This is a genomic window from Calothrix sp. FACHB-168 (assembly GCF_963889195.1).
GTDB lineage: Bacteria > Cyanobacteriota > Cyanobacteriia > Cyanobacteriales > Nostocaceae > Aulosira > Aulosira anomala_A.
In genome coordinates this window covers 1-52,037 of the sequence record NZ_CAWPNJ010000058.1, presented here as the reverse complement: position 1 = coordinate 52,037, position 52,037 = coordinate 1, and the positions used below count along the sequence as shown (strand labels likewise).

At 39.7% G+C, this 52,037-nt stretch carries 45 protein-coding genes; 25 read left to right on the top strand and 20 right to left on the bottom strand.

Features of this window, described 5'->3' with window-relative positions:
• Positions 1 to 256 precede the first annotated feature (256 nt).
• Complete coding sequence (locus AACW45_RS29810) at positions 257 to 865, top strand: GerMN domain-containing protein (protein WP_190636680.1); 609 nt, start codon at positions 257 to 259, stop codon at positions 863 to 865.
• Positions 866 to 1,001: 136 nt separating this feature from the next.
• On the opposite strand, the gene AACW45_RS29805 is transcribed toward AACW45_RS29810, so the two are convergent.
• From AACW45_RS29805 to efp, 3 genes are all read right to left on the bottom strand, one after another.
• Positions 1,002 to 1,349, bottom strand: coding sequence for an ArsR/SmtB family transcription factor (locus tag AACW45_RS29805; protein ID WP_096646392.1), 348 nt, complete (start codon positions 1,347 to 1,349; stop codon positions 1,002 to 1,004).
• Between the two features lie 61 nt (positions 1,350 to 1,410).
• Positions 1,411 to 1,944: an acetyl-CoA carboxylase biotin carboxyl carrier protein gene (gene accB, locus AACW45_RS29800; RefSeq protein ID WP_190636678.1), complete on the bottom strand. Its 534-nt coding sequence runs from the start codon at positions 1,942 to 1,944 to the stop codon at positions 1,411 to 1,413.
• A 106-nt stretch (positions 1,945 to 2,050) separates the two neighbouring features.
• A complete protein-coding gene (efp, locus tag AACW45_RS29795; RefSeq protein ID WP_190636676.1) occupies positions 2,051 to 2,608 on the bottom strand; it encodes an elongation factor P in 558 nt (185 codons plus the stop codon).
• Between the two features lie 267 nt (positions 2,609 to 2,875).
• Here efp and AACW45_RS29790 point away from each other — a divergent pair, with 267 nt between their 5' ends.
• A complete protein-coding gene (locus tag AACW45_RS29790) occupies positions 2,876 to 3,982 on the top strand; it encodes a peptidylprolyl isomerase (RefSeq protein WP_190636674.1) in 1,107 nt (368 codons plus the stop codon).
• Positions 3,983 to 4,054: 72 nt separating this feature from the next.
• Here AACW45_RS29790 and AACW45_RS29785 read toward each other — a convergent pair whose 3' ends face one another.
• Positions 4,055 to 4,627 carry a Uma2 family endonuclease gene (locus AACW45_RS29785; protein WP_190636672.1) on the bottom strand — a complete coding sequence of 191 codons (573 nt, stop codon included), beginning with the start codon at positions 4,625 to 4,627 and terminating at the stop codon, positions 4,055 to 4,057.
• Positions 4,628 to 4,731: 104 nt separating this feature from the next.
• On the opposite strand from AACW45_RS29785, the gene thiL reads away from it, so the two are divergent.
• Positions 4,732 to 5,745, top strand: a complete 1,014-nt coding sequence (gene thiL / locus AACW45_RS29780) for a thiamine-phosphate kinase (protein ID WP_190636670.1) — start codon at positions 4,732 to 4,734, stop codon at positions 5,743 to 5,745.
• A 90-nt stretch (positions 5,746 to 5,835) separates the two neighbouring features.
• Here thiL and AACW45_RS29775 read toward each other — a convergent pair whose 3' ends face one another.
• Both AACW45_RS29775 and nadD read right to left on the bottom strand, forming a co-directional pair.
• Entirely contained in the window at positions 5,836 to 6,849 is a 1,014-nt protein-coding gene (locus tag AACW45_RS29775) for a type I glyceraldehyde-3-phosphate dehydrogenase (RefSeq protein ID WP_096646397.1), read from the bottom strand.
• 127 nt (positions 6,850 to 6,976) lie between these two features.
• Positions 6,977 to 7,594 carry a nicotinate (nicotinamide) nucleotide adenylyltransferase gene (nadD, locus tag AACW45_RS29770; protein WP_190636668.1) on the bottom strand — a complete coding sequence of 206 codons (618 nt, stop codon included), beginning with the start codon at positions 7,592 to 7,594 and terminating at the stop codon, positions 6,977 to 6,979.
• 400 nt (positions 7,595 to 7,994) lie between these two features.
• Between nadD and murC the strand changes: the two genes are divergently transcribed.
• The 4 genes from murC to AACW45_RS29750 all read left to right on the top strand — a co-directional run bounded on the left by murC (position 7,995) and on the right by AACW45_RS29750 (position 11,964).
• On the top strand, positions 7,995 to 9,455 hold the full coding sequence (murC, locus tag AACW45_RS29765) for a UDP-N-acetylmuramate--L-alanine ligase (RefSeq protein WP_190636666.1): 1,461 nt from the start codon (positions 7,995 to 7,997) through the stop codon (positions 9,453 to 9,455).
• 134 nt (positions 9,456 to 9,589) lie between these two features.
• Entirely contained in the window at positions 9,590 to 10,591 is a 1,002-nt protein-coding gene (murB, locus tag AACW45_RS29760; protein WP_190636664.1) for a UDP-N-acetylmuramate dehydrogenase, read from the top strand.
• Between the two features lie 366 nt (positions 10,592 to 10,957).
• Entirely contained in the window at positions 10,958 to 11,305 is a 348-nt protein-coding gene (locus tag AACW45_RS29755; RefSeq protein WP_096646401.1) for a YbaB/EbfC family nucleoid-associated protein, read from the top strand.
• A gap of 173 nt (positions 11,306 to 11,478) precedes the next feature.
• Complete coding sequence (locus AACW45_RS29750; RefSeq protein ID WP_190636663.1) at positions 11,479 to 11,964, top strand: low molecular weight protein-tyrosine-phosphatase; 486 nt, start codon at positions 11,479 to 11,481, stop codon at positions 11,962 to 11,964.
• A gap of 157 nt (positions 11,965 to 12,121) precedes the next feature.
• On the opposite strand, the gene AACW45_RS29745 is transcribed toward AACW45_RS29750, so the two are convergent.
• Entirely contained in the window at positions 12,122 to 12,805 is a 684-nt protein-coding gene (locus AACW45_RS29745) for a response regulator transcription factor (RefSeq protein WP_190636661.1), read from the bottom strand.
• A gap of 477 nt (positions 12,806 to 13,282) precedes the next feature.
• On the opposite strand from AACW45_RS29745, the gene smpB reads away from it, so the two are divergent.
• Positions 13,283 to 13,750 carry an SsrA-binding protein SmpB gene (gene smpB, locus AACW45_RS29740; RefSeq protein WP_096646403.1) on the top strand — a complete coding sequence of 156 codons (468 nt, stop codon included), beginning with the start codon at positions 13,283 to 13,285 and terminating at the stop codon, positions 13,748 to 13,750.
• Positions 13,751 to 13,918: 168 nt separating this feature from the next.
• A complete protein-coding gene (locus AACW45_RS29735) occupies positions 13,919 to 14,200 on the top strand; it encodes a WGxxGxxG family protein (RefSeq protein WP_190636659.1) in 282 nt (93 codons plus the stop codon).
• Between the two features lie 146 nt (positions 14,201 to 14,346).
• On the opposite strand, the gene AACW45_RS29730 is transcribed toward AACW45_RS29735, so the two are convergent.
• A complete protein-coding gene (locus tag AACW45_RS29730; RefSeq protein ID WP_190547198.1) occupies positions 14,347 to 15,774 on the bottom strand; it encodes an IctB family putative bicarbonate transporter in 1,428 nt (475 codons plus the stop codon).
• Positions 15,775 to 16,154: 380 nt separating this feature from the next.
• Positions 16,155 to 17,708, bottom strand: coding sequence for a GAF domain-containing sensor histidine kinase (locus tag AACW45_RS29725; RefSeq protein ID WP_190547196.1), 1,554 nt, complete (start codon positions 17,706 to 17,708; stop codon positions 16,155 to 16,157).
• 863 nt (positions 17,709 to 18,571) lie between these two features.
• On the opposite strand from AACW45_RS29725, the gene AACW45_RS29720 reads away from it, so the two are divergent.
• Together AACW45_RS29720 and crtB are read left to right on the top strand one after the other, a co-directional pair.
• Positions 18,572 to 19,735 (top strand): DegT/DnrJ/EryC1/StrS family aminotransferase, encoded by a 1,164-nt coding sequence (locus tag AACW45_RS29720; protein ID WP_190636657.1) that lies wholly within the window; start codon positions 18,572 to 18,574, stop codon positions 19,733 to 19,735.
• Between the two features lie 122 nt (positions 19,736 to 19,857).
• Positions 19,858 to 20,763 (top strand): cyanoexosortase B, encoded by a 906-nt coding sequence (gene crtB, locus AACW45_RS29715; protein ID WP_190636656.1) that lies wholly within the window; start codon positions 19,858 to 19,860, stop codon positions 20,761 to 20,763.
• Between the two features lie 408 nt (positions 20,764 to 21,171).
• Here the strand turns inward: crtB and AACW45_RS29710 are convergent, their stop codons facing one another.
• From AACW45_RS29710 to AACW45_RS29690, 5 genes are read right to left on the bottom strand one after another with little or no spacing between them, the layout of a single operon-like run.
• Positions 21,172 to 23,556 carry a hypothetical protein gene (locus AACW45_RS29710; RefSeq protein WP_190636654.1) on the bottom strand — a complete coding sequence of 795 codons (2,385 nt, stop codon included), beginning with the start codon at positions 23,554 to 23,556 and terminating at the stop codon, positions 21,172 to 21,174.
• Between the two features lie 3 nt (positions 23,557 to 23,559).
• Positions 23,560 to 25,278 (bottom strand): phospholipase D-like domain-containing protein, encoded by a 1,719-nt coding sequence (locus AACW45_RS29705; RefSeq protein ID WP_190636652.1) that lies wholly within the window; start codon positions 25,276 to 25,278, stop codon positions 23,560 to 23,562.
• Positions 25,275 to 26,855, bottom strand: a complete 1,581-nt coding sequence (locus AACW45_RS29700; protein WP_190636650.1) for an AAA domain-containing protein — start codon at positions 26,853 to 26,855, stop codon at positions 25,275 to 25,277. Before AACW45_RS29700 ends, AACW45_RS29705 begins: the two co-directional genes overlap by 4 nt.
• Positions 26,852 to 28,426 carry a DUF2357 domain-containing protein gene (locus AACW45_RS29695; protein WP_190636648.1) on the bottom strand — a complete coding sequence of 525 codons (1,575 nt, stop codon included), beginning with the start codon at positions 28,424 to 28,426 and terminating at the stop codon, positions 26,852 to 26,854. The genes AACW45_RS29700 and AACW45_RS29695 overlap by 4 nt, the downstream gene beginning before the upstream one ends.
• Positions 28,423 to 30,648, bottom strand: a complete 2,226-nt coding sequence (locus AACW45_RS29690; RefSeq protein WP_190636646.1) for an AAA family ATPase — start codon at positions 30,646 to 30,648, stop codon at positions 28,423 to 28,425. Before AACW45_RS29690 ends, AACW45_RS29695 begins: the two co-directional genes overlap by 4 nt.
• A 448-nt stretch (positions 30,649 to 31,096) precedes the next feature.
• On the opposite strand from AACW45_RS29690, the gene AACW45_RS29685 reads away from it, so the two are divergent.
• From AACW45_RS29685 to AACW45_RS29670, 4 genes are all read left to right on the top strand, one after another.
• On the top strand, positions 31,097 to 31,810 hold the full coding sequence (locus AACW45_RS29685; protein ID WP_190636644.1) for a cyanoexosortase B system-associated protein: 714 nt from the start codon (positions 31,097 to 31,099) through the stop codon (positions 31,808 to 31,810).
• A gap of 342 nt (positions 31,811 to 32,152) precedes the next feature.
• Positions 32,153 to 33,508, top strand: a complete 1,356-nt coding sequence (locus AACW45_RS29680; RefSeq protein ID WP_190636642.1) for a polysaccharide biosynthesis/export family protein — start codon at positions 32,153 to 32,155, stop codon at positions 33,506 to 33,508.
• A gap of 216 nt (positions 33,509 to 33,724) precedes the next feature.
• On the top strand, positions 33,725 to 35,896 hold the full coding sequence (locus AACW45_RS29675; RefSeq protein WP_190636640.1) for a GumC family protein: 2,172 nt from the start codon (positions 33,725 to 33,727) through the stop codon (positions 35,894 to 35,896).
• A 286-nt stretch (positions 35,897 to 36,182) separates the two neighbouring features.
• Positions 36,183 to 36,464 carry a hypothetical protein gene (locus AACW45_RS29670; protein ID WP_242046852.1) on the top strand — a complete coding sequence of 94 codons (282 nt, stop codon included), beginning with the start codon at positions 36,183 to 36,185 and terminating at the stop codon, positions 36,462 to 36,464.
• 179 nt (positions 36,465 to 36,643) lie between these two features.
• On the opposite strand, the gene AACW45_RS29665 is transcribed toward AACW45_RS29670, so the two are convergent.
• Positions 36,644 to 36,820, bottom strand: a complete 177-nt coding sequence (locus AACW45_RS29665) for a hypothetical protein (protein WP_190636638.1) — start codon at positions 36,818 to 36,820, stop codon at positions 36,644 to 36,646.
• A gap of 167 nt (positions 36,821 to 36,987) precedes the next feature.
• Positions 36,988 to 37,665: a rhomboid family intramembrane serine protease gene (locus AACW45_RS29660; RefSeq protein ID WP_190636636.1), complete on the bottom strand. Its 678-nt coding sequence runs from the start codon at positions 37,663 to 37,665 to the stop codon at positions 36,988 to 36,990.
• 2 nt (positions 37,666 to 37,667) lie between these two features.
• Between AACW45_RS29660 and AACW45_RS29655 the strand changes: the two genes are divergently transcribed.
• Positions 37,668 to 37,862 (top strand): hypothetical protein, encoded by a 195-nt coding sequence (locus AACW45_RS29655; RefSeq protein ID WP_339381932.1) that lies wholly within the window; start codon positions 37,668 to 37,670, stop codon positions 37,860 to 37,862.
• Here the strand turns inward: AACW45_RS29655 and AACW45_RS29650 are convergent.
• A complete protein-coding gene (locus tag AACW45_RS29650) occupies positions 37,839 to 38,561 on the bottom strand; it encodes a rhomboid family intramembrane serine protease (RefSeq protein ID WP_190636634.1) in 723 nt (240 codons plus the stop codon). The two genes, AACW45_RS29655 and AACW45_RS29650, sit on opposite strands and share 24 nt — an antisense overlap.
• Before the next feature lie 476 nt (positions 38,562 to 39,037).
• Between AACW45_RS29650 and AACW45_RS29645 the strand changes: the two genes are divergently transcribed.
• The 4 genes from AACW45_RS29645 (at position 39,038) to AACW45_RS29630 (ending at position 41,365) form a co-directional block, all read left to right on the top strand.
• The gene (locus AACW45_RS29645) at positions 39,038 to 39,631 is read left to right on the top strand and encodes an acyl carrier protein phosphodiesterase (protein WP_190636684.1); all 594 of its coding nucleotides are present in this window, start codon (positions 39,038 to 39,040) and stop codon (positions 39,629 to 39,631) included.
• A gap of 101 nt (positions 39,632 to 39,732) precedes the next feature.
• Entirely contained in the window at positions 39,733 to 40,353 is a 621-nt protein-coding gene (locus AACW45_RS29640) for a tetratricopeptide repeat protein (protein ID WP_190636632.1), read from the top strand.
• Between the two features lie 30 nt (positions 40,354 to 40,383).
• Positions 40,384 to 40,836 (top strand): hypothetical protein, encoded by a 453-nt coding sequence (locus tag AACW45_RS29635; RefSeq protein WP_190636631.1) that lies wholly within the window; start codon positions 40,384 to 40,386, stop codon positions 40,834 to 40,836.
• Between the two features lie 22 nt (positions 40,837 to 40,858).
• The gene (locus tag AACW45_RS29630; protein ID WP_190636629.1) at positions 40,859 to 41,365 is read left to right on the top strand and encodes a hypothetical protein; all 507 of its coding nucleotides are present in this window, start codon (positions 40,859 to 40,861) and stop codon (positions 41,363 to 41,365) included.
• A gap of 46 nt (positions 41,366 to 41,411) precedes the next feature.
• On the opposite strand, the gene AACW45_RS29625 is transcribed toward AACW45_RS29630, so the two are convergent.
• Positions 41,412 to 41,807 carry a hypothetical protein gene (locus tag AACW45_RS29625; RefSeq protein ID WP_190636627.1) on the bottom strand — a complete coding sequence of 132 codons (396 nt, stop codon included), beginning with the start codon at positions 41,805 to 41,807 and terminating at the stop codon, positions 41,412 to 41,414.
• A gap of 271 nt (positions 41,808 to 42,078) precedes the next feature.
• Between AACW45_RS29625 and AACW45_RS29620 the strand changes: the two genes are divergently transcribed.
• The gene (locus AACW45_RS29620; protein WP_190636625.1) at positions 42,079 to 45,906 is read left to right on the top strand and encodes a tetratricopeptide repeat protein; all 3,828 of its coding nucleotides are present in this window, start codon (positions 42,079 to 42,081) and stop codon (positions 45,904 to 45,906) included.
• Between the two features lie 570 nt (positions 45,907 to 46,476).
• Here AACW45_RS29620 and AACW45_RS29615 read toward each other — a convergent pair.
• Together AACW45_RS29615 and uvrB are read right to left on the bottom strand one after the other, a co-directional pair.
• A complete protein-coding gene (locus tag AACW45_RS29615) occupies positions 46,477 to 47,064 on the bottom strand; it encodes a Uma2 family endonuclease (RefSeq protein ID WP_190636682.1) in 588 nt (195 codons plus the stop codon).
• Positions 47,065 to 47,143: 79 nt separating this feature from the next.
• On the bottom strand, positions 47,144 to 49,141 hold the full coding sequence (uvrB, locus tag AACW45_RS29610) for an excinuclease ABC subunit UvrB (protein WP_190636623.1): 1,998 nt from the start codon (positions 49,139 to 49,141) through the stop codon (positions 47,144 to 47,146).
• Positions 49,142 to 49,397: 256 nt separating this feature from the next.
• On the opposite strand from uvrB, the gene AACW45_RS29605 reads away from it, so the two are divergent.
• The 4 genes from AACW45_RS29605 (at position 49,398) to AACW45_RS29590 (ending at position 51,754) form a co-directional block, all read left to right on the top strand.
• Complete coding sequence (locus tag AACW45_RS29605) at positions 49,398 to 49,868, top strand: hypothetical protein (protein WP_096646750.1); 471 nt, start codon at positions 49,398 to 49,400, stop codon at positions 49,866 to 49,868.
• A 526-nt stretch (positions 49,869 to 50,394) separates the two neighbouring features.
• Positions 50,395 to 50,577, top strand: coding sequence for a CsbD family protein (locus AACW45_RS29600; RefSeq protein WP_190636621.1), 183 nt, complete (start codon positions 50,395 to 50,397; stop codon positions 50,575 to 50,577).
• A gap of 133 nt (positions 50,578 to 50,710) precedes the next feature.
• Positions 50,711 to 51,151 (top strand): hypothetical protein, encoded by a 441-nt coding sequence (locus AACW45_RS29595; RefSeq protein ID WP_190548255.1) that lies wholly within the window; start codon positions 50,711 to 50,713, stop codon positions 51,149 to 51,151.
• An 81-nt stretch (positions 51,152 to 51,232) separates the two neighbouring features.
• Positions 51,233 to 51,754, top strand: coding sequence for a hypothetical protein (locus AACW45_RS29590; RefSeq protein ID WP_190548253.1), 522 nt, complete (start codon positions 51,233 to 51,235; stop codon positions 51,752 to 51,754).
• Positions 51,755 to 52,037 lie beyond the last annotated feature (283 nt).

The following is a 52,037-nucleotide window of genomic DNA, read 5'->3' as shown; positions in this document are numbered from 1 at the left end:
TGCCCCATGCCCCATGCCCCATGCCCCATGCCCCATGCCCCATGCCCCATGCCCAATGCCCATCTTTAGATACGTGACGTAATAGAAGAGCGAAATTAAAATTAAGGTAGTTCCTGCGGAAAGAGACATGGCGGCACTGTTGTTATAGATAGCCATCCTCTAGGTGTTTGGAAACTCCCTTTTATAAGTATCGTCTTAAATCAGGCTGCTCTTCCCACACATAATTTCTCAGCCCTCAGTCAAGCAGGTTTTAAATATGAAAAACCAACAAGGATCTAGCCGGAATTCTTCAGGTGTCGTAGCTGCTGTCTCCGCAGCAGTAGTAGCAGTTAGTGGTGGTGTTGCTTGGCTTACATGGCAATCCAACACCCCGACACCGCCCCAATCTTCTCAAACATTAACCCAACCAGGAAGAACTACAACCGCACAGCCTAATCAAGAGCAAACTGCTAATGTTTATTGGCTCAAAGATAATGGTAAAAGTTTAGAATTGGCTCCTCAACCAGTTCAAATAGCTGCTGCTCAACCAAATCAAGTCTTAGAAAAAGCTTTTGCAAGTTTATTAGCAGGCCCAACCGAAGGTTCAGATTCTACCACCATTCCCAATGGCACCAAATTGCTGGGTTTGACTGTTAACAATGATGAAATTCGCGTTAATTTATCTGAAGAATTTACCAGTGGCGGTGGTAGTAGCTCGATGGTAGGGCGTGTAGGACAAGTTGTATATACTGCGACTACCGTAAATCCTAATGCCAAAGTGTACATTGATGTCAACGGCAAAAAATTGGATCTTTTAGGCGGCGAAGGCGTAGTCTTAGATCAGCCAGTAACCCGTGAAAGCTTTAAGAAAGACTATCCGCTTTAGTCAAGAGTCAATGGTCAATAGTCAATAGTCAATAGTCAATGGTTGTTGGTGATGAGAGAAACAACAACTGACAACTGACAACTGACAACTAACAACTGACAATTGACAATTGTACAGACGCGATTAATCGCGTCTCTTACATTTTGCTATTTAACACCCTAAAATTATGGGCTTGCTGTTCTAACCTCGTAGCGAGGCGATCGCAAACCCGATTACATAATTCAAAAATCATCTCATCTTCCACTCGGTAGTAGGCGCAAGTTCCTTCACTGCGGCGGCTAAGAATACCTGCTTGCCACATTACCTTCAGGTGTTTGGAGACGTTTGCCTGCGAAGTCTGTGTTGCCTCTACCAACTCTTGTACGCATTTTTCCTCATCTCGTAGTAAGTGCAACAGCCGAAGGCGCATCGGTTCGCTTAACAGACTGAAGTATTCAGCTACTTGTTGCACCACTTCCGGTGGTACAGGCAACACTTGTTTCATCAGGATTAACCCGCAGTACTGACAAATTTACAATGACTCTACGTCATATATAGATTAATACTTAATCAGGGTTAATTCTCATTAAAGGCTGACCATATTCTACAGGTTCACCATTTTGCACCAAAATTTCCATAACCTGACCGGATAGTTCCGCCTCAATTTCGTTCATCAGCTTCATTGCTTCAATGATACAGACCGCTTGACCACTGCGGACGCGATCGCCTACTTCCACAAATGGGGCCTCTCCGGGTGCTGGTGCGCGATAAAACGTACCTACCATCGGGGAGGACACTTCTACTAATCTTTTATCAATTGCTGAGGGAGATCCGGACGACTGCGAGCCAGATCCAGCAGCATTATCTGCGCTGCGTGTCCCTGCATCTGTGACAGCCGTTGATCCTATCTGGGGTGCAACAGGCGCAACCGATGTTAATCCCACACCAACCACACCGCCTGATGCTGCTTGTCCTACTGCCAAACTAATAGCTTTACGTACCGTTAGCTCAAAATCATCGCTTTTGAGCGTGACTTCGGCAATATCTGTTTGGGCAATAGTTGCTAGCAGTTGGCGAATTTCATTAAAGTCCAATGGCACAGTTTTTATTACCTCGACCTGTATCTAAAGAAAAATTTTAAGTGTGGCAGGGATTTAATCCCTATAAAGGGATTGAAATCGGGATTACTCTCAAAGGAGATAATAATTATTCCCTGCCTAAGTATTTATCATCACGGGTATCAATTTTGATGCGTTCTCCTTGAGAAATAAACAAGGGAACCATCACAGTTGCGCCGGTTTCCACAATTGCTGGCTTTGTACCACCAGTAGCAGTGTCACCTTTAACACCCGGATCTGTTTGAGTGACTTCTAAAACTACAGAGTTGGGCAATTCCACTTCTAGCACTTGCTCGCCCCAGCGAATGACGTTCACTTCCATACCTTCTTTGAGGTATTTTACGCGCTCGCCAATTTGTGCTGCGCTTAATCTGCCTTCTTCATAGCTTTCCATATCCATAAAGACGAATTCATCACCTTCTTTATAGGTATGCTGCATCGTGATTTTTTCAAGAGTAGCTTGTGGTACCGTTTCCCCCGCCCGGAAGGTTTTTTCTAGAACTTTGCCACTCTGGACATTTTTGAGTGTAGTCCGCACAAAGGCTGAACCTTTACCTGGCTTAACGTGGAGGAAATCAATGACGCGCCATACAGACCCATCTAGAACAATTGAGACACCGGGTCGAAAGTCGTTACTGGAGATCATGAAACTTTCAATTATTGGAAGACAATCGGCATTTATTGTACCCCTCAAGGGTAGTCATTGGTTAGTTATTGGGAATTGGGCATTGGGCATTGGGCATTGGGCATTGGGCATTAAGCATTCCTATTCTGCTTCCTTGTCTCCCTTGTTTCCCTTGTCTCTCCCATCCCCCTAGCCCCTAATCCCTAATCCCTAGTAACTAATACTGTGGGAAGATAAGTGATGGGTTACGTCCAGTCAACAATTTAAATGCTGCATTTAAGCCATACCATGTTTAATTTATTAAAATCCTGGCTGAAGAACAGCCTCATGGCAATACTGCTGGTAACAATATTTTTAGGCATAAGTACAGCTGCATGGACTCCCTCCAGTAGCGCCGCCCTACCAGCTGGGAATGCAATCACTGATGGCAGATCTCTGTTGCGGTATGCACTCCCAATTAAAAATGAACCTGTACGGCGATTGCAAGCCAGTTTAGAAGATATCAAAAGCCAACTGCGGGGTAATCGGCGTTGGGGTGCTATCTCTAAAGACATCAGCAAAGCTGCCAAAGTTCTCGATCAACCATCCAAAATCCTAGCAAGCGTTCCCGAAGAACGCCAACCCCAAGTACAAGCTTGGCTGGAAGAATTGAAATCTGGCGTTAATGAATTGCAAGAAATCGCCAAAGTTAAGGACAAGGAAAAAGTCAAATCGGAACGCGATAGACTCCTCAATCTCGTGTCTCTTGTCGAAGAGTCAATGGTGAAGGAATTTCCTTTTGAAGTCCCTCAGGAATACAGTAACTTACCCCAACTCAAAGGTCGCGCCACTGTAGATATTAAAACCAACAAAGGCAATCTTACCGTTGTTGTCGATGGTTATAGCGCCCCGGTGACTGCTGGTAATTTTGTTGATTTGGTGCAACGTGGTTTTTATAACGGTTTAGAATTTACCCGTTCCGAAGAATCTTACTTTCTCCAAAGTGGCGATCCCCCAGGTAAGGACGTAGGTTTCATCGATCCTAAAACTGGAAAATACCGGGCTATTCCTTTAGAAGTTCTAGTTCAAGGCGATAAAGCGCCAACATACGGCGTCACCCTTGAAGATGCGGGACGTTACTTAGATATGCCAGTTCTACCGTTTTCTTCCTTTGGTGCTGTAGTTATGGCACGTCCTGAAAGTCAGGTAAATGGTGCTTCTTCGCAATTCTTCTTCTTTTTGTTTGAACCAGAACTTACCCCAGCCGGACGCAACCTGTTAGATGGACGTTATGCTGTGTTTGGTTATCTAACCGAAGGTGAAGAAATTTTAGATAAACTCAAAGCTGGCGATAAAATTGAATCTGCCACTGTGGTTCAGGGCATAGAAAATTTAGTTCAACCAGAAGCTGCGTAAAATATATTTTGCAGTCAGCATTTTGGCGTTCATAGTAACACTAAATTTCTGACTACATAAATTGCGATCGCCCTAACCTAGATTTGCACAATTCAATACCAAATCAACTGCGATCGCAATTTCCCCAAAAGTCTGAGATACAATTTGCTGGTTACCAGTAAACACTGTTTCTTCATATAGTCCTTCTTCCAGCAATAAAACTGTAATTTTGGCAGTTAAGGGGTCTACAATCCAATATTCTGGTACTTCCAACGCCGCATATTCAGAGCGCTTATAGCGATAATCTCGTTTCACCGAATCTGGACTGACAACTTCGACAATCAACAATGGTGCAGACTGAAATACTGCTGATTTATCGAGCAATTCTTTTGCTTGATCTATAGTCACCACAGATAAATCAGTCAATCGAGATTTATTTTTCCCTGTTCTTACCCCACTTTCCCGAAAACACAGCCAAGGTAAATTCAGGCGTTTAATTTCTGCTTTCAACAGAGTAGCCAAGAAATCCACAATCAGAAAATGTTCAATTGTCGGTGGGTTCATCAGTTCTAACCTACCATCCACCAGTTCGTAATGAAAACCTGTACCATCATCATAGGTTAAGTACTCCTCAAAAGTGATACTGGTAACTGGTGTAGTAACCATAAGTAGTGCTGAGTAGAAGAATTAGTAGTTTGGGCTTTAGCCTTGATAATACAAATTTATCAAAATTTTGACGATGGCAAAGGCTGTAAATTTAGGGGATAGCAATGGCAAATAATGAGTTATCTTCCTTGCAAGTAAAAGATATTGGCGAACAAAAATTGTTAGCCAAATTGCAACGCTTTTGTCCTCAAGAAATGATTGGCGATGATGCAGCCGTGCTTGTCACTACACCTGGAAAATCTTTGGTAGTGACGACAGATGTTTTAGTTGATAACGTGCATTTTAGTAATCTTACTACTTCCCCAGAAGATGCAGGTTGGCGGGCGGCGGCGGCTAATTTATCAGATTTGGCAGCGATGGGTGCAACTCCTTTGGGGATCGCTGTCGGATTAGGACTTCCTGGGGATACTAGCGTCGATTGGGTTGAGCGTATGTACCAGGGAATGACAGAATGCTTGCAAAGGTACAATACGCCAATTGTCGGTGGTGATATTGTGCGATCGCCTGTTGTTAGTTTATCAATTACCGCCTTTGGTCAAGCCGATGGCGATCGCATTATCCGCCGTTCTGCTGCTCAGGTGGGATATGCGATCGCAATTACAGGTATTCATGGAGCCTCCCGTGCGGGCTTAGAACTGCTCTTAAATCCCGAAATAGGACAAAACCTTAAAGAAGCAGAAAAGGCGGCTTTAATCGCCTCACATCAGCGTCCAAAGCCACGATTAGATGTCCTACCCATCCTCTGGAAAATTTGCCCATCGATAATTCCTGTGGCGGGAATGGACAGCAGCGATGGTTTAGCCGATGCTGTGTTACAAATCTGCCGTGCTAGTAACCTTGGCGCTATCCTCGAAGCCAAGCAAATATCTTTACCAGCAGCTTTTAATAACTGGCTAACTCCAGAACAAGCCCTAAATTATGCATTATACGGCGGCGAAGATTTTGAATTAGTACTGTGTTTGCCACAAGATCAAGCATCTGCATTAGTTCAACAACTAGGTCAAAATGCAGCAATTATCGGCACCATTACATCAGGAACATCAGTACTATTACATCACGAAAATACAGAAATCCCCGACCAAGTTTTAACTCTTAGCCAGGGATTTCAGCATTTTTAATTCTTTGTTAGAGACGCTAGAGACGCGATGAATCGCGTCTGTACAATAGTCAGTTGTTCAATGACCAATGACCAATGACCAATGACTAATTTATTGCCATTTCTCAGCTACTAGTTCTGCCAAATCAAGAACGCGCTGGCTGTAACCCCACTCGTTGTCATACCAAGCCATAACTTTAACTAGGTCATTACCCATAACCATAGTCAGGCTTGCATCAATAATGGAAGAAGCATCAGTACCTTGGTAATCAGATGAAACTAGTTGTAGTTCGCTGTAATCCAAAATACCTTTGAGTGGCCCTTCGGAGGCATCTTTTAAGGCTTGGTTAACTTCTTCAGTAATAGTACGCTTCTCAACCTGGACTACGAAATCTACCATTGAGACGTTTGGGGTAGGTACACGTAAGGCAACACCATTGAGTTTGCCTTTCAGGTCTGGAAGTACTAATGCTACTGCCTTGGCTGCACCAGTAGAGGTAGGTACAATGTTGATGGCTGCGGCTCTAGCACGGCGGACATCACGGTGAGAAGCGTCTAGCAAGCGCTGGTCACCTGTGTAGCTGTGAGTGGTGGTCATCGTACCTTTGATGATCCCAAATTTTTCATTTAAAACTTTGGCGATTGGAGCCAAGCAATTTGTGGTACAGCTAGCATTACTGATGATGTGGTGTTTGTTGTGGTCATAATCGTGATGATTTACGCCAACTACAAAGGTGCCATCTTCATTTTTACCAGGAGCAGTGATCAAAACTTTTTTGGCTCCAGCATTAACGTGCTTGAGCGCTCCTTCTTTGCTTGTGAAAACACCTGTGGCTTCGATAATTAGGTCAATTCCCCAATCTCTCCAGGGCAAGTTTTCTGGATTGCGATCGGATACGCACTTAACGGTTTTACCGTTAATGATGATTGAATTATCATCGGCTGTAATGTCAACATCCTTTAACTTCCCTAGCATGGAGTCATACTTCAGCAGGTGAGCGTTAGTTCTAGGGTCAGATGTGTCATTAATAGCGACAAGGTCGATGTTGCTGTTTTGTCTACCAACCCAGCAGCGTGCAAAGTTACGTCCAATCCGCCCAAAACCGTTGATTGCGACTCTAATCACAGTGTCTTGCCCTCTGTATTTATGCCTATAAGTTTATATCGTTGACCCCAATCATATCGCAAAGGGGGGGAGCATTAATAACCATAGAGTGTTAGATCTTGAAAAAAAACACATAATTTATTCAGATTTATTTTCTGTAAAGGTTATGAGCGGTGATGTATATCCTCACCGGCTCAGTAACTAAATAACGAATCGATTGATTTGTCTGGATTAGTTGACGAATGTTACTTGACGAAACTCCTACTAATGGTATATGCAGTAATTGCCAGCGAATGCTTACAGACTGATTTCTCAGTTCTTGCTCTACTCGCTTGCAGATTGACTCACTTTGAGCTATAGTCTCACCACTTAGGAGTCGGGGTGCAATTAACCAATCACACATCTGAGCTAATTCCTGTCCACGGTACCAACGGGGTAAAGTTTGGAATGCGTCCAAGCCAATAATCCAGTACCAGTGGATATGAGAATAAGCAGCAGATAAATCAATCAGTGTATTGATGGCATAAGATGTTCCAAGGCGATTTACCTCAATTGCTGAAACCGTAAATTTAGGATGATCTTTTGTAGCTAATTTCAGCATTTCTAAACGATGCTCAAATGCAACTGCTTGTTTATGTGGAGGATTGAGCGATGGCACCCAAATTATCTGTTCTACAGGTACTTGATGCAACGCTGTCTCTGCTATAAGTAGATGTCCCCAATGAATTGGATCGAATGTGCCACCAAAAATTGCTAATTGCTGCATCAAGTTAAATTCAGGTGATATTCAATTTAAATAAGTTTCACTATCAATGTACTATTGTAGTCAATTCAACCTTGAGCTTGATTGAATTTAAAAGCAGTTTCACAAAAACGTAGCAGTTTCGCCAATTTCACTCAGGACAACAAAAATATGTATTTCTCATTACAAGAATTTCTTTCCCGATGTGGCAGAAATTTTCAGAATAGACATAAGATACAGTTCAGAAATAGTAAAAACCTCTAACAAAGGTAAAATCATTCTGAAGCAAAAAAACCAAGGAGCAAAATCAACGAAATTACAAAAATTAAATATATACAGGAGCAGTTACAGTAAAAATCCAATTCCTGTTATGATACGCGTGTCATTTGTGATTATGGTGTGGTGTGGTTAAGAGGAGTAATCAATGAATAATTCTGTAGATTTTAGCGGTAGACCATTTCATTTCATTGGCATCGGCGGTATAGGAATGTCAGCACTGGCTTATGTTCTCGCCAAAAGACAGTTGCCAGTATCAGGTTCCGATTTGCGTCCAAATCACATTACGCATAAGTTAGAATCTATCGGAACTCATATTTTTAGCAGACAAGAAGCCAGTAATTTAGAATTCTTTCGCCCTCTTGTGGCTTCTGGAGTAGGATTAAACTCACAAGCAGAATCTCATACTGCGGCTAGCTCAACACTCCCGCAAGTAATTTGTTCAACAGCAATTAACAATAACAATTTAGAATACAAAGCTGCCCTAGAATTAGGTTGCCCAATTTTACATCGTTCAGATGTACTAGCTGCCTTAATCGCCGATTATCACAGCATTGCTGTAGCAGGTACCCACGGCAAAACTACAACCAGTAGCATGATTGGCTACATGCTGTTAAAAGCTGGTTTAGATCCGACGATTCTTGTCGGTGGGGAAGTGAATGCTTGGGAAGGTAATGCACGATTAGGAAACAGTAAGTATCTTGTAGCGGAAGCAGATGAATCTGATGGTTCTTTGGTAAAACATGCTCCGGCAATTGGGATTATTACCAATATTGAACTGGATCATCCCGACCACTATGAAACCTTAGAAGAAGTCGTTGATATCTTTCAAGAGTTTGCTAGTGGTTGTCAGACCTTGATAGGTAGTATAGATTGTACCACAGTCCGCGATCGCCTCAAACCAGCCATTAGCTATAGTCTGCACCCAGATACTAACGCTGACTATAGTGTCACGAATATTGATTATCGCGCTGATGGGACTACAGCTTTAGTTTGGGAAAAAGGTAAAGCCTTAGGGATGTTGAATTTGCGCTTACTGGGGCGTCATAATCTCAGCAATGCCCTAGCAGCTGTAGCAGTAGGTAGATTATTAGGCTTAGAATTTGGGGAAATTGCCAAAGGTATTGCCACCTTTGAAGGCGCAAGACGGCGCTTTGAATTCCGAGGTGAAGTAGATGGTATTACCTTCATTGATGACTATGCTCACCATCCTAGTGAAATTCGTGCTACCTTAGCAGCAGCACGCTTACAAGCTAGACCAGGGCAAAGAGTGGTGGCGATTTTTCAACCCCACCGCTACAGCCGCACAATGACATTTTTGGCAGAATTTGCTGAATCCTTTACTCATGCTGATTTGGTAGTACTGACTGATATTTACAGTGCTGGAGAACCTAATTTAGGACAAATCAGTGGCGAACTATTGGCAGCAGCAGTTTCTCAACAACACCCACAGGTTGTTTATCAACCTACATTACCTGCAGTTGGTGAATTTTTACTCAAAACTTTGCGTCCGGGAGATTTAGCACTGTTTCTTGGTGCTGGAAATTTGAATCAGACGATTCCCGAAATCATTGCGACACTTTGCGAACCAGCAAAAGCAACATCTTAAGTAATCACACGCTCAACGTTTCATTTTTTTGAAACTTGTGTCTACTTAATTTGTCACAGTTTCATAAAAATTTCATAGTATAGCCGTATATTTACGGCAAATCAATGTAAAATTTTCACTAAATTTACCTAAAAATGACAACCTTCCAGGCAGATGGCAGCGTCTGCACAGTTTCTACATTGAGTACAGAGAAACAGGAAAAAACGAATACCTCTGAAAGTCCGGTAATATATTTACCTGGCACTGATTGTGTAATCAAGTCCCAGGCGTCTTTGTCTGCGTACACATCCTATCGGGTAGGTGGCGCAGCACAATTGTATATTGCCCCCCGCAATATAGAGGCATTGCAAGCAGGGTTAAAGTATGCTAAAGAACGTGGTATTCCCGTAACAGTACTAGGTGCTGGTTCTAACTTATTAGTTAGCGATCGCGGTTTACCAGGTTTAGTAATTGCTACTCGCCATATGAGACAGAGTTACTTTGACCCGCAAACCGGTCAATTAACCGTAGCCGCAGGCGAATCGATTCCCAGTTTAGCATGGCAAGCCGCAGACTTAGGTTGGGAAGGACTAGAGTGGGCGGTAGGTATACCGGGAACAGTTGGAGGTGCTGTAGTTATGAATGCAGGGGCCCACAATAGCTGTACTGCAGATATGTTAGTCAGCGCTCAGGTACTCTTACCTAATGGCACCATAGAAACACTCACCCCACAAGAGTTAGGTTATAACTATCGGACTTCATTATTGCAGGGAAGCGATCGCATAGTTACCCAAGCAACCTTCCAACTGCGTCCAGGTGCAGATCCAGCAAAAGTTTTTGCAGTTACCAAACAGCACAAACAGCATCGACTCAGCACCCAACCTTATAACTTCCCCAGTTGTGGTAGCGTTTTCCGCAATCCCAAACCTCACTCTGCAGGCTGGTTAATTGAACAAACTGGCTTAAAAGGTTTCCAAATTGGTGGTGCGCAAGTAGCACAACTCCACGCCAATTTTATAGTTAACCGTGGTGGGGCAAAAGCTAGCGATATCTTCTCCCTCATTCGCCATATTCAGCACAAAGTCCAAGACCAGTGGTCAATTTGGTTAGAGCCAGAAGTAAAAATGCTGGGAGAATTTCAAGCAGCTTGTGGATAAGCATCTGGGATACTAGAGGCGAATCGCACAGCTATCTGTGAAACCGACACAATCGGAAACAGGACAAGGAGGACAAGGAGGACAAGGGAGACAAGGGAGACAATGAATTTTAGATCTGAGACTTCGTCGTGAGCGCTCAGTCGAACGATTTGCGATAACGGCATAGATTAGCTTAGAGCGAGTCCACGAGCGACTTTTGGATTCTAATCTAAAATCTAAAATCCAAAATCCAAAATTGTTTTCAATGCCCAATGCCCCATCTCCCATGCCCCATTCACTAATTATGAGTAAAAAAAGAGGCAATTTGCCGACCGCATCTATAATTGAATTTGATTTGTTATTGAACGCACACGCGGACTATTGATTATGACAGGAAAAGGACAGGGTTTTGGTTTCGGCTTAGGTAAAATGAAAGAACTAGCTGAAGCTTTCAAAAAAGCACAGCAAGTTCAAGAAGGTGCCAAGCGGCTTCAAGAAGAATTGGAGCAAATGGAAATTCAAGGAGAAGCTGGCGGTGGTCTGATCAAAGTAGTGGTCAGTGGTAACCAAGAACCCAAACGTGTAGAAATTTCTCCAGAAGCTCTCAACGAAGGTGCAGATGTACTATCTGATTTGGTAACAGTAGCGATGAAAGACGCTTACAACAAGTCCACAGCTACAATGCGCGAACGCATGGAAGATTTGACCAGTGGACTAGAGCTACCGGGATTTTAGTCAATAGTCATTGGTCATTGGTCAATAGTCAACGGTCAGTAGTCAAGAATCAACAATTAATGATTCCCAGCATAACTGACAACTTTACAGACGCGATTAATCGCGTCTCTAACAAATGACAACCGACTAAGGACAAATGACAAATGACTAAGGACAAATGACAAAAGATATTTATGCCCTACAAATTACTGTTTGTCTGTCTGGGTAATATTTGTCGGTCGCCATCGGCAGAAAATATCATGAATCACCTGATTGCACAGGCTGAGTTAAGCCATAGTATTATCTGTGACTCTGCCGGTACATCTAGTTATCACATTGGTAGCCCACCTGACCGACGCATGAGTGCTGCTGCAAATCAAAAGTTAGGCATTAAACTGCGCGGTCAAGCTCGTCAGTTTCTTAAATCAGACTTTCAAGACTTTGACTTAATTTTGGCAATGGATCGGGACAATTATGAGAATATCTTGATGCTCGATCCATCACAGCAATATCACCATAAAGTTCGTTTAATGTGTGATTTTTGTTCTCGACATACTCTCAAAGAAGTACCAGACCCCTATTATGGGGGCCCAGAAGGATTTAACCAAGTTATCGATTTATTAGTTGATGGTTGTGAAGGTCTACTGAATAATATTATTAGTCAAGAACTTAACAATTAAGTGCTAATTTGGGCATTGGGCAATTCAATTTTGGATTTTAGATTTTAGATTTTAGATTCAAACCCAATCCAAAATCGCAAATCCAAAATCCAAAATTCTTTGTCCCCCTTGTCTCCCTTGTCTCCCTTCCCTCCCTTCCCTCCCCCAATTAATTGGGCTATTCGACTAAACCATGCTTAATGGCAAAACGAACCAGTTCGGCTCGGTTACTGGTTGCGGTTTTTCTCAATAAGCTACTGACGTACTTTTCGACTGTACGGGCACTCAGGTGTAACTGTTGACCCATATCGGCATTAGAAAGACCATGCGTCAACAGTTCTAGCACTTCTTGTTCTCTGGCAGTTAAAGCTGAGAGCATTTCTGATTTTTGAGTTTGAGTAATTTCCCCAGAATGGGCATCTACAGCTTTCATTTGCGGGGAATTGCTCAAATTTTCTGTATGAGAAAAGCGATACTCCGATTGAATGATTTGCGATCGCTCCAATAAATTCCGAATCGCGGCTGCTAACTCTTCTAATTCAAAAGGTTTGGGTAAATAGAGATCGCAGCCTGACTGATAGCCCAGAATTCGTTCCTGAGTCTTGGTACGCGCTGTTAATAAAATTACAGGTAACAACCGGAACTCTGCTTTTTGCCGCACTCGCCGCACCAACTCATAACCATTCATTCTTGGCATGACAATATCGGTGACAATCAAATCAGGATGGTACTCCTCAACCATGAGTAAAGCTTCTTGACCATCATTAGCCGTAATCACTGAATAGCCAGACAGTTCAAGATAATCACTAATCGACAACCGAGTGCCCAAATCATCATCCACTACAAGGATCGTCAAGGGCATGGAAAGTACACCCCTAGCATTTTTTTTACTAACAAATTGGCTTGTTTGAGCACTATGAGCGAACACAGGCAAGAATGATGTGCTCTTATGTTTCATACTATGACAGGATTACCAGCTAATTACTGCTGTAGCACTGATTTATAAAGAAAATCTTAATTCTTTAGAAATTGTTAATAAATTTTAACGCAGCTGACCATTCTACTGCTGGGCAAAGATAAATAATGTAGCACTTCATAACAAATAACCAATAAGATAGAGTAATCTTTTACCCTACTGTAAATTAAATTTACTAGATCAACAGTCTAGTGGAGAAAAAATTTGCCGGAAAATTTTTCATTGCGAGGTTGAAAAAGTTAAATTAGTAAGATAAGTCCCATCTCTAGACTAAGCATTTATATTGATTTAACACAGACTAAATCAATTTTTCTACCAACTCAAACAATTTTTTAGACACATTTTCAGTACGCACGATTTTCCATGAGCGATAAAAGTGACGGTTATAAAGTAGTTAGCGACAATCGACAAGCTCGTTATTTGTATGAAATCCTGGAGACCTACGAAGCCGGAATTCAGCTGACAGGTACAGAGGTCAAGTCAATTCGGGCGGGAAAAGTCAATCTTCAAGACGGCTACGCCTTGATTCGCAATGGCGAAGCCTGGTTAATCAACGCGCATATTTCACCGTACACTGCTAGCGGTCAATATTTTAATCACGAACCACGACGGACGCGGAAGCTTTTACTACACCGTCAGGAAATCCGCAAGCTAATTGGCAAAGTGGAACAGCAAGGTTTAACTTTAGTACCTTTAAAGATGTACTTTAAGCGCGGGCGAGTTAAAGTCAGTATTGCCCTGGGTAAAGGTAAAAAGCTCCACGATAAGCGCGAAGACCTGAAAAAACGTCAGGATAAGCGGGATATGGAACGAGCAATGAAAAATTATTAGCTGTGATTTCAGCACAATTACTAGCCAAATTGTCAGTAGTAAAAAGCTACTTTTATATCTTCAGCCAGAGTGAAGTACAAGCTGAGTTTATCGCCAGAGATTGATTTTGTTCTTTCTCGAACTCGATAAAGTGGTGAGTAACTTTGGATGGGATGAGGAACTTTTACCATGACAAGCAAATTTACTAAAGTGATGAGCGCTGGTGTTCTCTCGTTGAGTATGGCGGTTTTATCTTTAACTTTGCCCGTACAAGCCCAAACTACCACTACCGATCCTGGAACCGGCACTACTACCACCACTACAATTGACGATCGCAATGATTTTGATTGGGGTTGGTTGGGATTACTTGGTCTGTTAGGTCTAGCTGGCTTAACAGGTAAAAAACGTGACGATGAACCAACCCGTTATCGCGATCCCAGCACCCCAGGGACTTCAACCTATAGAGACTAAGCAATTAAGAATTTGTTGAGAGTTTATCGAGAGTTAGTTGTCAGTTTTTGATTAATAATGCTGATTTTGGATTGGTTATTCGGTAAAATCCGCACATTTTGTTGAGGAAAGCAATCCAAACTTATTTGACTGACAACTAACCTATTTTAGTTTGCTGCGGCTTCAGGACTAGCTGAACTACGGTCTAAACTCTGGTTTTGGCTTAAAGGTGTCCAATAACTAGCAATTATAGCCACTACTAACCACCAAAGACTATTGACTTCGGGACGAAACCAGACAGTATCAACAGTTCCATGAGCCAACATACCTACCATCGAAGCGATCGCACCAATTAACCATAATCCTTCTCTGTTTCCCAATTGGCGCAAGCGGCGTAATTGCATGTAACCAGTATTAAAAGTTACAACCAACAGCCACAGGAAACAACCTAAACCAATAAAGCCAGTTTCTACAGCAATTTCTAGCAAAATCGAATAAGCACTTAAAGCACTGTAACGGGGACGCTGGTAAAGGGGATAGATTTTATTAAAAGCATTGTGACCTGGCCCGATACCTAAAATCGGGCGATCGCGAATCATCTCAAATACCGCATCCCAAACATTGCGGCGAAAATTATTACTGCTGTCTTGGCGATCGGCAAAAATACTAAAAACTCGCAATCGCACAGGCTCAATAAAAATTACAGCTAGCACCAAGACCCCAATTAAACCTCCTAAAATAATTGGCAGCGACCAAGTACGCCAAAACGGAGGCATTTGCACGCTCCACCAATAAATGAGCAATGCCATTACCGTTAATATTGATACTACTAAGCCAATCCAGCCGCCACGACTAAAAGTAAGAACGAGACAGGCACTATTAACTATTAATGCTGTTAATCCTAGTGCTTTCTTATACCAGCTTTGCCAAGCAACAATTGCTACTAAACTAAATACAACTGCTGGGATTAAATACCCTGCCAATAAATTAGGATTACCTAAATAACTGTAAACTCTTGTAGTTTTAGACAAAGGCGAAGTAGGGTCAACCCAAGTGGCTAAAGCATCTGCGCCAAAAAACCATTGTCGTAATCCATACACGCTGACAATGAGCGATACATGCAGATAAAGAACAATTAGCCAAGAACGCAAGCGGGAAGACCTCAACACCCTGGCGCAGAGAGCAAATAACAGCAAATATAGCGTTAAAGTCACTAAATCGTTCAACGCCGCCTTTTTGACTGGTGAGAATGCTGTAGCGATTGCAGCAATTGCCCAATAGGCTAATACCAGCAAGTGAATTGGGGTAAAAGATGAGCTATTGGTTGATGTACCATCATCGGATAAAGTCAGCAACAACCAAAATCCAAAACAAGCTACCAGTAACAACCCTAATAAAGTGGTCGAAACAAACGGTGCTAGAAGATAAATTAAGCTGAGTAAAGCAGCCGCTATTGTATCTCCCCACTGGAGCAAGATACTACTTTGTCGCCAAGACGATAACAGCCCCACCAAAGCACGGTGGATGTAGCTGGTAGCAAAATAATCTTGGACTCGGAAATAAGATAACGTAAATCTTTGCCAGACTAAATTCATAAAACACGCTGTGACTGATTAGCAAGCCCTCAAAGAACTTGGACTCGATCATAATCTATGTCACCGTGTCTACAACTTTTGTTTTTTCTTGCAGATGTGAAGCAATTCTCTAGCAAAAATCACTGGGAATGGTGTAAACTAAACGATTATGGCAAATTTCGCCAACAACGAGCTAAATAGCGGGAATCACTATTTAGAGTTAATATTCTCCGCGTCTTTGCGTCTATTGATAGACGCGGAGCGATGAGTTCAAGTCTGCGAGTTGGACGATATACAAAACTTTGCGCAGATTGCGCTGCTTGTTAAAGGTGAAAGTTGGATTTACGGGAAGGTGAAAAGAAAAATTTTGGATAACTGTTTAGCAGGCTGGAATGTACTGCTTAAACATCACTAACTACTTCTGAAGAAGCTGCTATTTGCAATGGTAAAGACAACACATAACGATATCCTGATTCTGGAGAACCTTGAATAGCGATTTGTCCACCATGTAATTCAGCTAGCTGACAGCTAAGTAATAAACCTAAGCTTTCGCGAGACAAATTATTACGTGGTTGCGCCACATCCATTGCTGCATTCATCGTCATGACATCTGAGTGAGAATCGCTCAAGTGGTTGGCTGTTTCCACCACTAGGGGTAAATTGCTTACAGATTCATGATTGTCTAAATGGAGATTATAATTTCCTGTCTCGCCGGTCAATTCCAGTAAAGATAAGGGACTCAGACGAAAATAAGGATCGACCTCAGTAATACCGTCTCCTAGCCAAGGATGTGAAACCCATACTGTAATGTTGAGCATGTTTTCTTTGTAAGAAACATGAATTCGCACCACACTACCAGTAGCAGAGAGTTGAATCACGCTAAAAATTAGGTGATACAGCATTTGTCTGACTTTATCTTTATCTAAAGGACAAATGCGGCTGTGTCCTGGTTCAATAGATAGACGAATATCTTGCTCGCGACGATTGGCTGCTTCTTCTAGAGTATTGATCGCTTGTTGGCAAACCATTTCAATATCTACAGGAGCAATATTCAATTCGTTGGAACCATCATCCATTGCGCCTAGTTCAGTAATTTCATTGACTAAGGATAGTAAATATCGACCACTGTGTTGGATGATATCGAGGTATTCTCTTTGCTTAGTTGTCAATGGCCCGTATATCTCTCTCCCTAAGACGCTAGCCATACCTAGTACAGAAGTTAAGGGTGTGCGTAACTCCTGAGTTAGCTGTGCTAATAGTTCCAGCTTGAGTTGTTTTGTTGAAACAGAATCTGGTTCTAAAGCAGGTGAAGTAATTTTGATTTCCGTGTTAGGGCGATCGCTAAATGGTAAACTCAGGGTGTTTTGCCCAACACTGACTTCTGACTTAGCTTTGAGCAATCGATTCCGTTCAAATTCGCTCATGCTCCAACGAGCGATGATTTGTAAAAATTCAATATCACGAGTAGTAAAATTACGGGGTACTAAATCCATTACCGCTAATGCACCTAGACAATGGCCAGAAGCATCAATTAATGGCGCTCCCAAGTAAGCACGGATGCCATAATCCTGAATTAACTTACTAGAGGCGAGTACGGGATCGGTAATTTTATGTGTATCGTTTATGACTAAAACTTGAAAGCTGTCTACTACTTGGGTACAAAAAGATTCCCGGCGTAATAATTGACGGCTTTGTGCCAAATGATTCATTAGTCCCAGTCTCGATAAACCGACTGCGGACTTAAACCAATGACGTTCTTGATCGACAAATCCCAAAATAGAAATTGGTGCTTCCAAAAAATGAGCAGCAGTTTGAGTTGCTTCTTCAAAGACAGGAATTGTTTCTGATTGCCGCAAACCTAATTCTGATAAGGCTTCTAGGCGTTGTTTCTCTCTTGTTTCTTGGGAAGTCCAACCATCTTTTAGAGCAGATAATTTGTTTTCAGGCTCTACCATTGCCACCATGACCTTGATAATTGTTTGATACAGGAGTTTATATAACCACTTGTTGTGGGTTATTATTTGCTATTTTTAAGCATTCCCCAAATTCACCTCAGATAAACAAACTTTGAGCAAAATTTTTTATTTTCTTCTGTGAGTTTGTAAAGAGTATCAGTAAATATTCGAGTAAGCACTAAAAGAATCACTATTAATTTAGCTTTTACTACTAGACAGCGTTAGTTTTGGTTTTCACTTGGGTAACATAACAGCAAGGATGGAAAATAAAGTTTACCATGCTGATGTCTATTCAGACTTTTACTTTGTATATATTCAGCGCTCGTTGCTGAAAATAGTTATCTATTGAGTTTCCGATGAGCATAATTGGAAATATAAATAATATTGTCGATAAAATTATCCAAAAACTTTAAATTATTTATTTTAGCTGAGGTTTTCTGCAAATAAAACATAGTATTTGGCTAAGAATTCTACAATAACTTATCTAAAATTAGAGATTTAACGATTTTGCACAACAAATTATCATTTCAGTACCTATCTTAAATAAGAAAAATTTATTAATTTATTTCATCGTTTCTACTGAAGGAAAATCAATACATTATGAATAAAGTAAATAAATATTTACAAGTATTTTTCTCAGGTTAGGATAAATATCCTGATTAGAAGAATCATTATATAAATATTTAGTTAAATAGCATAATTATTATGCTGTCAAATATAATTGATATCTTTAATGGGTAGTTTTGTCAAATAATTAAATATTTTTATACAATATTTTAATTAATAAAAGTAAAAATTAACAATTCTTCCACAGCAGAAAGATTTTCCCGATTTAAATATTGAAATTACCCGGATATATAGTAATGAATAAAAGTAGTATTAAAATTCCTTTTGTTAATCTAAATTTGCAACACCAACCGATACAAATTCAGTTAGAGCAAGCAATCCAGACTGTAGTATCTCAAGGAGATTTTATTTTAGGACAAGCAGTTGCAGATTTTGAGCGAGAATTTGCAGCTGCTTCTAGCACAAAATATGGTATAGGCGTGGCGTCAGGAACCGATGCGATCGCACTCGGTTTACAGGCTTGTAATATTGGTAGTGGTGATGAGGTTTTATTACCTGTAAATACCTTTGTCGCCACCTTAATTGGCGTACTACAAGCTGGTGCTAAACCGATTTTTGTCGATTGCGATCGCCAAACAGCTTTAATTGATTTAGCAGCAGCAGCAAAATTAGTGACACCAAAGACTAAAGCAATTATTCCTGTACATCTATATGGTCAAATGGTATCACCAAGGCAGCTGCTAGATTTTGCTCAAACATATAACCTACTAATTTTTGAAGATGCCGCACAAGCACATTTAGCAGCAAGAGAAGGATATTTTGCAGGTTCAGTGGGAATAGCAGCAGCTTTTAGTTTTTATCCCAGCAAAAATTTAGGAGCATTTGGCGATGGGGGAATGCTATTAACGCGAGATCCAGATGTGGCGCAAAAAATGTTGCGTTTGCGGAATTATGGTGCAGCGCAAAAGTATTTTCATGTAGAAATGGGGACAAATAGCCGCTTAGATACTTTACAAGCAGCAGTATTACTAGAGAAGCTACCATATTTACCCAAATGGAATTGCGATCGCAATCATATTGCTAAACAATACGATCGCGAATTATTACCCTTAGCATCTGCTGGGATTACTCCTATAGAAAATCACAGCGATGTCGGGCATGTATATCATCTTTATGTAATTAAAATTGATGATTCTTGTGCTTTCACACGCCAGCAAATTCAAGACAAACTTGCAGAATTGGGAATTCAGACAGGAATTCATTACCCCATTCCCTGTCATCTCCAACCAGCCTTTACAAATTTAGGCTATCAAGCGGGAGATTTCCCCCAAGCAGAAGCATTAGCCAAGCAAATATTATCTTTACCCATGTATCCAGGCTTAAGTAGTAGTGAAATTACAGAAATTGTAAGTGCGATCGCATCAATACTTAGTAGTTCACAACAATTATTATGCCTTTAAATATTTCCTAGACACCTAAAGCACTCTTGGATTGGGATATTAGACTCCTTCCAAAAACAACTGACAACTAACAACTGACAACTGACACGCGAAGCGCAATAAATTTTGCATTGCTGAAAATCATGGCAATCCAACAATATCTCAAAATTAGGAATACAGAGCAATTACTTAATTTAGCAATTTTAGGCGTTTTAATACTACTTTATGCGCCGATATTAATACATTGGGTTGATGGTTGGTTACATAAAAATATTAGTACAGAACATGAATATTTTAGCCACGGTTTAATCGGTTTACCTTTCGCTAGTTATCTAGTATGGCTACAACGCAAACAATGGCAAAGATTACCAAATATAATTCATCCTCTTGGCGCTGTTTTGCTATTAATTGGGGGAGTATTTTATTTAAGTGGTGTCACTGAGTGGGTTAACCTTTCTTTCCCCGCTATTTTAGCCGGATTGTGTTTATGGTTCAAAGGTATCCCAGGTTTAAAATTGCAAAGATTTCCGCTATTACTAATATTTTTAGCAACCCCAACGTCATTACCTTATCTGATTGCACCTTATACTTTACCATTACAAAGTTTCATTGCTGGTACGGCTGGTTTTATACTCAATCAGTTTGGCATGGAAGTGAATGTTGAAGGTATAAATTTGTTTGTCGGTGGAAGAATTGTAGAAGTTGCGCCTTATTGTGCAGGGCTGAAAATGTTATTTACTACTCTATATGTCAGCTTAATGCTACTTTATTGGACAGGTGCTTTATCTTCACGCCGCACAACCCAGTGGTTTTTAATAAGTGCTGTTGTGATTAGTATTAGTGCTAATATTATTCGTAACACTGCATTGACATTTTTTCATGGTACAGGTCAAGAAGCCGCTTTTAAATGGTTACATGATAGTTGGGGTGGTGACCTCTATTCTGCTTGTATGTTGGTTTTATTAGTGCCTTTGTTGAATAAAATTAATAGCTATTTTTCAATGCTTCCAGATAAAGAATTAGAAGCAGAGAGTGAAACAGAAATATAGATAAAATTTCCTCTTTTTTACTTAGTTAAGGAAACTTCAAAAAATAAATTATCCCAAATTGTAGGGGCGGGGTGACCCCGCCCCTACGAGTTGCAGGGGACTTACAACAAATAAATTACCCATATTTCGCAGTGCGAGCATCTTGCTCGCTGGTGTTCAAAAGCGAGCAAGATGCTCGCACTACAAATTTATTGGGTATTTAAAAAATTGTATGTCCCCAGGCTTAGTAAGTTAATGATTGGGATATTGTTTTTCTTTGGAAGTTACTAACTGATTTTGTAATTTTCAATTATTTCTAAGAGATACCCAACTTCGTAAATAAGTAGGTTATCAGATAACTCTAACTTAAATAAATCAACTATAAATTATGTAAAATGACAGCCAGCAACCTAATTATTAATGCAAGATTTAAGCTTGCACAATATTATTTAAATCATCTTCAGTTGCAGTTCCTTCTATCATCTCTTGAAAATATTGATTGAGTGGTTTTTCACTGCTTACTTGTCTAAGTATAATTCTATCTTGTTTGAAATGTTCAATAACTCTTTTAGCTGTTAAATTCTCTATTGAACCATCTTGGCAAAATATTTTATCATGCTCACGGAATGATAATAAATACAACAAAGACAAAAATGCATTTTGTTTATAAGTATAATCAAAACCTGTATGTGGTTTACTAAGTAAATATTCCATAATTAAGCTAAAATGTTCTTGATAATTCAGAGAATTAACTGAAAAATCAAACTTATAATACCAAAGTAAAATACGACTATACCCCCATAAGTATTTATTGTTTTCTAGTTTATAAAAAGAATGAAACCAATTAAAATACTCATCTTGCTGACCTAAATTTATTGCAACTTTAGCAAGCAATTGCAAATATTCATTGCCTGAAGTAGGATATTGAATTTTATTAATTTTATTAAATATTTTTATATCAAATAAATTTTCTTTTAAAATATTTTCTGAAAAATAATAAAACTTACCGATGAAAATAACTGCTGTATTTAGACAATTTTTTTGTATGGTATTCAATTGCGTATAATTGGACAAATTTATCAATTGAATTACTATATCAACTATTCTATGAAGTTTAGTATTTTTTATATCTTCGTTTAGTTCACTAACGACTGACTGATTGGATGCAGTATTAATTAATTGCAGTGCATATAATCCAGCACTATTCTTATTAATTATTCTAGATGCTTTGCTAAGTAGATCATTTAAATTTATAAAACTTGCTCTCTCAAAGCGTACTCTTGAAAGAGTATCTAACTCTTTTGAGAGATTTAGTAAAGCCATGTTAAATTCTATAAAATCTTGATATTTTTGTAATCTATCAATTTGATTTAAAGATTCTTGCTGACGAGTGCTAGTAATTTTTGCAGGTGGAATATAGCTATAGGATGTTTTTATTCTATCTGCCAGAAAAGTATTAATATTATTATATTTACCATCTATATCTGTAACTTTAAGTTCAGGAAAAGAACCAGGTTGCAGATGAAACTCTATACCTATGCGGACATCCTCATTACCTTCATAGTCTTTAATTTCAATTTTATAGTCTTGTGGTATGCCATGTTTACTGTAATCTTCACCATTTACCTTGATAGGTAAATTAGCTATTTTATTTTTGATGCGGAAAAAATTCTGATCTAAACTAGGAATATTGCCGATTAAAACTTTGCGATCGCCTTCATAAGAAATAGCATCTTCTGGATTAGATAATTGAATCCATTGTCTTGATACTCTCCCTTGAGAGTCTGGAATACCGATGGCGAATTCTATTTGATCGAGATAAATTCCAAAAAGCGGGAAGTTAGACTCAAGTTTTTTCTCCCATATTTGATGAAACTCTTGAAAGAGGGGGTTAAGACAAATAAACTCTGGTAATTGTTGCTGGATGTCTGCAAAAATATTGTACTGACTGACTAGTACAAATTGATATTGCGGGTGTTGACTAGCTAGTCGTCTGAGAGATTGAATATTGATTGTACTGGATACAATATTTGCGATCGCAGCAATTGATATAGTTACTCTTTTATAAAAAATCTGCCGATTGTATAAAATTTCTGTAACAAAATTTATATTTTCTTGATTTATATTAGGCTGGAGAATTTTAACAAGAGAAATTTTCTGTAAATAGCTGGTGAGATGATTAACTGTATCAACATTATTAGCCAATGCAGGAAAGTTATCTGATAAAATTTTGGTCGCTATATTCTTACAAATATTTTGATATGTTTCTTGAGGATTGTAAGATTGTTTGCAACTTATTGCATTTTTAGTGTTAAGAATTGGAATTTTATAAGGGCTGTTTTCTCGACAGGATAAATCAAGGGGAATTAGTTTGAAACTACTAAAATTATCTAATTCGACAAAAATCAAAGATTTATTGATTGATTGATGGCTAATTTGAGAATAATAATTCCAGTAATGATAAGCGCTACTGTATAAATAACCATCTCGATGTTCTAAAAAATTACTCATACTCAGCGTCATCAAATCCACTGTATCCCGGATAATGAATAGGCGCTGTTTTTCTGCTTGCGTTAGTTCCGTACCTACCAAGAGATAATCTAGATTATTTCGGTTTATCGTCAACTCTTGGGGAAAATTTGCATTGATGATAGGTTCTTGAATATAGGGATGATTGAAATATTTTTGTAATAATTTTTTGTATTCTCTGGGTAAATCTTCAGGGGAGGGAACTAATGGCTGAAGTGGCTCATCAAATAGTTGAGAATATTGGCAACATTCAATGTAGGATTCTAAATTTAATAATCTAGTCATAAATTAAATATTTAGTGAGTTAAGATTGTCAATTAATTGATTAACTTCTTGTCTGTTAGTAGTTTTATACATTAAATCATGTAGAGATAATGCCCTACTACTAAAATTAAAGTTAATTCCGCCAATATAAGCGACTTGATTACCTAAAAGAGTAATTTTGGCATGAAGTCTATTGGTTTTGTGTATATTAAATCCTGGTTGATGAACGGGAATTTGAGAATCAACAAATATGTATGTATCTAAATTTCTTAGATCTCTGGCTATGTCTGGAGATGGTTGAAAGCTGCGACTATAAATTTTTACCTGTCCCTGAAAATGGCTCAGTTGTTTTATTAAATCTTTTTGGTATTGGCGTGGTGTTAATAAATTAGGATAATGCTCATATTTGTCATCAGCATAACGATTTATAGAACGGAGACGAAAACCATCATAGCTAGTATCTGGTATGACTTCATCTCGGCTACGTTTGTACCAAAATTGGCGAAATAAATTAATTAATTGTTCGTGATTAGCATAATTACGAGTGACTACACCTGCTTCAATATTAAAATCTAAGCTTCCTCTAGTGATATTTGCAGAACCTAAATAAGCATATTGTTCAGAAATATAGGTTTTTAAATGAAACGCACCACTACGAATGCGAACATTATCACGTAATAGTTTTCTTAAACACCTCTTTTTTAGCTCATCAGAATATTGATAAATTTCTGGTACAGATACATTAATTGATGTTTCAGTATCAATTCTATCAAGGACTTCGTTCCTCAAGTCAGTTAAAATCCAAACTCCTAAAGGTAACTCGCGTGATTTTTCGCAAATTAATTCTGTTAAATTTTCATCTTCAATGATGTAACTGGAAATTAATAAAAATTGACGGGCGGTAGAAATAATTGTGTTTAAAGCATAACGACTGTTATCTCTACCAATTATCAATTTCAATCCTGGAGATAAAGATTGATCGTGACTAATTCCATCGGGTAGGTTGACAATTGGTACTTGATTATATTCATGTTGATAATTTTGAATAAGTAATTGGACAGGTTGTGATAAATCTGTGGATTCGCTTACATGTAATTGCAGATATGTAATTGCTTCTCTTAAATCTAAAGATAAATCCTCTTGTGTAATCCATATTTTTAGCTCAGGATATTCAGGATGGAGAATATAAAAGTTATTAAAATCTAGAGACTGTAAAGCTAAATGTATTTTTTTAATATCTGGTAAAATTTCCCAAAAATTTACAGCAGATTGCCAAATAGTTTCAGTAAAATTATCAGATAAGCCTGGATAAGAAGGTTTTTCTAAGGTAACAGTATAAATCCCTGTTTGCACTGAATCGCTACCTATCCAGACAGGAATTTGTGGATTGTCTGGGGTAAGATTTAAATTGGCTATTGAAGAAATAAATTGATAACGGTATGTGTTTGCAACTTGTGTTTCTAATTGAGATTTTACTGGGTGAAGCAGTTGCAAGGATGATACTTGATATAGTTGATTTTCTGTTGCTACTCCCTGCGCTTGTTTTAACAAATTAATGAAAACAGGTTCGGGGATAAAATTTAATCCAAAAGATTGACGTAAGATTTGCGGGGTGCGCGTGCGGTTTTGTGTTGCTACTGCTTGGATTTCTCGGATGATATCGACTAGTGAAACAGGAATTGAGTCTGTACCAGTCAACTGAATGCGATGAAATTCACCTTGGAGTTGGTACTGAAGTTTCATGATAAAACCACTCCGCGTTCTTTGTATAGTTCTGGTTGAGATAATAAAGTTCGTAGTGGTGAACCGAGTTGTCTCCAAAAATCGAAATCACCAAATAAAATGAGATAGTCTTGTCCTCTGGATAAAGCTATATTGATATCAGATGAAGTCAAATTTTCGAGATTTTCTGGACAATTTATAATCACGATCGCACGTTCTATTCCTGCCCATTCTGCTACTGTACCAATAAATAGTTCTGTAAAGTCTGTGGGAGAGTTAGCTTTTAGCCAATCTCGCGCTTGAGTACAAAATGTAACGATACCAATTTGAGAACTGATTTGCGAATTTAAGGTGTGGAGAAATTGAATAATTTTTTCACTTGTTTGCTGATTGGAAACATCATGCCAAATTAATCTATTTGTTAATTGTGGAATATGATAATGTTGGCGAGAATATTTTGTGTGAATCCAGCGATCGCAGATGACTGGCTCAACAATTTTAAATATTTCTGGATGAATTCGATATTGTTCTGTTAGCTGATAGCGGTAGCTTGGAAGCAAGTGCTGATTTAGGTAGTTAAAACTTTGGGTAAATCTGCTAAAAAATGATTTACCTGCATGAGATGGATGATTATTTTTGACTTTTACATTGCCAAATAAAATCAGTTTATTAGCTAAACCAGATAGTAAAATTAATTCTATCCTACTTAGATATTCCGCTTCCTCCACAATTACTAAATCAAAGTTATTTTGCCATAAAGATTGATGTTGAATTTGCATAAATTCAGCAACAGTACCTACAACTGGTATCTGGGGACTTTCACTGATTTGTGAAACAAGTTCTGCAACTCCCTGTACAGATAAATTTGCATAAAGTTGACTTAGTTTTAATTGCTGTTGTAATAATGGTTCTAATTGTTTGAGGCGATAAGCTAGCAGTTTAACTCTTTCGTTTGTTAAATCAGGAAATTCTGGCTGTAACTGTTCAGTCAGTTGTGCTTGTGGAGTATTTTTAATAATGGGTAACCAATTTTCTAATTTTGCTGTTGTTCTGAGTTTTACTAATTCTCTATCTGGTAACAGATGTAATGGTAAGTAATCCATCTGTGGCTGAGATAAATGTTGAGAATATAGTTGTTCAATTACCCAACTCTGATAATCTTGCTGCTGATTTAGCCAGAAAGGATAACCTGGTAAATTGCGATAGGCGTTAAGAGTAGAATGGTGATGAGTTAAAAGTAAAATTCGTTTTGAAAAGTTAATTGCAGTATGGGCTAGAGTTTGAGCAATGCGAGTTTTACCTGTAGCTGGGGAACCAACAATTAATGCGATCGCACTATTTGATAAAGCCATTTCTAAGGCTAAAGTTTGATTAGCACTTAGGGGAATATTGGAGTTAATCGCTGGAAAATTTAACTGCGATCGCTCTTTTAAATAAACCGCACCATGACAAATTGTCTGGATAATTAATTGCGTTGGTAAAGTGGGGTAATTATGTAGCTGTACTAATCTCTCCCATTGTGCTTGTGCAATTTCTGGTGTTTGATTAGATTGATAAATTAGTTGCTGTAATTCTCCCCAAAATTGTCGCTCATTCATACCGGAAACTCTAGCGCTCTTTGAATTAGATGTGTTATTAGCACAAAAATTTGTGAAAACCCATGTGTGGTGATGATATCTGGTAATTGAACTACTGTCAGCTTGCTGTTAGTATATGACTGTATAATTCCGTTTGGAGAAAATTGATTTGGCGGTACTTGTAAATAAAATATCCAGGCTTTTTTAAGACTATGGACATTCATTAAATTGTTTAAATATTGATTGATTTGAGTGAGTGCGTTATTACTTGGGCGATACCAAAATACCCAAATTGGAAAAACTAATTGCTGAAATTCTAATTGCGCTGAGTCTAATTGATGAATGTCTACAGTGAGTAGTAAATCACTTGAAAATTCCTCAGATGTTTTTTTCAAACTAAAGACGTAAACTTGATTTTTCAGAAATACTTTAACGGCTAGATTTTCTCGTTTATCAATATAGCGCCCTTGTTCAGGAACACTAGTACCAGTAATCTTAAGGTTAGCAGCGAAACCTATGTTTTGAAAACGTAATAGGGCTGCGGTTAATAAAACATAGATAGAATCAGCAAGTAAATAATTACGAAATGACCATAAACGCTCTTTTTCGTACTTTTTTTGAATGTATTCTAAGTAAGCTTGATAAAAGCTTCTATATATAGGGTTTTGTTGTAAGACATAGTTAGGTTTAGTAAATTGATATCGCCTATCTTGTATATCTTGAACTACTGGCTGTTGTTTGAATAAATCAATTGTTAAACTAAATTTGCGGATTTCTTCGAGATATTGACTTGCACCACTCCGTTGATATTGGTAACAATTAAAATATAAAATTTGGCTAAAATAAACCAAAAATTTATTTTCTGCCGTGTTAAAATCTTGATATCTTTGAATGCCCATTAACTGTTGTTTGGCTCCCGCCTTTTCTGCTGGAGTTGAACCAGGACGGCGGATATAGTCTCTCAAACAATAGCTATCCATTTCTTGAATTCTACCCAAAGGTATGAGTTCTGCTTGTCTTCTGAGTTGGTGACGAAGATGAGAGGCGATCGCTTCTAATTTGCGCCGGAGTTGATAACGGCGTTCTAAGCTAATTACTATAGGTATATTCGCCTCATCAACATTAAATTTATTTAACTTTTGTTGTAATTGGCTAACGAGAATTGTGGGCTGTCTACTTTGATGATTATCAAATATATTGGCAAAATTTCCCACTAAAATTCGGATGAGAAAAGACGTTGTATTGTCTAAACGTGTCTCTAAAATATGTTCCCATTCTGTAATTTCTTGTTTATCTTTGATAGTCTCAATATCTAGAACTTCATCAGTGATATGTAGATGATATATGTGTCCAGAAATTTTTACAGGAAAAACATACTCTAACTGCTGCGGATGTTGACTGATATCTGTTGGTTTTAGATAGGGGAAAGCAATTTCATAGACTCTATCAGCAATCGGAATTAAAAAAGATGATGCGGATAATTCCTCTTTTGGATCTAGTGCAATTATTGGGCGATCGCGTGGGTGTAATAGAGTCCCTATAGGTACAGGAGACTCATTTAAATAAGCAAATAAGCTAGGATAGAGTCTCATTTTACTGCTTCATCTTGATACACTAAACCCTGCCATTGAAATTGTCCGTAACGCCCTGCACGGGCTTTTTCAAATGCTACAATCAACGGTTGATCGTTAATTTCTGCAATAATGTTTTTTAATTGATCCAATTCCTCTGCAAACTCATCAATCATCACTCCTCGTAGTTTTGGTAGCAGTTTTTGTCCAAACTGATCTGCAATAGCAAACTTAAAAGCTGCTGAATTAGTGTTGTCAACTCCTGGATAGTTCACCACATACTGAGTAATTGCTTGATAAACACGATGAGCAAAAGGATGTCCCATTTTTTCCATTACTTGATTTGCTCGGTCGAGATAAGATTTTACTTTCTCTACAACTTGAGAATGAGGATCTGGTGTTTTCACCCAAGCCCTAAAATCAGAGTAAGCTAAATATCCTGAAGGTCTAGCACTGGTAGCATGATTATTACTTTGCTGACGTAATTGCAAATTTTGTGGTTTACCAAATGTCAGCACATTGGCTCTATCTAGCACCTTATCAGATAATGTTTGAGTAGTTTCATCCTCATTCATTGTTCCTACAAACAAGAACTCATTGGGAATTCTTAATCTACGTTCATTATCTTGTAATGGTAAGCTACCAACATCAATTTCTAAATAAGTTGGGTGACTGCGACGAGCTTCTAATTTAGATAAGAAATCGCTAAAATAATATTCAACTCGTGCTAAATTCATTTCATCGAGCAAGACAATTACCATTCTGTCTTGCATAGCTGAATCGTGATTATATTGATACAGTCCGCGCATCAAATCAGTGGGCTTAAATTTTTTCTCCACATAGTTATAAAAGCCTTGCAAATCTTGAGGTGAATCCCAACGCGGTTGGACAGCTAAAGTTAATAACTGTGCCCCAATATAATTAGCATATTTCTGTGGTAATTCGCTTTTACCTGTACCGCTAATTCCAGCTAGAATTACCAAAGCGGAAATATCTTGTACTTTTAAAGAAGTATGGAAAGCATGAATTACACGTTCTGGAAAATTTAAGCCTTGAGCATTAATATATTGAACAAAATTATCTAAGAAAATCTGTTCACTTTGTTGAGCATTAACGACAGTCCACTTAGATTCTGCTAATCTTAGCCATAGTCTTTCTCTTAATGCTTGTAGTGCTACTCTAGAACTACTTTCTAGATTTTCAATTTCTCCTTTCAGGCGTTTGATTTCATCATTAAGTCGGTCTTTTTCTTGTTGTAAGATAGCATTATTCTCTTCCAGACTTGCTTTAATTCCATTTAAATGTTGAATATCCCGTTCTAATTGTCTTACATGGGATTCTTTATCTATGATTTGAAATTTTAATTCCGATAATCTTTGCCGGAATTGTTCAATTTTATGATACTCTTCTTGACTTTCTTGTATCGCATGTAATATTCGTTGTTTTTCAGCTTCTAAGCTATCTATTTCTGGTCTTAGTTGATTGATTCTTTCTTCATAGCTTTGTTTCTGGCTAAATATACCGTCATAGGTAGCTCTTAATAATTCGAGTTCTGCTGCTCTTTGCTCTAGTCCTTGAGATGTAGTTGTACGCTCTGCTATTTGTTGATTGAGTAAATTTAACTGTGTTTGTTTAGCAGAAAATTCTGTTTCAATATTTTTGAGCGATCGCTGTTTTTCTTCTAAAGTTATAATTTGAGAACTTAGAGAATTAATTTGACCTTCTAAACTACTTTTATCTAACCTAAATCGCTCAATTTGTGTTTGCAGTTGTTCCAGATTAGACAAGTCTGGTTTATGGTTATTTATTGCAGCAACTCGACGCTCTAGTTCTTGCCTTTGTAAATTTAGAGTTGTTAATCTCTGTTCAAGCTGCTGTAACTCCGCTTGCTTTTGTACAAATTGTCCTTGAATTTTTGATAGTTCTACTTGCTCTTTTTTTAGTTCTGTAACTCTTACTGTTAAATGTGGTAGTTCTGCTTCAAGCTCTTGCCAATTTTTGTATTGAGATAGCAAATTTTTATGTTGATCTACTTGTTGTCGTAGTGATTGGATTTCAGTATCTCTATTACCTTGTCGTTTACTGGAAATAGCAGCGCCTAAAACTACGCCTGTACTACTTCCTAATAATGCTCCACTGGCTCCACCAGCACCACCAGCAAAGGATGCTGTTACACCTACGACTAATGCAGCTGAACCTACTATTACCCAGTCAGATAACGCCCAGTCTGATAAATTCTGCACCCTTCAACCTCAGAATTTTTGACGGTAAGTTTATCTGTACATTCTAGATAAATATTTTTCTACAACGCTCCAGTAAATTTACTGGTATAGCAAACTTATAGTGTTTAAATAGCAGTATTTTTAGGTATAATAACCTGCTTTGATATGGGAAACCTAAATTACTATAGGATATTTAGCTTATGGCATTATTGCTTTGTATATCTAGCTTTTGCTAGGTATTGCCTAATTTATATATTTTGTATTACATTGTCGTTATTTTATCTCTACTAATCTTATTTGATATAGGAACAGAAATGGCACATAAGATAGGCATGTATAAGTCATTTATTATTCCAATAATATAACTAATTCTTAATAATATTTACAATTTAAAATATTGGTCAATCTTACTGAACTCATAACCCTATCTGACAAAGTAAACTTTGCCTAAGTATTGCAAAGTTTATGAATGATTTCCTTATCTAAATTCTTCAAAGAAAGTCAATGGAATCAAGTAGTAGCACTGTTATTATTACTACTACTATTTGCTATTGGTGCTGTGCCTGGATATTTGACAGGAAAATGGCAATGGAAACAGCCGCCACCAATTACAAGTTTAAAAGCATTAAAACATATCCGCAATTCTGGGTTAACTATTCCTGGTTGGGAAACTGTTGAACAGGTACAACAACACATTGGCGAGCAAAAATGGTCGCTACAATTAATTAAAAAACAAGACTCGCAAACTCAAGCCGTATTGCTGTTGTTACCGCAAAACGGGCCGATGGATCAACCTGAGGTGGAATGGACAGAAATTGAAGGTTGGGGAAAGTTACGTTGGCGTAAGTGGGATGTAGCGCAATATCGTGGGGCTAGATTTACTGTGAAACAGCCTAGAGAAACCCAGGTAGAAGCGAGATTTTTTCGTGCGGTTACACAACAAGATACTTTTGCAGTGTTGCAATGGTATGCTGTACCGCAAGGGGGAAACCCATCACCGTTACGCTGGTTTGTCGCGGATCAATTGGCGCAGTGGCGTAAACAGCGAGTTCCTTGGGTGAGTGTAAGTATTTTGATTCCAATGGAACCTTTAGGACAGGTGGAAAAAATGTGGCCGTTGGCTGAATCTATCGGACAGACTGTACAAGGGGCTTTAATGACAGACTCATTACCGAATAATTAGTGAATTTTACTGGTGATGCGATCGCTCTTTTCATATCCTCATTTATTATTGTCGTATTAGGGACTTCCAAGAAATAAATTATCCAATCTTGTGGGGTGGGCAGCGTTCGACTGAGCGCTCACGCCGAAGTCTTGCCCGCCTTTGACTATGGGCGGGCGAGACGCCCACCCCACAATAAATAGTTGTATATTTTTTTATTTGCAAGTCCCTTAGATATTACTTATATTTTGGCGATCGCATCTCGTAATTTCAAGGGACAAATCCAAGACAGTTGAGATATTTACAGAGTAAAATAGCGGCGCAACAAGACTAATTTTGAGTCTAGCTTAACTGCTGACTCAAATGTCTATATTTTACAATTCTCCTATGCGTGTATTCAGCGCTCTCTTCTTTTTCAGCCTGCAACTCAGTGTTTTCTGGACAACAGCATTTTCAGTTGTTGCTCAAACTTTACCATTTCCCGAACAACCCTCAGGTCAAACCCCTTCATCTCCTTCAGCTACTGAGGCTGTACCTGGGAGTTTAAATAACGAGGTTTCCCCCCAACTCAACCGCTATCTTTTGGGGCCGGGTGATTCCCTTAGTGTTGTAATACAGCGTCCTCCGGGCCCCTATCGCTTAGGTGCGGGTGATTCTATTAGTGTTGTGGTTCAACGCTTTCCTGACTTGAGCTTCCAAGCTTTAATTAATCCTGAAGGTAACATTATTGTACCTCTGATTAATACTGTCTCCTTACAGGGTTTAACTTTGGATGAAGCACAAGCGAAAATTCGCTCATTGCTCAACCGTTATGTAGTAGAACCGATAGTAGTTTTATCTTTAGTAGGACAGCGACCAGATTTGAGCTTTCAAGCTGTAGTTAATCCAGAAGGTAATATTTTAGTTCCCCAAGTAGGTACATTATCTCTACAAGGCTTGAGTGTGGAAGAAGCACAAGAAAAAATTCGCCTCGCTTTAAGTCGCGTTGTTACCGATCCGATTGTGGTAGCATCATTAGCATCACCGCGACCCGTACAAGTGACTATTAGTGGGGAAGTGTTTCGTCCGGGGATTTACCCGATTACATCAGTTACACCCCGCGTCGCTGATGCTTTGCTGACATCTGGCGGGACGACAATCAACGCAGATTTAAGACAAGTCCAAGTACGTAGACGGTTGCTTGATGGTACTGTAATTGCGCAAACTGTTGACTTATACACAGCATTACAAAATGGTAGTGCATTACCTAATTTAAGGTTACAAGATGGCGATGCAATTATCGTGCCGCGTCGGGAAATCGGCACTGATAATGGTTATGACCGAAATTTAATTGCACGTTCTACCTTAGCTATCCCGCAGATTAGAATTAGGGTTTTAAACTACGCAGCTGGAGGTATTGCTAATCAAATGTTACCTAATGGCAGTACATTTATAGATGCTTTAGGTGGTATCAATCTTGACACAGCAAACATTCGGGATATAGCCTTAGTCCGCTTCGACCCAGAACGAGGTCAAGCTGTGACCCAAAGATTAGATGCGAAAAAGGCTCTGGGCGGTGATATGTCGCAAAACGTGCCACTGCAAGATAATGATGTTATTGTGGTTGGTCGTAACCTCATCGGTAGAATTACTAATGCTCTCAATACAATTACACAACCTTTCTTTAATGTGCAGAGCTTTATTCGCTTCTTTGATTTCTTTACAGGCGGATTTAGATAATTGGGTAATGGTGAGATTGTTGATTGTTGATTGTTGACTGTTAACTGTTGACTGTTGACTGGTTCACCAATGACAAATGACAAATGACAAATGACTAATGACAAATGACTAATGACTAATGACTAATGACTAATGACTAATGACTAATGACTAATGACTAATGACTAATGACTAATGACTAATGACTAATGACTAATGACTAATGACTAGTTTCTTATGACCCCACCAATTATTAAACGCTACCTAATTGCCTTTGAAAAGTATAAATGGATTGGCTTGGCGAGTTTTTCTTTGGTTGTAGCAGGTGCAACGGTGGTGGCTATCCAACCCGATCCACCAGCTAGTTACATAGCCAATGCGGCGCTGACTTACAATCGTCCGCCAGTTTCATTTTCGGCAACTGGTACGGAAATTCAAGAACAAGGGCAGGAATTGAATGAGCAAATTTTGCTATCAAATGAGATTATTGAAACTGTAGCTGCAAAAGTTAATATTAAGCCAAAAACACTTGGCTTAAATGTTGTTGTTACCCTACCAAAAAAGAATTCTCGGACGGGGCAATTAGATTCGACAATTATAGAACTTAAATATAAAGATAGTGACCCTAAGCGATCTGGAGAAGTATTGCAAGGGTTGATGCAAGCAATGATTAAGCTTAGTGGTGAGATTAATACAGGACGCTTAAAAGCAATTATTAAAAAAATTGATGAACGTTTACCACAGGCTAAGTTGGAATTACAAGCAGCCGAGAAGAAGTTAGAACAGTACGATCGCATTGAGCGCCCAGCAATATTAGCATCTGAGAATGGTAGTTTGTTAACGGCAGTAACTACTAGCCAAAATCAGCAGCGTCAAATTCAACAGACGATTGCGGGGATTAATGCCCAAATTCGCAGTTTACAAGAAAAATTGGGGTTAAATGTTAACCAAGCTTACGTTTCTTCGGCTTTAAGTGCCGATCCCATTATTGCTAACTTGCGATCGCAAATTTATCAAATTGAGTCCCAAGTTGCTTTACTACGCAAAGATTTGCGTCCCGAACATCCGACAATGATTCAGTTACAGCGTCAAAAACAAGCTGCGGAAGAATTATTACAACAACGCGCAGCAGAGGTTGTGGGTGGTGGTGGTACAGCCGCACCCCTAGCTGGTAACGTTTCTAATATTCGCGCTCAAAGTAACTTAGATCCAGCAAGACAAGAATTAGCTAACCAGATGGTAGCTTTGCAAACTCAAAGGGATACATTGCAACAACAACTAGCACAACAAATTCAAGAAGAAGCTAATCTGCGGCAGATGTATTCTTTAATACCAAATAAACAATTAGAGCGATCGCGTTTAGAACAAGAGGTAATACTTAAAAAAGCTATCTATGACAAAATGCAAGCTAAACAAGCCGATGCAAAAACCGCAGAAGCCGAAACCGTTAGCAGTTTAACTGTGGCGAGACTACCAATCATCACCGCAGACTTTGTCAAACCCAAGAAAATGTCTGTCACCTTAGGTGTGGGTAGCTTGATGGGATTGGTGATTGGTGGTGGCGTCATCTTCTTATTAGGTTCATTAGAAGGAACTTTCAAAACCAGAGAAGATATCCGCGAAGGCTTAAAGCAACGGGAAGTGACATTATTGGGAGAAATACCCTTAATGCCAGTTGATGATTTAGATGAAACAGCTATACCCGTGTTACTTTCCCCAGATTCGCCTTATTTAGAGTTTTATGAAAAATTCCGCAGTAACCTGCGGCGGTTGGGTGGTAAATCCTTAAAAATACTGTTGATTACTAGCGTTGGGAAAACTGAGGGTAAGACAACCAGCGCTTATAACTTAGGGATAGCATCTGCTCGTGCAGGCAAACGAACCTTAATTATTGAAGCAGATTTGCGATCGCCTTCTGCTTGTGCATCCTTAAAAATTACTCCCGATTCTGAAGCTAATATTGAACCGCTACGCTACTATTCCAACCTCAGCGAATGTATCCGTTTAGTCCCAGATATAGAAAATTTATACATTATTCCTAGTCCCGGACCTGTGCGACAATCCGCCGCAATTCTCGAATCTAGCGAAATACGGCGGCTGATGGACGATGTTAGAGAACGCTATGATTTAGTAATTTTAGATACTAGCCCCTTGAGTTTATCTAACGATGCCTTATTAATTCAACCTTATAGTGATGGTATAGTGCTTGTAGCTAGACCCAACTATACACAAGAAAACTTATTTGGTGAAGCGATAGACCAATTAGTTGATTCCGAATTAGGATTATTAGGCACTGTCATTGATGGTGCTGACATTTTCGTATCTTTACCCGATACATTTGAGCCATCATCAACAGCTTCATCAAAACCAGAATCAGCATCAGAAGTATCGGTTGCTAATAATTCGTAATTTGTCATTGGTCATTTGTCATTAGTCATTTGTCATTGGTCATTTGTTATTCATAATTTGTATACCAGGTTAAAAAAAGAATAAGACAGATTTTAGGGGCATGGCAATGCCCATTGGTGTCAACTTAAGCCACAGATGGCTGATTGCAAGGCTTACCTACCCACCTTGGAATGAATTCCCAGGGACAAAGGCAAAGTTTACTAAAGTAAACTGGGGATAAGTGATAATTTTAGTTAGCTTTAGCTTACTTTTGCTATGAGACTCAGAATTCATTCTGAGGCGGGCTATGAGTTTCGCGTTTAGGAAACTTAGGAAAGCCACTACTGAGTTGAGAATAGCCGCTATTGAGTTAAGGAAAGCCACTATTGAGTTGAGCAAAGCCGCTATTGAGTTGAGCAAAGCCACTATTGAGTTGAGCAAAGCCACTATTGAGTTAAGGAAAGCCGCTATTGAGTTGAGCAAAGCCACTATTGAGTTGAGCAAAGCCACTATTGAGTTAAGGAAAGCCGCTATTGAGTTGAGCAAAGCCACTATTGAGTTGAGGATAGTGGCTTTTGTTGTTGGTTAGGAGTCGTGTAAAAATAAGTTGAACAATCTAATTTTTGTAGTGCGGGCAGCGTTCGACTGAGCGCTCACGCCGAAGTCTTGCCCGCGCGAGCAAGATGCTCGCACTACTTATTTTTACTTGATGCCTTAGCGAGTTTGCGATGCCTACGGCGGGCTTCGCCTACGCAAATGAATAAGTAGTTACACAAAATTAATTACACAATGTCGGACAAATTGTAGGGGCATGGCACTGCCCATTGGTGTCAACTTAACGTGAAACCCGCTTGGTGAAAAGGTTTCGCCCTCACCCCCAGCCACTCGCTTACCCAATAAACCGCCGTCACCCTCAAAGGGTGCGGCTAATTGAACAAAGCCCACGCAGGTGGGCTAAGAAAATCTAGCCCACGCAGGTGGGCTTTGTAACGTTAGCCCCAGGCTTACAGCCTGTGGGCGGTCTGTTGGGTAAGCCAGAGATACTTAAGTTGACACCAATGGGCATTGCCATGCCCTCTAGAATATATTGGCGCGAGAATTATATAAAAAAACTAATATTCGTCGCGCCTAAATAAGCCAAATAAAGGAGCGAGAATCATTCCAAAAGCAAAACCACCAATATGTGCCCAGTAAGCAACTCCGCCTGTTTCTACACTCATATTAGCTGCTGTTTGTAGACTGGCAACACCAGAAATGAGATTCTGAACCACAAACAGCCCTATTAATATCATTGCAGGCACTCTAATAGTAGTAATAAAGAATCCTAAAAACACTAAAGTCATAACTCTAGCGTGAGGAAACCCGATAATATATGCACCCAAAACACCAGCAATTGCCCCACTCGCACCCAAAGAAGGAATACCCGAATTCATGCCAATAAACCACTGACATAAAGCAGCTAAAGCACCGCAAGCTAAATAAAAAACTAGGTATTTAAAATGACCTAAGCGGTCTTCGATATTATTACCAAAAACCCAGAGAAAAACCATATTCGAGATTAAATGCCACCAACCACCATGTAAGAATTGTGATGTAAATAACGTTGTCCATTCTCCGGCAAAGTTGGCGCTTAATTGTCGCGGTACTACTGCATATAGTTGAAAAAATTGCTCTAACTCGGCATTGGATAGACTCACTTCATGAAGGAAAACTAAGATATTCATCCCAATCAACCCATAAGTTAAGTATGGGGTGATGCGCGTCGGATTTTCGTCGTAGAGAGGAAACACAGGTGTTTTTCCTAATTATTTATTACTTGCAATATAGCTTGAAGGGTGGGCATTGGGCATTGGGCATGGGGCAACACTTCGACAGAGCTTCAGTCAACAGTCAACAGTCAACAGTCAACAGTCAACAGTCAACAGTCAACAGTCAACAGTCAACAGTCATCGCTTCGCTCTTTTTATCCCCAATTCCTCACTCCTGATTTAGGTTTATCGCTAAATAACCCCAAAATGGGGCCGAGAATTGCGCCAAAGAGGAAACCGCCAGCATGTGCCCAGTAGGCGATACCGCCGCTTTCCATACCGATGTTGGTAGGTGTTTCTAGACTGGCGAAACCGTAGAAAGCTTGTTGTATAAACCAAAAACCGAGAAAGAAATATGCAGGGACTCGGAAAGTCGGGAAGAAAAACCCTAGAGGGATGACACCGAGAATTTCGGCTTGGGGAAAGCGCAGAATATATGCTCCCATCACACCTGCGATCGCACCACTCGCACCTAAAGAAGGAATGTTAGAATTTTGAGCAAAGTACCATTGGCTTAATGATGCCAAAACACCGCAAGATAAATAGAACAGTAAGTATTTAAAATGACCTAGCTTATCTTCCACATTGTTCCCAAAAATCCACAGGAACAACATATTTCCAGCTAGGTGTAATAAACCCCCGTGTAAAAATTGTGAAGTAATTAAAGTAGCCCACTCCGGTACAGGTTGATGTACAGATACACCAGCAAAACTCAGGGTAAGTTCTCGCGGAACCACAGCAGCTAAATGTAAAAACCCATCTAAAGCGCGAGGGGGAAGATTAACTTCATAAATAAAAGCCAGTACATTCACCGCAATTAACCCAAAGGTTACATAAGGTGTGATTTGCGTAGGATTATTATCTCTAATTGGCACCACAGGCGTTTATTCCTTATTTTCAGCAACTAGCATCACAATACTGACTTTTGCTATTATTCGCTTCTACCTCATGGCTAAATATGAGGATGAAATATCTGAATATTTGCCTTTATCTGATTTTCAAGCTAAATAGTGATGGTATAGGATTCATATTTGATTTGTGAAGAAATACGTAGGGTGTGTTGTCGCGCAGCGCAACGCACCAACTCCCATAATACGGTGCGTTACACTTCGTGATAACGCACCCTACATATACTTAGATTTTTTCAGAAATCAAATCGGATTCCTATATAAATCAATACGTTTGGTGTTAGCGCCAAAAACAAACATTAAAGCTGCTTTGTTGGGTTTCGCTGACGCTCTACCCAACCTACTAGCTATTCGCTTCTACATCATGGCTAGATATGAGGGTTAAATGTGCGAATATGGTTAAACTTGTCTGTACAACAGTTAACAAAAGTAGATGCATCGCCAAAATGAACTGGTTAGCCCACTTGTTATTATCTGAACCAAATGTTGAAAGTCGCTTAGGTAATCTCCTAGCCGATATTGTCAAAGGTGCGGCGCGCCAGGAATTAAACTCTTATATCCAACGGGGAATTGCTTGTCATCTAGTAATTGATAGATTTACAGATAATCATCTAGTTGTACAAAGAAGTAAACAACGTATTGACTCTAGCTATCGGCGATTTTCTGGTGTACTGGTAGATATTTTTTATGACCATTTCTTAGCAAGAAATTGGTCAGAATATTGCAATGTATCTTTAGATGATTTTACAGCAGAAATATATAGTTCATTTAGAGATTATCCCGGTCAAATACCAATGATGGTGAGAGAAGTAATTTCTCGCGTAGCGGCTGAAGATTGGTTAGGTTCTTATCGTCATGTATCTGGTGTAGAGATAACTCTTTTGCGCATATCAAGACGATTATCAAGGCGATGTAACAGACACCTTAGTTTAACTCCAGCTATCAATGAACTCATCACCCACTATGATGCTTTAGAGTCTGACTTTCAAGAATTCTTTCCCCAATTATTATCTCATGTACAAAATTGGTGTATTACTTAGTTTATCTTACTAAATATCCTTCTCTTCCTTGGCGTACTTGGCGTCTTCGCGGTTTTTTTAATTAAATCTCTAAATTCACAGATAATCTGCTCATCAAAATCATGTTTTTTAACAATTCATTAGAAAATCAACTCCAGCGTTGGCATGAAACTATTCGCAATCAGCCACAAAATCCTCATGCTTATATTCGTCGGGGAATGGTTTACTTTCAATTAGCCAAAGTTGATGAATCTATTCAAGATTTTGATACAGCAGAAAAATTAGATGAGCGTCTTAAACCTTATCTATGGCAACGGGGACTATCTTATTATTATGCAGAAAAATTTGCTGAAGGTGCGGCACAATTTGAAATTGATTTGACTGTTAACGCCCAAGATGTAGAAGAAACAGTATGGAGATATCTCTGTATAGCTAGACTTTCGGGGGTGGAATCAGCAAAGAATTCGCTATTACCTGTGAAAAATGACCCCAGGCGAATTATGCGCAGCGTGTACGATTTATATGCAGGGAATTGTACAACTGATGATGTTTTGAATGTTGGTAAATCTGAAGGAATCAAAGGTAATTTTTACAGTCACCTTTATTTAGGACTATATTACGAAGCTGAGAATAATCTGGAATTAGCACAGGAATATATAGTTAAAGCTGCTGATGATTACAAGATTGATGATTATATGTGGTATTTAGCCCAGGTACATAAAAAACTGCGCCAGTGGGCTTAATTTACTTAAATAAAGAGGTAAGTTAGAAATTTGACTGACTATAATCCCAATCTTCCAGAAAATTACCCTTTGATTGAAGTTATACAACAGGAAATCACAAGCTCTAATATAAAAGTAGGAAGTGGATGTACATGGACAGGAAGTGGAGCAGAACCCCAATGGAATAATTCTAAATCAACTAAAGCTTACGATCATATTGAGCGTCATCATGGGCCAAAACTGACACCAGAGCAGTTAAGGGGTAGAGTAGCTAGCAAAAATAAATATCAGGGACAGTGGCTCAATACTGATGACTGGGTAAATGCAGAGCAAGCAACACCAAAATATCCAGGTAGATATGTAATTGATTTTAAACGTCCTATTGGTAGAGTTTATCATCCTGATGGAACAATAACTGAAAATGTAACTCGTGCATTTGTTCAAAGGAATAAAGATGGTACTCTAAATTCTGCATATCCTGTTCTAGATAGCTTTGTACTTTAAAAATCATTGAGGAAAAATCCAAATGAATAGTACTCAGAAATTTTCTCTTGAATTAGCAGAACTTTGTCGTGAAAAGTGGTTTTCTCCTCCGGAAGATCCTTTAGAAGAACTTTCACATTCAGAAATACAGCTACGCCGTTTTTGTTTTGAAAATAATCAAAAAGTTATAATAGAAATTGGAGATAAAAAACAAGATTTGTTTTTAGATCCTGATATTATTTTGATTTTAAAAGAGTTGCCACAAGTAATCTTTAGATTGGATAGAAATGAAAATATTGAAATAAGTTTTCCAGAGAGTGAAATGACTCTCTATTTCCAGTCTGTAGATAATTCAAAACTTAAATGCATCTGGAGAAATTATGGTGAATCGATAGCAGCAGAGGAATTTGCTATAGATAAATCTCAAGTCATAAAAGTATTAAAAGTTTTTCTAGACAAAATTCTTATTAAAGCTGTTCAGTTAGATTATATTACCCTGACAGAAAAAAATGAATTTTTATTGCCTAGTTGCCAGCCAATAAATAATTAGCTGGCAATGATTGATGCTGCAGAAGCTTGATTTGACAAAACAACCTTTACGGCTGCTGTCTGAGTTTCTGTTGTAGCCTCAATGTATCCATTTGCTGTCTTTGCTGGATTATCAATTGATTTTGTCTCAATTGTCCAAAGGGTTGCTGTCTCAATCGTCCGGGTGGCTGTTGTTGTCTTACCTCATTTTGTAGTCTAAATTGTTCGAGACGTTGCTGTTGTCTGAGCATTTGTTCATCTTGTCGCTGTCTAAATTCTTCCCATTGCTGTTGAGAAGTAGGAGAAGATAATTGTTTACTGAACTGTTTACCTTGGGGTTTTACCTGCTGTAGATTTTGCGGTATCTTCTGAGCAACTTCTGCTTTTACAGGAGAATACATCGCTAAATCTAACATCACGATAGTAAATAATAACCCTGATTTAACTAATAATGAATGAGTCACGTTGCTATCTCCCTGGATCAAAATTAAAAATATTAATTAGGTAGCGATCGCATTATCCGCATCTTTCACAAGCTGTAGGGGCGGGTTTACAGATATGACTCCATCATCCACAACAATTTGGCTGAACCCGCCCCTACGAAATATAGATACTATTTTACAAAATATTCCCTTGCTCAAGCTCATACTTCCGGTACAATAACTTAACCTTGTTGAGGTTCGGAATCTACCGAGAATCCGGTGAAGTTTATTGTAGAGTCTACTGCTGCTAGCTATGCCCCTAAAGTTTACCTTCGCCCTGAGTCAACAGCAAACCTTTGAACTGCGCTGTGACTATGGTTCCCGTCGTTTGGATCGGGTGGAGTTAGCAGAACTAATTGATTTGTCTGAGCAAAATTACTATACTCGACAAACAGACCGCTTACCATATCTCACTCAGTTAGGACGGCGACTTTATCAATGGCTGGATGGGAAAGAAGGATGGCTGAGAAGGGCGCTGGATGAAGCGGATGAGCAGACGATTTATTTAGATTTAATTCAAACCAGTGAAGCCCAAGGGTTAAACGCAGATACAGAAAGAGTGGCGTTGGGATTGGCGCATTTACCTTGGGAATTGTTACATGATGGGAACGGGTTTTTACTGCAACGCCAGGATATTTCTGTGTTACCTGTGCGTGCTGTACAGCAGCGTCAAACCCAGGTAATTGGCGTGCAAAATCGCCCGTTGCGGTTGCTGTTTATGGCGACTGCGCCAGAACATCCGCAAATTCCGCCTTTGGGGTTTGAGCGGGAAGAAGCGAATATTTTACAAGCCACTAAGGATCAGCCTTTGGCGTTGATTGTTGAGGAAAGTGGCTCGGTGGCTGAGTTGGCGAATTTGGTGAAATCTTACCCCGAAGATTATTTTGATGTCTTTCACCTCACCGGACACGGAATAATTTATACCCAAAAAGACTACGGCTTTTTACTGCCAAAAGGCGCAAGGCTAGCAGATAATACACCATGCTTGATTACTGAGGATGAGGTGGGGAATGTGCAATTTACCACCGTCAACGATTTAGCTAAAGCCTTTCGCGGACGCTGGCCTCGTGTAACATTTCTTTCTGGCTGTCATACGGGACAGGTTCCGAACAAGGGGACTGTACCCTCAATGGCGCAGGCTTTGGTGAAGGCGGGGGCGGGTATAGTTTTAGGCTGGGCGCGTCCGGTGTTAGATAATACGGCTATTGTCGCGGCACAGGCACTTTATCAAGCTTTGGCGACGGGGGCGACGGTAGAAGAAGCTGTGAAGGCGGCGCAGCAGGAAATGATTGACAAGGAATGCACCGACTGGCATTTATTGCGGGTGTATCGGGATACGCGAGAGATTGCTGAACTAGTAACACCACTGAGAACACCAAAGCGCGAAAAGCTGAGGTTTACAGTCCCAGAGCAAGAATTTCTCGATGAGCATAATCTAGTGAAAGTTGCTAGTCGGTATGAATTTGTCGGACGCAGACGAGCTTTGCAACGGTGTCTGAAGGCTTTGCGGGAAACTAGCGATTACATTGGCGTATTTATTGCGGGGATGGGGGGACTGGGGAAAAGTACCTTGGCGGCGCGGTTATGTACGCGGGTTGAGTCGCAGCGTCCCAACTTTGCGCGGGTGGTGTTGATTGGTGTTTTAGATGAAAGGGGTTTGCTGAATAAGCTTTCTAGTAAGTTTGAACGGTTTGCTGATGTTCCTGCACTGTTGAATGAACCAAAGGTAACACTTAAAGGGCGGTTGCAAAACTTTTTTGCAGCGATTGAACAAGAACACAACCAACCTTTGCTGCTGGTGTTGGATGACTTTGAGCAAAATATCCCCACAGCTAATATTAAAGATGGTTCGCTGCGGATGACGGCAGATGCTTACAAGATATTAGAGGCGATTTGTGCGGCATTGGCAGAGAATGGGGGAGAAAGTCGGCTGATTGTTACCTGTCGCTATTTGCAGTCAGATACTTTACCACCTCATCGGCTGCACTTGGAATCTTTAGCGGGGATGAGCAGCAGTGATATTGATAAAATTTGCTTTGCTTTAGATAAGGAAGTCAAGCAGCAGTTAAGAACACAACGGATTCTCAAGATTGCTGATGGAAATCCCCGGTTGCTGAAGTGGTTATTAGAGGTGATAAACCAGCCAGGATTGGCGGGGGATGAATTGCTGAATCGCTTGGAGGCGACTCAGCAGAAATTCCGCGAGCATCTTTTGGCACGAACCCTGTTTGATGCTTTGGAAACAGAGGAGCAAAATTTTCTCGCACGATTAAGTGTGTTTAATTTGCCTGTGACAGAGGAGATTGTGAAGAACCTCACCCCAACCCCTCTCCTGCAAGGAGAGGGGCTAAGACACTTGAGCAAGCTTGTCAGCCTGAGTTTAGTTGAATCTGCCACCACTCACCCCAACCAGCCAGTTAATTACCGAGTGGCGAGAATTTTAGAACTGTTGTTAGAACCTATATTGACTGAAGAAGAATGGCAAGCAACGCGACAGGAAGCGGTGAAGAAAATCCATCAAGTTTGGTGGAATGAACACTGCACGGAAACAGAAGCACTAGAAATTGTGCGATTGGGACTACTGGCAAAAGAGCAGGAAATTGCTGTCAGCATTGGGGATAGGATTGCAACCCTGTGGGTGAATAATTCCCGGTTTTTGGAAGCTTTAGATTTATGTGAGCAATTGCTGGCAGTTTTTACGGACTACCGCATCTTGGGAAATATCGCCCGTGCTGAAGAGGTTTTGGGTTTGGTGCAAAAAGCTGTTACTCATTTTCAGCAAGCCTTAGACCTTTGCCCGAAAGAGGAATTAATCACGAAAGCTGCTAATTTCCACAACATGGCAGGGGTATTCGCCCAGCAAGGGGACATCCCAAAAGCGATCGCATTCTGGGAGCAATCTTTGGAAATATGTGAGCAGATTGGCAATGTCCAAGGTAAAGCCGCTACCCTCAACAACATGGCACAGGTAATCGCCCAACAAGGAGACATACCTAAAGCGATCGCACTTTGGAAGCAATCTTTGGAAATATGTGAGCAGATTGGTGATGTCAAAGGCAAAGTCACTAACCTCAACAATATGATTCATGTGATTGCCCAAGAAGGGGACGTGACTGAAGCGATCAGACTTTGGGAGAAATCTTTGGAAATATGTGAGCAGATTGGCAATGTCAAAGGCAAAGCTGTTACCCTCAACAACATGGCAGGGGTATTCGCTCAAAAAGGAGACATCCCAAAAGCGATCGCACTCTACAAGCAATCCTTGGAAATACAACAGCAGATTGGCGATGTCAAAGGTAAAGCTGCTACCCTCAGCAACATGGCAGGAGTAATCGCCCAACAAGGGGACATCACTAAAGCGATCACACTTTGGGAGCAATCTTTGGAAATAAAACAGCAGATTGGCGATGTGCAAGGCAAAGCTGCTACCCTTAACAACATGGCACTGCTATTCCGCCACCAAGGGGAAATCACTAAAGCGATCGCACTGTGGGAGCAATCTTTGGAAATACAACAGCAGATTGGTGATGTGCAAGGCCAAGCTATTACCCTCAACAATATGGCAGGGGTATTCCGTCAACAAGGGGACATCACTAAAGCGATCGCACTTTACCAGGAAGTTGCTGTCACACTTGCACAAATACGGGCTTATGGTGATTTGGTAACAGTTTTAGGTAATTTAGGCGTAGCAGATGAAAGCAACGGTTTGGCTTACCTAGCTCAAGCGGTATGGCTGATGCTGAGGATTCAAGCCCCCTTAGCCAAGATATTGAATTTAATTGTTGGTTTATATATTGCAATACCTCCAGGTGATGAACTAGAAACTTTGCTAGGGAGAACAGCAATGTTCTTTTGCGATTACCGAGGTAAAGATCATCCGCAGTTAGCGGAACTCCAGCAAGGTAGTTGGAAGATGATATCAGAGGCGGCGGGTAGACAAGGAATTGAGACACAGGAAGCGTTTGATGTTTGGTTTATCCAGCAGCGCCTGAATGATCCAGATTATTTCCTTCCCCGACTCAATCAACGCCTAGAGGAGATTGTCGGCGATGGGTGGGTGTTTGAGCGTAGTCAGGTTTAGCCTGTTATCGATGCAGTTTATCAGGATCAACGTTCATCATTCAGGTATCCAGATCCCCGACTTCTTGAAGAAGTCGGGGATCTAAAGTCGCACGAATACACTTTAACTCAAGCTTATTAGGGAAAGTGCGATCGCCTCAATGATTTTCTAGAAGATTTTCCCACTATGAGCCGCCCACAGGTGCAAAAATATTTACGGTGATTGCGATCGCTTCTCTTGGAATAACTAGTTTGTATCCAGAGTCAACCTTGGATAGTCGTTAATGAGTATCAAAGACTGGTTAATGAGGATAAAAGACTCATTCACGAGTATTAAAGACTGATTAATCAGTATCAAAGACTGGTTAACGAGTATCAAAGACTCATTCACGAGTATCAAAGACTGGTTAACGAGTATCAAAGACTCATTCACGAGTATCAAAGACTGGTTAATGAGGATAAAAGACTCATTCACGAGTATTAAAGACTGGTTAACGAGTATCAAAGACTGGTTAACGAGTATCAAAGACTGGTTAATGAGTATCAAAGACTGGTTAACGAGTATCAAAGACTCATTCACGAGTATGGAAATTTAAACAGAATCATCACTGGGTTCGGGTTCAAACTGCACTTGGCGGTACAAATCAGAAATAGCTATTTCTACATTCACTGATTCCAGCAGCAATTTCTCATCCAAATTATACTCAGACAGCACCCATTTACCTTGTTCGTTACGCCGAAACACTTCTACACCTGGTTGCGCTACTTGAACTAAAACATATTCTTGTAAGGTGGGAGATTGGCGATATTTGGCAAACTTTTTACCCCTATCGGCTGCTTCTGTTGAAGGTGATAGCACTTCGATAATTAAGCAGGGAAATTGTACCACTTGCAGATCGGTATCTCGTTCGTCGCAAGTCACCACCACATCCGGATAAAAATATTTTTGCCCCGGTTCAACCTGCACCTTTACATCTACAATGTATACTTCACAGGCGCGATCGCCTAAAGCATCATCTAAAAGCTTAAAGAAATTTGCTGAAACTCGGTTATGGTTGCGTGTACCACCACTCATCGCCACAACTTCCCCATCCCAATACTCGTAGCGTTGTTCTTGGGTGGGTTCCCAAACCAGATATTCTTCAGCAGTCATCAAAATGCTATCGGGTAAAGCAACCATCAGCGCGATCGGGGAATGATTTATTGTTATAGGATAGCGAAAAAAGAGCATTCTCTTTCATCGCTATCTTAACTAAATACTATCGTCCGAGCATTTTATCCCGCAGATGCTTGATGCGATCGCGCAAATTTGCAGCTTCTTCAAATTCTAGTTTTTTCGCTGCTTCTTTCATCTGCGCTTCGAGTTTGACAATTAAGTCGGGAATGTCTTCTAGGGGTAATTCATCGATATGTTCGTCTACAACTTTTAAGTCTGTTGCATTTAACCGTCGCGAAACTTCTAAAAAGGACAAAATCGCATTACTGGATTTTTTGACAATTGGTTGGGGCGTAATTCCATGCATTTTGTTATACGCCGTTTGAATTCCTCGTCTTCTATCGGTTTCTTCAATGGCTTTAATCATGCTATCTGTGAGATTATCAGCATACATGATTGCTTGCCCTTTGACATGGCGGGCGGCTCTCCCAATGGTTTGAATTAAAGAACGTTCGGCGCGTAAGAAGCCTTCTTTATCTGCATCCATAATTGCAACTAAAGACACTTCTGGTAAATCTAAACCTTCCCGCAGTAAGTTGACTCCGACTAATACGTCAAAGCTACCTGCACGTAAATCTTGCAAAATTTCAATTCGTTCAATCGAGTTAATTTCTGAGTGCAAATAACGCACGCGAATACCGTTATCTTCGAGATATTCGGTTAAATCTTCCGCCATGCGCTTAGTTAAGGTGGTGACTAAAACTCTTTCGTGGCGGTCTACTCTGTCTTTTATTTCTCCTAATAAATCATCAATTTGTCCATCTGTAGGACGAACAAATATTTCTGGATCGATTACACCTGTGGGGCGAATTACTTGCTCAACTATATGATTTTCGGAAATTTCTAATTCCCAATTTCCCGGTGTAGCCGAAACAAAAATACACTGATTAACTTTTTGCCAAAATTCATCAGCTTTCAAGGGACGATTATCAGCCGCGCTAGGAAGTCTAAAGCCATGTTCAATTAAAACTTTCTTCCTCGCTTGGTCACCATTATACATGCCGCGAATTTGCGGTACTGTTACGTGAGATTCATCAATAACTAATAGCCAATCTTTAGGGAAATAATCAATTAAACATTCTGGTGGTTCGCCGGCTTGTCTCCCAGCCAGGTGGCGCGAATAGTTTTCGACGCCGTTACAATAACCAACTTCCCGCAACATTTCTAAATCATATCTTGTACGCTGATCTATCCGTTGTGCTTCTAATAATTTCCCGGCTACTTCTAAGTCGGTTTTTTGTTGTTTTAATTCGGCTGCAATATCATCACAAGCAATTTCTAAGCGTTCTTCTGGGGTAACAAAGTGACGCGCCGGGTAGATATTTACAGCTTGCAAACTGTTAATAATTTCCCCAGTTACAGGATCAATATAACGAATAGCGTCAATTTCATCGCCAAAAAATTCAACGCGAATAATTCTATCTTCGTAAGCAGGGCCGATTTCTAAAACATCACCGCGAACGCGAAACTTTCCCCGACCCATTTCTAAGTCGTTGCGGCTATACTGCACAGATGCTAAGTCTCGTAAAATTTGGCGTTGGTTGACTTCCATGCCAATTTTTAAGGGAATCGCCGCTTTGAGGTATTCTGCGGGAATCCCCAAACCGTAGATACAGCTAATGGAAGCAACGACGATGACATCCCGACGTTCAAAAAGCGATCGCGTTGCTGAATGTCGCAGCATATCTATTTCATCATTAATCGAAGCTGTCTTCTCAATATAAGTATCCGTAACCGGAATATACGCTTCTGGCTGATAATAGTCGTAATAACTCACGAAATATTCAACGGCGTTATGGGGAAAAAACTCCCGCAACTCATTGCAAAGCTGTGCAGCCAAGGTTTTATTATGCGCTAGTACCAAAGTTGGTTTACCAACCTTCTCAATTACCGCAGCTACTGAAAATGTCTTACCGGTTCCCGTAGCACCAAGCAAAGTTTGGTAGCGGTTTCCAGCTTGGATACTACTTACTAGTTGTGCGATCGCGTGTGGTTGATCGCCTGTCGGACTAAAGGGAGCTTGCAGACTAAATTCTGTCATACAGTTGTGCCAGAAATACCCTCTCCCATAGTAACGATCTCACCGCCCACTCGTAGCAGCATATCCGTGCAGCTTATCATTAGCAATAGCAATCTTTATTTATAAAATTTTACTGATTGCATTTACTTATGTGTACATTTTGAAGATAATTATACATGTCTCAGGTTTTTTAAGGTTAAACTCTCATATATACAAAAAAATTCACGCCAGTTTAATTATTGTAAAAACCAGTTAACAAATCGGAGGGATTTAAGTTATGAGCATTAATAGCACTGGCAAAGCTGTCAGTCCAAGACAAAAGCGTGCCAAGCTCAAAGGAGAAAGTACAGTGGAAGTAGAAAATAATCAGGGTAATAGCTTGAATACAGATAAAGTAGAAGCAGGTAAAGAACAACCAGTGCAACAAGATGCTCAAGGAACACTTGCAATCTCTGGAATCCGTCCCATAGGTAGCAGCGATTTACAAGTTGCAGAAACCGTCTCTATTGCGGGTGTACGTCCGATTAGCGCTGGTGGATTACAAGTAGTTGAGACATATAACGTTATGGGAATTCGTCCCATAGGTGCCAATACAATCCAAGTGGTTGATAGTATTAATCTCTCTGGTATTCGTCCTATAGCCTCTAGCTCTCTGGTAATTTCTGAAAGCTATTCAGTGTTCGGTAACCGTCCAATGGCATCTAATGAGATTGATGATTCTGATGGTTTAATGGGTTTTCTCGATTAAAAACCAAAATATTTTCCTCAATTTATCAACCCGATTCTCAGCAGAATCGGGTCTATTTTTTTATATTTAATAATTACTAATTTATAGGACTTACGCACCGAACACAAAAACCCTCACAAGGGTGGTCAAAAGTCAACAGTCAATGGTCAAAATTCAGGTTTTTGGACTATGGACTATTGACCATTGACAAAAAGCATGAAAAATATCTGACACTGCGTAAGTTCTAATTTACTCAAATCACCGACTTCTGAAAAAAGTCCTGTATCTAGCAATTCATAATTTTTTCTATAATAATCCTCAATTATTCATAAATACCTATCTTCCTTGTCCTCCTTGTCCTCCTTATCCCTTTTGTTTGCATCTCAAATATATATTTTCTATCTCTATTAGCATAGATAACTAATATATCTTGTGACAGAAGGCTAATAGGAAAACTTTAAGCTACTTTGTAGGAGTAATAACAAAAGGTTTCGCAGTTGTTCTTGAACTTTGAAACCCCATGAATTATTAAAACTAGGAGTAGAATATGAGCATAGAAGATCGCGCAAAAGCCACAGGTAAAAATATTGAAGGTAAAGCTCAAGAAGCTTTAGGAAACGTCACAGGCGATCCAGAAGATAAAGCTGAAGGCAAAGCAAAACAAGCTGAAAGCGAAGTACGTCACGGTATTGAAGATGTGAAAGATAACATCAAGAAAAAAATTGACTAGCACTAAGTCAACATATTAGTAATTGTATGGTGGGCAATGCCCACCATACTTGCATAAATAAAACAATAAATTTAAATAGCATAAATACACCAGCTATTTAATGATTATTCCCTGTTTTTTTAGGAGGTGAAATATGATTCTGCTTCAGCAGAGTCGGAAAATCTTGATGGCTGGCATCTTGATTTTAGTCTTAACAATTACCACTGCCTGTGGTGGTAGTAATGTAGCACAAGTTGACCGCCCAACCAACGCCCCAGCCATTGGTCGCGATGTTACCTATTCACAATTAGAAAGAGGTAATACCTCTTCCGGACAAAATTTTGGTAACTGGGTTGTACAAACATCTAAAGGCTTAGTTAAAGACGCCTATGTACGCGATAACAATAAATTAGGTGTTGTTATTTCTCAACAGGTACGTCCGAATGAAGTGCGACCTTTAGCTAAATCTTTAGTAGAAGGATTTCGGAAGAATTTTCCCAATCAAGATTTAACAGTTTTGGTCTACGCTCCCGACAAAAAGCTGATTTTAACTGCTAAGTACGACACTCAAAGTAGCCAAATTCAGTACAGCTAATTGCTGATTGAGCGAGAAAATAGCCCAAATTCCCAGAATATCAGGTAATAGCAAAACTAACCTGAAAAGGAGAGAACCAAAGTGACAAGCAGCGAACAATATAAACGCGAAATTATGCGAGATTTAGCGCAGGGAAATGTCGAATCTTTAAATGATGTAAACACAGATTCCGGTAACGAATACGAAAACTTTGACGATTTTGCTCAACGCACCACAACAGATCAGCGTCGTCAATTATTCGGTCGTTCTTTACATCCTGACAGAATTCCCCCCAGCCAAATGGAGCCGGAATTACAAAAAGCGATCGCGCAAATCAAACCCAACGAACGGGATGATGTCGCACGCGCCTTTTTCAAAAACCTCAAGGAAAGAGGACTCGATGAGCGTCATCTAGAACAACAATTAGGCCTTTCTACTCACAACCCCAACCGCATGAGTGCTGATGATGTCAGCAAACTCGCATCCTTTGTCTATCACAACCACCCAGATATTTTCCGTGAAGTGTTAGCTGAACAACCAGGTATTATTAAGTTCCTCAGCAATCCAGTAGTTGCGGGTATTATTGGTATCGCCGCAGCTAAGTGGTTAGGTAGACACAAGTGAATTTTCTATTCTCAACATTAACGACATACTGACAACGAGGTGGGTAATACCCACCTTTTTTTGGCTTTACGTAAGTTTAGGGACTTCCAAATAAAAAAACATCCCAATCATTAACTTACCAAGCCTGCAACCTCGTAGGGGCGGGGTCACCCCCATTGGTGTCAACTTAACGTGAAACCCGCTTTGTAGCAAGCTTTTTGCCCTCACCCCCAGCCCCTCTCCCACCGGGAGAGGGGAGCAAGAGATTTAATTCCCCTTCTCCTGGGGGAGAAGGGGTTAGGGG

Excerpts from the sequence above, each read along its gene's own strand:
- AACW45_RS29810 (WP_190636680.1), top strand. The coding sequence starts at position 257 with ATGAAAAACCAACAAGGATCTAGCCGGAATTCTTCAGGTGTCGTAGCT.
- AACW45_RS29805 (WP_096646392.1), bottom strand. The coding sequence starts at position 1,349 with ATGAAACAAGTGTTGCCTGTACCACCGGAAGTGGTGCAACAAGTAGCT.
- efp (WP_190636676.1), bottom strand. The coding sequence starts at position 2,608 with ATGATCTCCAGTAACGACTTTCGACCCGGTGTCTCAATTGTTCTAGAT.
- AACW45_RS29790 (WP_190636674.1), top strand. The coding sequence starts at position 2,876 with ATGTTTAATTTATTAAAATCCTGGCTGAAGAACAGCCTCATGGCAATA.
- AACW45_RS29785 (WP_190636672.1), bottom strand. The coding sequence starts at position 4,627 with ATGGTTACTACACCAGTTACCAGTATCACTTTTGAGGAGTACTTAACC.
- thiL (WP_190636670.1), top strand. The coding sequence starts at position 4,732 with ATGGCAAATAATGAGTTATCTTCCTTGCAAGTAAAAGATATTGGCGAA.
- nadD (WP_190636668.1), bottom strand. The coding sequence starts at position 7,594 with ATGCAGCAATTAGCAATTTTTGGTGGCACATTCGATCCAATTCATTGG.
- murC (WP_190636666.1), top strand. The coding sequence starts at position 7,995 with ATGAATAATTCTGTAGATTTTAGCGGTAGACCATTTCATTTCATTGGC.
- murB (WP_190636664.1), top strand. The coding sequence starts at position 9,590 with ATGACAACCTTCCAGGCAGATGGCAGCGTCTGCACAGTTTCTACATTG.
- AACW45_RS29755 (WP_096646401.1), top strand. The coding sequence starts at position 10,958 with ATGACAGGAAAAGGACAGGGTTTTGGTTTCGGCTTAGGTAAAATGAAA.
- AACW45_RS29750 (WP_190636663.1), top strand. The coding sequence starts at position 11,479 with ATGCCCTACAAATTACTGTTTGTCTGTCTGGGTAATATTTGTCGGTCG.
- AACW45_RS29745 (WP_190636661.1), bottom strand. The coding sequence starts at position 12,805 with ATGCCCTTGACGATCCTTGTAGTGGATGATGATTTGGGCACTCGGTTG.
- smpB (WP_096646403.1), top strand. The coding sequence starts at position 13,283 with ATGAGCGATAAAAGTGACGGTTATAAAGTAGTTAGCGACAATCGACAA.
- AACW45_RS29735 (WP_190636659.1), top strand. The coding sequence starts at position 13,919 with ATGACAAGCAAATTTACTAAAGTGATGAGCGCTGGTGTTCTCTCGTTG.
- AACW45_RS29730 (WP_190547198.1), bottom strand. The coding sequence starts at position 15,774 with ATGAATTTAGTCTGGCAAAGATTTACGTTATCTTATTTCCGAGTCCAA.
- AACW45_RS29725 (WP_190547196.1), bottom strand. The coding sequence starts at position 17,708 with ATGGTAGAGCCTGAAAACAAATTATCTGCTCTAAAAGATGGTTGGACT.
- AACW45_RS29720 (WP_190636657.1), top strand. The coding sequence starts at position 18,572 with ATGAATAAAAGTAGTATTAAAATTCCTTTTGTTAATCTAAATTTGCAA.
- crtB (WP_190636656.1), top strand. The coding sequence starts at position 19,858 with ATGGCAATCCAACAATATCTCAAAATTAGGAATACAGAGCAATTACTT.
- AACW45_RS29710 (WP_190636654.1), bottom strand. The coding sequence starts at position 23,556 with ATGACTAGATTATTAAATTTAGAATCCTACATTGAATGTTGCCAATAT.
- AACW45_RS29705 (WP_190636652.1), bottom strand. The coding sequence starts at position 25,278 with ATGAAACTTCAGTACCAACTCCAAGGTGAATTTCATCGCATTCAGTTG.
- AACW45_RS29700 (WP_190636650.1), bottom strand. The coding sequence starts at position 26,855 with ATGAATGAGCGACAATTTTGGGGAGAATTACAGCAACTAATTTATCAA.
- AACW45_RS29695 (WP_190636648.1), bottom strand. The coding sequence starts at position 28,426 with ATGAGACTCTATCCTAGCTTATTTGCTTATTTAAATGAGTCTCCTGTA.
- AACW45_RS29685 (WP_190636644.1), top strand. The coding sequence starts at position 31,097 with ATGATTTCCTTATCTAAATTCTTCAAAGAAAGTCAATGGAATCAAGTA.
- AACW45_RS29680 (WP_190636642.1), top strand. The coding sequence starts at position 32,153 with ATGTCTATATTTTACAATTCTCCTATGCGTGTATTCAGCGCTCTCTTC.
- AACW45_RS29675 (WP_190636640.1), top strand. The coding sequence starts at position 33,725 with ATGACCCCACCAATTATTAAACGCTACCTAATTGCCTTTGAAAAGTAT.
- AACW45_RS29670 (WP_242046852.1), top strand. The coding sequence starts at position 36,183 with ATGAGTTTCGCGTTTAGGAAACTTAGGAAAGCCACTACTGAGTTGAGA.
- AACW45_RS29645 (WP_190636684.1), top strand. The coding sequence starts at position 39,038 with ATGAACTGGTTAGCCCACTTGTTATTATCTGAACCAAATGTTGAAAGT.
- AACW45_RS29640 (WP_190636632.1), top strand. The coding sequence starts at position 39,733 with ATGTTTTTTAACAATTCATTAGAAAATCAACTCCAGCGTTGGCATGAA.
- AACW45_RS29630 (WP_190636629.1), top strand. The coding sequence starts at position 40,859 with ATGAATAGTACTCAGAAATTTTCTCTTGAATTAGCAGAACTTTGTCGT.
- AACW45_RS29620 (WP_190636625.1), top strand. The coding sequence starts at position 42,079 with ATGCCCCTAAAGTTTACCTTCGCCCTGAGTCAACAGCAAACCTTTGAA.
- AACW45_RS29615 (WP_190636682.1), bottom strand. The coding sequence starts at position 47,064 with ATGGTTGCTTTACCCGATAGCATTTTGATGACTGCTGAAGAATATCTG.
- uvrB (WP_190636623.1), bottom strand. The coding sequence starts at position 49,141 with ATGACAGAATTTAGTCTGCAAGCTCCCTTTAGTCCGACAGGCGATCAA.
- AACW45_RS29605 (WP_096646750.1), top strand. The coding sequence starts at position 49,398 with ATGAGCATTAATAGCACTGGCAAAGCTGTCAGTCCAAGACAAAAGCGT.
- AACW45_RS29600 (WP_190636621.1), top strand. The coding sequence starts at position 50,395 with ATGAGCATAGAAGATCGCGCAAAAGCCACAGGTAAAAATATTGAAGGT.
- AACW45_RS29595 (WP_190548255.1), top strand. The coding sequence starts at position 50,711 with ATGATTCTGCTTCAGCAGAGTCGGAAAATCTTGATGGCTGGCATCTTG.